Origin of the sequence: Citrobacter sp. On2M, from assembly GCF_018035235.1 — a bacterium.
GTDB lineage: Bacteria > Pseudomonadota > Gammaproteobacteria > Enterobacterales > Enterobacteriaceae > Citrobacter > Citrobacter meridianamericanus.
In genome coordinates, this window is the sequence record NZ_WPCV01000004.1 from 1,381,414 (window position 1) to 1,439,084 (window position 57,671).

At 50.7% G+C, this 57,671-nt stretch carries 54 protein-coding genes and 6 pseudogenes (1 of these 60 running past the window's edge); 27 read left to right on the top strand and 33 right to left on the bottom strand.

What is annotated here, in order from left to right; genetic code table 11:
* The 3 genes in view from minC to minE are tightly spaced (at most 23 nt apart) and all read left to right on the top strand, a layout consistent with a single transcriptional unit that may run on beyond the window.
* Positions 1 to 355 carry the 3' portion of a septum site-determining protein MinC gene (gene minC, locus On2M_RS16910; RefSeq protein WP_187252302.1) on the top strand. 353 nt of this gene lie to the left of the window's left edge, so 355 of the gene's 708 nt are visible here — the last part of the coding sequence; its start codon lies beyond the left edge, outside the window; its stop codon occupies positions 353 to 355.
* Positions 356 to 378: 23 nt separating this feature from the next.
* A complete protein-coding gene (minD, locus tag On2M_RS16915) occupies positions 379 to 1,191 on the top strand; it encodes a septum site-determining protein MinD (protein WP_003020956.1) in 813 nt (270 codons plus the stop codon).
* Positions 1,192 to 1,194: 3 nt separating this feature from the next.
* Positions 1,195 to 1,461, top strand: coding sequence for a cell division topological specificity factor MinE (gene minE, locus On2M_RS16920; RefSeq protein WP_001185666.1), 267 nt, complete (start codon positions 1,195 to 1,197; stop codon positions 1,459 to 1,461).
* An 86-nt stretch (positions 1,462 to 1,547) separates the two neighbouring features.
* On the opposite strand, the gene On2M_RS16925 is transcribed toward minE, so the two are convergent.
* Positions 1,548 to 2,465 carry a LysR substrate-binding domain-containing protein gene (locus On2M_RS16925; RefSeq protein ID WP_151225560.1) on the bottom strand — a complete coding sequence of 306 codons (918 nt, stop codon included), beginning with the start codon at positions 2,463 to 2,465 and terminating at the stop codon, positions 1,548 to 1,550.
* 103 nt (positions 2,466 to 2,568) lie between these two features.
* Here On2M_RS16925 and On2M_RS16930 point away from each other — a divergent pair, with 103 nt between their 5' ends.
* The 4 genes from On2M_RS16930 to On2M_RS16945 all read left to right on the top strand — a co-directional run bounded on the left by On2M_RS16930 (position 2,569) and on the right by On2M_RS16945 (position 7,709).
* Positions 2,569 to 3,651, top strand: a complete 1,083-nt coding sequence (locus On2M_RS16930; protein ID WP_210905187.1) for a tartrate dehydrogenase — start codon at positions 2,569 to 2,571, stop codon at positions 3,649 to 3,651.
* Between the two features lie 251 nt (positions 3,652 to 3,902).
* On the top strand, positions 3,903 to 5,504 hold the full coding sequence (locus On2M_RS16935) for a BCCT family transporter (RefSeq protein WP_187252301.1): 1,602 nt from the start codon (positions 3,903 to 3,905) through the stop codon (positions 5,502 to 5,504).
* Between the two features lie 44 nt (positions 5,505 to 5,548).
* Entirely contained in the window at positions 5,549 to 6,673 is a 1,125-nt protein-coding gene (gene yeaW, locus On2M_RS16940; protein WP_151225561.1) for a carnitine monooxygenase, oxygenase subunit YeaW, read from the top strand.
* 70 nt (positions 6,674 to 6,743) lie between these two features.
* Positions 6,744 to 7,709 carry a PDR/VanB family oxidoreductase gene (locus On2M_RS16945; RefSeq protein ID WP_151225562.1) on the top strand — a complete coding sequence of 322 codons (966 nt, stop codon included), beginning with the start codon at positions 6,744 to 6,746 and terminating at the stop codon, positions 7,707 to 7,709.
* Between the two features lie 49 nt (positions 7,710 to 7,758).
* Here On2M_RS16945 and rnd read toward each other — a convergent pair whose 3' ends face one another.
* The 5 genes from rnd to On2M_RS16970 all read right to left on the bottom strand — a co-directional run bounded on the left by rnd (position 7,759) and on the right by On2M_RS16970 (position 14,192).
* Entirely contained in the window at positions 7,759 to 8,874 is a 1,116-nt protein-coding gene (gene rnd / locus On2M_RS16950) for a ribonuclease D (RefSeq protein ID WP_151219513.1), read from the bottom strand.
* An 84-nt stretch (positions 8,875 to 8,958) separates the two neighbouring features.
* Complete coding sequence (gene fadD / locus On2M_RS16955) at positions 8,959 to 10,644, bottom strand: long-chain-fatty-acid--CoA ligase FadD (RefSeq protein ID WP_210905188.1); 1,686 nt, start codon at positions 10,642 to 10,644, stop codon at positions 8,959 to 8,961.
* Between the two features lie 204 nt (positions 10,645 to 10,848).
* Positions 10,849 to 11,433 carry a Slp family lipoprotein gene (locus On2M_RS16960; protein WP_151219453.1) on the bottom strand — a complete coding sequence of 195 codons (585 nt, stop codon included), beginning with the start codon at positions 11,431 to 11,433 and terminating at the stop codon, positions 10,849 to 10,851.
* A gap of 94 nt (positions 11,434 to 11,527) precedes the next feature.
* The gene (gene tsaB / locus On2M_RS16965; protein WP_040232337.1) at positions 11,528 to 12,223 is read right to left on the bottom strand and encodes a tRNA (adenosine(37)-N6)-threonylcarbamoyltransferase complex dimerization subunit type 1 TsaB; all 696 of its coding nucleotides are present in this window, start codon (positions 12,221 to 12,223) and stop codon (positions 11,528 to 11,530) included.
* A 58-nt stretch (positions 12,224 to 12,281) separates the two neighbouring features.
* Positions 12,282 to 14,192 (bottom strand): ATP-dependent DNA helicase, encoded by a 1,911-nt coding sequence (locus tag On2M_RS16970; protein ID WP_210905189.1) that lies wholly within the window; start codon positions 14,190 to 14,192, stop codon positions 12,282 to 12,284.
* Positions 14,193 to 14,333: 141 nt separating this feature from the next.
* Here On2M_RS16970 and On2M_RS16975 point away from each other — a divergent pair, with 141 nt between their 5' ends.
* Positions 14,334 to 14,678, top strand: coding sequence for a RidA family protein (locus On2M_RS16975; RefSeq protein WP_151219456.1), 345 nt, complete (start codon positions 14,334 to 14,336; stop codon positions 14,676 to 14,678).
* A gap of 6 nt (positions 14,679 to 14,684) precedes the next feature.
* On the opposite strand, the gene On2M_RS16980 is transcribed toward On2M_RS16975, so the two are convergent.
* Entirely contained in the window at positions 14,685 to 14,864 is a 180-nt protein-coding gene (locus On2M_RS16980; protein ID WP_003020986.1) for a YoaH family protein, read from the bottom strand.
* A gap of 83 nt (positions 14,865 to 14,947) precedes the next feature.
* Here On2M_RS16980 and pabB point away from each other — a divergent pair, with 83 nt between their 5' ends.
* The 4 genes from pabB (at position 14,948) to On2M_RS17000 (ending at position 20,171) form a co-directional block, all read left to right on the top strand.
* Positions 14,948 to 16,309 (top strand): aminodeoxychorismate synthase component 1, encoded by a 1,362-nt coding sequence (pabB, locus tag On2M_RS16985; protein WP_210905190.1) that lies wholly within the window; start codon positions 14,948 to 14,950, stop codon positions 16,307 to 16,309.
* Positions 16,310 to 16,312: 3 nt separating this feature from the next.
* Entirely contained in the window at positions 16,313 to 16,891 is a 579-nt protein-coding gene (locus tag On2M_RS16990) for a CoA pyrophosphatase (protein WP_151219457.1), read from the top strand.
* 183 nt (positions 16,892 to 17,074) lie between these two features.
* Positions 17,075 to 18,439: an L-serine ammonia-lyase gene (sdaA, locus tag On2M_RS16995; protein WP_003833765.1), complete on the top strand. Its 1,365-nt coding sequence runs from the start codon at positions 17,075 to 17,077 to the stop codon at positions 18,437 to 18,439.
* 130 nt (positions 18,440 to 18,569) lie between these two features.
* Entirely contained in the window at positions 18,570 to 20,171 is a 1,602-nt protein-coding gene (locus On2M_RS17000) for an EAL domain-containing protein (RefSeq protein ID WP_151219458.1), read from the top strand.
* A 6-nt stretch (positions 20,172 to 20,177) separates the two neighbouring features.
* On the opposite strand, the gene yoaE is transcribed toward On2M_RS17000, so the two are convergent.
* Complete coding sequence (yoaE, locus tag On2M_RS17005; RefSeq protein ID WP_151225566.1) at positions 20,178 to 21,737, bottom strand: CNNM family cation transport protein YoaE; 1,560 nt, start codon at positions 21,735 to 21,737, stop codon at positions 20,178 to 20,180.
* Positions 21,738 to 22,196: 459 nt separating this feature from the next.
* On the opposite strand from yoaE, the gene manX reads away from it, so the two are divergent.
* The 5 genes from manX to mntP all read left to right on the top strand — a co-directional run bounded on the left by manX (position 22,197) and on the right by mntP (position 26,406).
* On the top strand, positions 22,197 to 23,162 hold the full coding sequence (manX, locus tag On2M_RS17010; protein WP_187252293.1) for a PTS mannose transporter subunit IIAB: 966 nt from the start codon (positions 22,197 to 22,199) through the stop codon (positions 23,160 to 23,162).
* 61 nt (positions 23,163 to 23,223) lie between these two features.
* Positions 23,224 to 24,024, top strand: a complete 801-nt coding sequence (gene manY, locus On2M_RS17015; RefSeq protein WP_151219460.1) for a PTS mannose transporter subunit IIC — start codon at positions 23,224 to 23,226, stop codon at positions 24,022 to 24,024.
* Between the two features lie 12 nt (positions 24,025 to 24,036).
* Positions 24,037 to 24,888 (top strand): PTS mannose transporter subunit IID, encoded by an 852-nt coding sequence (locus On2M_RS17020; RefSeq protein ID WP_151219461.1) that lies wholly within the window; start codon positions 24,037 to 24,039, stop codon positions 24,886 to 24,888.
* 60 nt (positions 24,889 to 24,948) lie between these two features.
* A complete protein-coding gene (locus On2M_RS17025) occupies positions 24,949 to 25,407 on the top strand; it encodes a DUF986 family protein (RefSeq protein WP_187252292.1) in 459 nt (152 codons plus the stop codon).
* A gap of 432 nt (positions 25,408 to 25,839) precedes the next feature.
* A complete protein-coding gene (gene mntP, locus On2M_RS17030) occupies positions 25,840 to 26,406 on the top strand; it encodes a manganese efflux pump MntP (protein ID WP_151219462.1) in 567 nt (188 codons plus the stop codon).
* Here mntP and rlmA read toward each other — a convergent pair.
* From rlmA to mgrB, 6 genes are all read right to left on the bottom strand, one after another.
* Complete coding sequence (rlmA, locus tag On2M_RS17035; RefSeq protein ID WP_210905191.1) at positions 26,403 to 27,212, bottom strand: 23S rRNA (guanine(745)-N(1))-methyltransferase; 810 nt, start codon at positions 27,210 to 27,212, stop codon at positions 26,403 to 26,405. The two genes, mntP and rlmA, sit on opposite strands and share 4 nt — an antisense overlap.
* A 63-nt stretch (positions 27,213 to 27,275) precedes the next feature.
* Entirely contained in the window at positions 27,276 to 29,021 is a 1,746-nt protein-coding gene (ftsI, locus tag On2M_RS17040) for a peptidoglycan glycosyltransferase FtsI (protein WP_210905192.1), read from the bottom strand.
* A 219-nt stretch (positions 29,022 to 29,240) separates the two neighbouring features.
* Positions 29,241 to 29,450 carry a transcription antiterminator/RNA stability regulator CspE gene (gene cspE, locus On2M_RS17045; RefSeq protein WP_001062678.1) on the bottom strand — a complete coding sequence of 70 codons (210 nt, stop codon included), beginning with the start codon at positions 29,448 to 29,450 and terminating at the stop codon, positions 29,241 to 29,243.
* Positions 29,451 to 29,462: 12 nt separating this feature from the next.
* Positions 29,463 to 29,606 carry a DUF2627 domain-containing protein gene (locus On2M_RS17050; RefSeq protein ID WP_151219465.1) on the bottom strand — a complete coding sequence of 48 codons (144 nt, stop codon included), beginning with the start codon at positions 29,604 to 29,606 and terminating at the stop codon, positions 29,463 to 29,465.
* A 634-nt stretch (positions 29,607 to 30,240) separates the two neighbouring features.
* Positions 30,241 to 30,525, bottom strand: coding sequence for a YebO family protein (locus On2M_RS17055; RefSeq protein WP_151219466.1), 285 nt, complete (start codon positions 30,523 to 30,525; stop codon positions 30,241 to 30,243).
* A gap of 74 nt (positions 30,526 to 30,599) precedes the next feature.
* A complete protein-coding gene (gene mgrB / locus On2M_RS17060; protein WP_151219467.1) occupies positions 30,600 to 30,743 on the bottom strand; it encodes a PhoP/PhoQ regulator MgrB in 144 nt (47 codons plus the stop codon).
* 164 nt (positions 30,744 to 30,907) lie between these two features.
* Here mgrB and On2M_RS17065 point away from each other — a divergent pair, with 164 nt between their 5' ends.
* Positions 30,908 to 31,147, top strand: a complete 240-nt coding sequence (locus On2M_RS17065) for a YobH family protein (protein WP_003841988.1) — start codon at positions 30,908 to 30,910, stop codon at positions 31,145 to 31,147.
* Positions 31,148 to 31,258: 111 nt separating this feature from the next.
* Here the strand turns inward: On2M_RS17065 and kdgR are convergent, their stop codons facing one another.
* Positions 31,259 to 32,050, bottom strand: a complete 792-nt coding sequence (kdgR, locus tag On2M_RS17070) for a DNA-binding transcriptional regulator KdgR (RefSeq protein WP_003833778.1) — start codon at positions 32,048 to 32,050, stop codon at positions 31,259 to 31,261.
* Positions 32,051 to 32,225: 175 nt separating this feature from the next.
* Between kdgR and On2M_RS17075 the strand changes: the two genes are divergently transcribed.
* On the top strand, positions 32,226 to 33,599 hold the full coding sequence (locus On2M_RS17075) for an MFS transporter (protein WP_187252288.1): 1,374 nt from the start codon (positions 32,226 to 32,228) through the stop codon (positions 33,597 to 33,599).
* A gap of 45 nt (positions 33,600 to 33,644) precedes the next feature.
* On the opposite strand, the gene htpX is transcribed toward On2M_RS17075, so the two are convergent.
* From htpX to On2M_RS17095, 4 genes are all read right to left on the bottom strand, one after another.
* The gene (gene htpX, locus On2M_RS17080; RefSeq protein ID WP_003034964.1) at positions 33,645 to 34,526 is read right to left on the bottom strand and encodes a protease HtpX; all 882 of its coding nucleotides are present in this window, start codon (positions 34,524 to 34,526) and stop codon (positions 33,645 to 33,647) included.
* A gap of 193 nt (positions 34,527 to 34,719) precedes the next feature.
* Entirely contained in the window at positions 34,720 to 36,768 is a 2,049-nt protein-coding gene (gene prc / locus On2M_RS17085; protein WP_151219469.1) for a carboxy terminal-processing peptidase, read from the bottom strand.
* A gap of 19 nt (positions 36,769 to 36,787) precedes the next feature.
* Positions 36,788 to 37,474: an RNA chaperone ProQ gene (gene proQ, locus On2M_RS17090; protein WP_003833781.1), complete on the bottom strand. Its 687-nt coding sequence runs from the start codon at positions 37,472 to 37,474 to the stop codon at positions 36,788 to 36,790.
* Positions 37,475 to 37,570: 96 nt separating this feature from the next.
* Positions 37,571 to 38,068, bottom strand: a complete 498-nt coding sequence (locus tag On2M_RS17095) for a GAF domain-containing protein (protein WP_151225567.1) — start codon at positions 38,066 to 38,068, stop codon at positions 37,571 to 37,573.
* 128 nt (positions 38,069 to 38,196) lie between these two features.
* On the opposite strand from On2M_RS17095, the gene yebS reads away from it, so the two are divergent.
* The 5 genes from yebS to On2M_RS17120 all read left to right on the top strand — a co-directional run bounded on the left by yebS (position 38,197) and on the right by On2M_RS17120 (position 44,310).
* Positions 38,197 to 39,480 carry a membrane integrity lipid transport subunit YebS gene (gene yebS, locus On2M_RS17100; RefSeq protein ID WP_151219471.1) on the top strand — a complete coding sequence of 428 codons (1,284 nt, stop codon included), beginning with the start codon at positions 38,197 to 38,199 and terminating at the stop codon, positions 39,478 to 39,480.
* Positions 39,449 to 42,082 (top strand): PqiB family protein, encoded by a 2,634-nt coding sequence (locus tag On2M_RS17105; RefSeq protein ID WP_187258835.1) that lies wholly within the window; start codon positions 39,449 to 39,451, stop codon positions 42,080 to 42,082. Before yebS ends, On2M_RS17105 begins: the two co-directional genes overlap by 32 nt.
* 175 nt (positions 42,083 to 42,257) lie before the next feature.
* The gene (gene rsmF, locus On2M_RS17110; protein ID WP_151219472.1) at positions 42,258 to 43,679 is read left to right on the top strand and encodes a 16S rRNA (cytosine(1407)-C(5))-methyltransferase RsmF; all 1,422 of its coding nucleotides are present in this window, start codon (positions 42,258 to 42,260) and stop codon (positions 43,677 to 43,679) included.
* Between the two features lie 100 nt (positions 43,680 to 43,779).
* On the top strand, positions 43,780 to 44,016 hold the full coding sequence (locus On2M_RS17115) for a YebV family protein (RefSeq protein ID WP_029139506.1): 237 nt from the start codon (positions 43,780 to 43,782) through the stop codon (positions 44,014 to 44,016).
* A gap of 102 nt (positions 44,017 to 44,118) precedes the next feature.
* Positions 44,119 to 44,310, top strand: a complete 192-nt coding sequence (locus tag On2M_RS17120) for a YebW family protein (RefSeq protein ID WP_151219473.1) — start codon at positions 44,119 to 44,121, stop codon at positions 44,308 to 44,310.
* On the opposite strand, the gene pphA is transcribed toward On2M_RS17120, so the two are convergent.
* Entirely contained in the window at positions 44,311 to 44,952 is a 642-nt protein-coding gene (gene pphA, locus On2M_RS17125; protein ID WP_151219474.1) for a protein-serine/threonine phosphatase, read from the bottom strand.
* Positions 44,953 to 47,111: 2,159 nt separating this feature from the next.
* Positions 47,112 to 47,747 (bottom strand): annotated as a pseudogene (locus On2M_RS17135) (host specificity protein J); the annotation flags it as partial.
* Between the two features lie 142 nt (positions 47,748 to 47,889).
* Here On2M_RS17135 and sodC point away from each other — a divergent pair.
* On the top strand, positions 47,890 to 48,414 hold the full coding sequence (sodC, locus tag On2M_RS17140; RefSeq protein ID WP_210905194.1) for a superoxide dismutase family protein: 525 nt from the start codon (positions 47,890 to 47,892) through the stop codon (positions 48,412 to 48,414).
* A 47-nt stretch (positions 48,415 to 48,461) separates the two neighbouring features.
* Here sodC and On2M_RS17145 read toward each other — a convergent pair whose 3' ends face one another.
* The 4 genes and pseudogenes from On2M_RS17145 to On2M_RS17155 all read right to left on the bottom strand — a co-directional run.
* Positions 48,462 to 49,109 (bottom strand): tail assembly protein, encoded by a 648-nt coding sequence (locus On2M_RS17145; protein ID WP_210905195.1) that lies wholly within the window; start codon positions 49,107 to 49,109, stop codon positions 48,462 to 48,464.
* A complete protein-coding gene (locus tag On2M_RS17150; RefSeq protein ID WP_210905196.1) occupies positions 49,007 to 49,741 on the bottom strand; it encodes a C40 family peptidase in 735 nt (244 codons plus the stop codon). Before On2M_RS17150 ends, On2M_RS17145 begins: the two co-directional genes overlap by 103 nt.
* Positions 49,742 to 49,752: 11 nt before the next feature.
* Positions 49,753 to 49,821, bottom strand: a pseudogene (locus On2M_RS24280) (hypothetical protein); the annotation flags it as partial.
* Positions 49,820 to 50,563: pseudogene (locus On2M_RS17155) on the bottom strand (Clp protease ClpP); the annotation flags it as partial. The pseudogenes On2M_RS24280 and On2M_RS17155, both read right to left, overlap by 2 nt.
* 156 nt (positions 50,564 to 50,719) lie before the next feature.
* Here On2M_RS17155 and On2M_RS17160 point away from each other — a divergent pair.
* Positions 50,720 to 51,508, top strand: coding sequence for a hypothetical protein (locus On2M_RS17160; RefSeq protein ID WP_129317524.1), 789 nt, complete (start codon positions 50,720 to 50,722; stop codon positions 51,506 to 51,508).
* 107 nt (positions 51,509 to 51,615) lie between these two features.
* Here the strand turns inward: On2M_RS17160 and On2M_RS17165 are convergent, their stop codons facing one another.
* The 8 genes and pseudogenes from On2M_RS17165 to On2M_RS17200 all read right to left on the bottom strand — a co-directional run bounded on the left by On2M_RS17165 (position 51,616) and on the right by On2M_RS17200 (position 57,081).
* Positions 51,616 to 52,071, bottom strand: coding sequence for a DUF1441 family protein (locus On2M_RS17165; RefSeq protein ID WP_164999378.1), 456 nt, complete (start codon positions 52,069 to 52,071; stop codon positions 51,616 to 51,618).
* Positions 52,072 to 52,279: 208 nt separating this feature from the next.
* Positions 52,280 to 54,193, bottom strand: coding sequence for a ClpP-like prohead protease/major capsid protein fusion protein (locus On2M_RS17170; protein ID WP_210905260.1), 1,914 nt, complete (start codon positions 54,191 to 54,193; stop codon positions 52,280 to 52,282).
* Positions 54,190 to 54,384, bottom strand: a complete 195-nt coding sequence (locus On2M_RS17175; protein ID WP_044067013.1) for a hypothetical protein — start codon at positions 54,382 to 54,384, stop codon at positions 54,190 to 54,192. The genes On2M_RS17170 and On2M_RS17175 overlap by 4 nt, the downstream gene beginning before the upstream one ends.
* 149 nt (positions 54,385 to 54,533) lie before the next feature.
* A complete protein-coding gene (locus On2M_RS17180; RefSeq protein ID WP_001189354.1) occupies positions 54,534 to 54,887 on the bottom strand; it encodes a hypothetical protein in 354 nt (117 codons plus the stop codon).
* Between the two features lie 291 nt (positions 54,888 to 55,178).
* Positions 55,179 to 55,829: pseudogene (locus On2M_RS17185) on the bottom strand (primase-like DNA-binding domain-containing protein); the annotation flags it as partial.
* A pseudogene (locus tag On2M_RS17190) lies at positions 55,828 to 56,361 on the bottom strand (phage portal protein); the annotation flags it as partial. The pseudogenes On2M_RS17185 and On2M_RS17190, both read right to left, overlap by 2 nt.
* Positions 56,360 to 56,593: pseudogene (locus On2M_RS17195) on the bottom strand (phage terminase large subunit family protein); the annotation flags it as partial. The pseudogenes On2M_RS17195 and On2M_RS17190, both read right to left, overlap by 2 nt.
* On the bottom strand, positions 56,593 to 57,081 hold the full coding sequence (locus tag On2M_RS17200) for a DUF1441 family protein (protein ID WP_137348429.1): 489 nt from the start codon (positions 57,079 to 57,081) through the stop codon (positions 56,593 to 56,595). The gene On2M_RS17200 and the pseudogene On2M_RS17195, both read right to left, overlap by 1 nt.
* Positions 57,082 to 57,341: 260 nt before the next feature.
* Here On2M_RS17200 and On2M_RS17205 point away from each other — a divergent pair, with 260 nt between their 5' ends.
* Positions 57,342 to 57,509: a lytic enzyme gene (locus On2M_RS17205; RefSeq protein ID WP_151225584.1), complete on the top strand. Its 168-nt coding sequence runs from the start codon at positions 57,342 to 57,344 to the stop codon at positions 57,507 to 57,509.
* The last annotated feature ends 162 nt before the right edge of the window (positions 57,510 to 57,671 follow it).

Consider the following 57,671-nt stretch of genomic DNA (forward strand, 5'->3'; position numbering starts at 1 on the left):
AGCGCCGCAAAACGTTACTCCCATCACAAAAACACGATTAATAAATGTGCCGGTTCGTTCCGGTCAGCGCATTTATGCTCCACAATGTGATCTGATTGTTACAAGCCACGTCAGTGCGGGCGCAGAGCTTATCGCTGATGGCAATATTCATGTTTATGGCATGATGAGAGGCCGTGCGCTGGCAGGTGCAAGCGGCGATCGGGAAGCACAAATTTTTTGTACCCATCTGACGGCAGAACTGGTGTCTATCGCAGGTGTTTATTGGCTGAGTGATAAAATCCCAGCAGAATTTTATGGCAAAGCGGCCCGTCTGCAATTAGCAGAAAACGCTTTGACAGTTCAACCGTTGAATTGATCCCTTTTTAACAAGGAATTTCTATGGCACGCATTATTGTTGTTACTTCGGGTAAAGGGGGCGTTGGCAAAACCACCTCCAGCGCGGCCATCGCTACAGGTTTGGCCCAGAAGGGAAAGAAAACTGTCGTTATTGATTTTGATATCGGCCTGCGTAACCTCGATCTGATTATGGGTTGTGAACGCCGCGTCGTTTACGACTTCGTCAACGTTATTCAGGGCGATGCGTCGTTAAATCAGGCGTTAATCAAAGATAAGCGTACCGAAAATCTCTTTATTCTTCCGGCCTCACAGACTCGTGATAAAGACGCGCTGACGCGTGAAGGCGTCGCGAAAGTTCTGGACGACCTGAAAACGATGGAATTTGACTTCATCGTCTGCGACTCCCCGGCGGGTATTGAAACCGGTGCGCTGATGGCCCTGTATTTTGCCGATGAAGCGATTATCACCACTAACCCGGAAGTCTCCTCTGTACGTGACTCTGACCGTATTCTGGGTATTCTGGCGTCGAAATCTCGTCGTGCGGAAAACGGTGAAGATCCGATTAAAGAGCATTTGTTGCTGACGCGCTACAACCCTGGGCGCGTAAATAAAGGTGACATGCTGAGCATGGAAGACGTACTGGAAATTCTGCGAATCAAGTTGGTTGGCGTGATTCCTGAAGATCAGTCAGTCCTGCGCGCGTCTAACCAGGGTGAGCCGGTTATTCTCGACATCAATGCTGATGCCGGTAAAGCCTATGCTGATACCGTAGACCGTCTGTTGGGAGAAGAACGTCCTTTCCGCTTCATTGAAGAAGAGAAGAAAGGTTTCCTCAAACGCCTGTTCGGAGGATAAGTTATGGCATTACTGGATTTTTTTCTCTCGCGGAAAAAGAGCACAGCGAACATCGCTAAAGAGCGACTGCAGATTATTGTTGCGGAACGTCGTCGTAGTGACGCCGAGCCACATTATTTACCGCAACTGAGGAAAGATATTCTCGAGGTTATCTGCAAGTATGTACAAATTGATCCTGAAATGGTCACGGTACAGCTTGAGCAAAAAGACGGCGATATTTCTATCCTCGAACTTAACGTGACATTACCAGAAGCCGAAGAGTCTAAATAACCGCTTTGCTCAGTACAGTCATGGTTGCAAAAAAGGCAGATTATTCTGCCTTTTTATTTTCAGTTTCTTGCCAACATGTTGCGCATTTATTCCAACGTAAACTTTGGGTAGTTTTCGGAAAAATAGCGGCGCAAATATTCAACGGTAATACGGATTTTTGCCGATGTCGCCAGCCGAGAAACATAAACTGCCCAAATATTGGCGGGTTGATAATACTCTGGCAATATATGCACCAGATGTCCGCTGGCTATATTGTCACAAACATCCCACCAGGAACGTAAAGCAATTCCCTGACCATCAAGACACCACTGATGTACCACTTCACCATGGTTAGACGACAGAGGCCCTGTCACCTTAATGGAGTGAGCGCCCTCTTTATTACGCATTTGCCAGATACCAAACGGATGGTCGCGCTCTTTAATGACCAGACAGGGAAAAGTGGCGAGATCGGTTAGTTGTTTCGGCGTCCCATGCTGTGCCACAAACTCTGGCGAGGCGCACAAAATACGGTAGTTAGTCGCCAGTTTGCGGGCAATCAGGTTAGGTGCGATATCATCACCGATACGAATATCAAGATCGACCCCCTCATTCACCATATCCACCAGGCGGTCTTCAACATCGAACCTCAGTTCTAACTGCGGGTACTCTTTTGCCAGCGCAGACAGCGCCGGAGCCACCACCCGGCGGCCAAAACCAAAGCTACTGATAATTCGTAACATTCCTTGTGGGATCTGCCTGGCATCAGACAGTTCATCCATCATCTGATCAACATCCTGCAGGATCCGCTGCGCCCATTCGTAGATCCGCTCCCCCTCTTCCGTGATGGTTACGCGCCGAGTAGTCCGGTGCAGCAGCACTACATTCAGCGTCTGCTCCAATAGAGCAACTCGCTTACTGATAAAGGCAGGTGATACGCCCAGCTCTTCGGCAACGGCGGCAAATCCTGCTCGACGAGCAACCAGCATAAAGACGCGTAAATCATTTAGCAGCGGCAGATTATTCATGATCTGTGTTTTATGTTTCACCAGTTAGGGGGATTAACTATTAATCAGTCAATTATAGGATAAGGGGAAAGTCAATTTTGATGGCGTACAAGTGAGAGCTGCTATGAAGAAAACCTGTCGTATTGCCGCTATCCCCGGAGATGGCATTGGTAAAGAAGTCCTGCCTGAAGGCATTCATGTGTTACAAGCAGCCGCCGAGCGCTGGGGTTTGTCGCTCAGCTTTGAGCAAATGGAATGGGCCAGCTGCGAGTACTATACCCATCATGGAAATATGATGCCCGATGACTGGCATGAGCAACTACAATCCTTTGATGCTATCTATTTTGGCGCCGTTGGCTGGCCGGACACTGTCCCGGATCACATCTCATTATGGGGATCGCTGCTTAAGTTTCGACGCGAATTCGACCAGTACGTCAACCTGCGTCCGGTGCGTCTGTTTCCGGGCGTCCCTTGCCCGCTGGCAGGTAAGCAGCCTGGCGACATTGATTTTTATGTGGTACGCGAGAACACCGAGGGAGAATACTCTTCGCTCGGCGGACGCGTGAGCGAAGGAACCGAACAAGAGATGGTTATTCAGGAATCGGTCTTCACTCGTCGTGGCGTGGATCGTATATTGCGTTACGCTTTCGAGCTGGCGCAAAACCGCCCGCGTAAGACCCTGACCTCGGCGACCAAATCCAATGGCCTGGCTATCAGCATGCCATACTGGGACGAGCGCGTTGAAGCCATGGCGGCTAACTATCCCGAGATCCGCTGGGATAAACAGCATATCGATATACTGTGCGCTCGCTTTGTGATGCAGCCAGAGCGTTTTGATGTTGTGGTCGCCTCCAACCTGTTTGGCGATATCCTTTCCGATCTCGGTCCGGCCTGTACCGGAACGATTGGTATTGCGCCTTCTGCCAACTTAAACCCGGAGCGCACCTTCCCCTCCCTGTTCGAGCCGGTACACGGTTCAGCCCCCGATATTTACGGCAAAAACATTGCCAATCCTATTGCCACTATCTGGGCTGGTGCCATGATGCTGGACTTCCTTGGCAACGGTGATGCCAACTATAAAGCCGCCCACGACGGCATTCTGGCGGCGATTGAGCAGGTCATCGCCAGCGGCCCAAAAACGCCGGATATGAAAGGCAGCGCCACCACACAACAGGTTGCTGAGGCCATCTGTCGGGCACTGCGTTAGAGGTCAAACCACGAAATATGAGCCGCGTCACTGACGCGGTTTTTTTATGCTTTTTACGAAGCCAATAACCTGCGTCAATTCACCTTTTATTATTTCCGTTCCGTGTTTTATTGCTTCACGCATTGGGCAATTGTTTAATTCATGTAAAGAACAAATAATTAAATTGTTAAATACAAGGTCGCTAATTCCCTACAGCATGATAACAACGACAGGCTAATGCCAAACGCGGGCAACCGTGCCCAGGAGATCCCATGTTGAGCAACGTAAAGAAAAAAGACGTGCCGCTGATAGCCATCAGCCTGGTGGCTATTCTTTTTATCGCCGCCACACTTAGTCTCTTCCCTCAGCAGTCTGCGCAAGTTGCAAATACCATTTTTAACGGCGTGACCCGAATGCTGGGTTCCGCCGTACAAATCCTCGTTCTCATGGCCATGGGGTTGGTGGTCTGGCTGGCCACCAGCAAATACGGCAATATTCGTCTCGGAGAAGGCAAAGCGGAATACAGCACGCTGTCCTGGCTGTTTATGTTTATTTGTGCTGGATTAGGCTCCTCCACGCTCTACTGGGGCGTAGCCGAGTGGGCCTATTATTACCAGACCCCAGGTCTCAATATTGCGCCACACTCGCAAAAAGCATTGGAATTCAGTCTGCCTTACTCCTTTTTTCATTGGGGGATCAGCGCCTGGGCGACCTACACGCTGGCCTCATTAACCATGGCCTACCACTTTCATGTGCGTAAAAACAAAGGGCTGAGCCTGTCGGGAATTATCGCCGCCATCACGGGTGTGCATCCGCAGGGCGTGTGGGGACGTGTGGTTGACCTGATGTTCCTGATCGCCACCGTTGGCGCATTAACCATCTCCCTTGTCGTCACCGCAGCCACCTTTACCCGCGGTTTGTCAGCCCTGACGGGTTTACCGGATAACTTCACGGTGCAGGCGTTTGTGATCCTGTTCTCTGGCGGCATTTTCTGCCTGAGCTCCTGGATTGGCATCAACAACGGTTTGCAACGTCTGAGCAAAATGGTCGGCTGGGGCGCGTTTTTACTGCCGCTTTTGGTGCTGATTGTTGGCCCGACCGAGTTCATCACCAACAACATCATCAACGCGATTGGACTGACGACACAAAACTTTTTGCAGATGAGCCTGTTCACCGACCCACTCGGCAACGGTGAATTCACTCGTAACTGGACAGTATTTTACTGGCTGTGGTGGATCTCCTACACCCCGGGCGTCGCGATGTTTGTCACACGCGTGTCCCGCGGTCGCAAAATTAAAGAGGTTATCTGGGCATTAATCCTGGGGAGTACCGTCGGTTGCTGGTTCTTCTTTGGTGTGATGGAAAGCTACTCTATTCATCAGTTTGTAAACGGCGTAATAGACGTGCCGCAGGTAATGGCGACGTTGGGTGGTGAAACGGCCGTACAGCAAGTGTTGATGTCGTTGCCTGCCGGGAAATTGTTCCTGGTGGCGTATCTGGCGATTATGATTATCTTCCTCGCCTCGCACATGGATGCCGTCGCCTATACCATGGCAGCTACCAGCACGCGCAACCTGCAGGAGGGCGACGATCCAGACCGTAGCTTACGTTTGTTCTGGTGTGTGGTCATCACGCTGATTCCGTTATCGATTCTATTCACCGGCGCGTCCCTGGAAACCATGAAGACCACGGTGGTTCTGACTGCGCTTCCCTTCCTCGCCATCCTGTTGGTGAAAGTTGGCGGTTTTCTTCGCTGGGTACGGCAGGACTATGCCCATATTCCTGCGCATCAAATTGAAAGTCATCTTCCTGAAGTACCCGTTACCCTCCCCGTTGCGCCACCGGCCGGGACACTACTCAAAGGCGACAATTAAGCGCCAGTACAAAATCCTCTTACTCACAAATTAAAGGTATTCCAATGAGCAATCTGAACCCTGAGTTTATTCTGCCGCAAAATTTCTGTGCCAACCCACAGGACGCATGGACTATCCCGGCCCGGTTCTATACCGACCATCAGGCTTTCGAGCACGAACAAGAAAAGGTGTTTGCTAAAAGCTGGATTTGCGTCGCCCACAGTAGCGAACTGGCGAAACCTAATGACTATGTAACCCGCGAAGTCATTGGTGAGAACATCGTGCTGGTACGTGGGCGCGACAACGTACTGCGCGCATTCTACAACGTCTGCCCGCATCGTGGTCACCAGTTATTAAGCGGCGAAGGCAAAGCGAAAAATGTGATTACCTGCCCTTACCACGCCTGGGCGTTCAAACTTGACGGCAATCTGGCGCACGCGCGTAACTGCGAAAACGTCGCCAACTTCGACAGCGAGAAAGCGCACCTCACCCCGGTACGTCTGGAAGAATATGCCGGATTCGTATTTATCAATATGGACCCGAACGCGGGCAGCGTGGAAGAACAACTCCCAGGTCTTGCAGACAAAGTTATCGAAGCCTGCCCTGACGTACACGACCTGAAACTGGCTGCACGCTTTACGACCCGAACTCCGGCCAACTGGAAGAATATTGTCGATAACTATCTGGAGTGCTACCACTGCGGCCCTGCTCACCCTGGTTTTTCCGACTCGGTTCAGGTTGACCGTTACTGGCACACCATGCACGGCAACTGGACGCTGCAATATGGTTTCGCCAAACCTTCGGAGCAGTCATTCAAGTTCGAAGAAGGTGTTGATGCCGCCTTCCACGGTTTCTGGCTGTGGCCTTGCACTATGCTCAACGTCACGCCAATCAAAGGTATGATGACCGTGATCTACGAATTCCCGGTGGATGCGGAAACGACGCTGCAAAACTATGACATCTACTTCACCAACGAAGAGCTGACCGAGGAACAGAAACAACTGATCGAATGGTATCGCAATGTCTTTCGCCCGGAAGATTTGCGTCTGGTTGAAAGCGTACAAAAAGGGTTGAAATCGCGGGGTTATCGCGGTCAGGGACGCATTATGGCGGACACCAGCGGCAGCGGTATCTCCGAACATGGCATTGCCCATTTCCATAATCTGGTTGCCCAGGTGTTTCAGGAATAACCAGGGCTGTAACGACAGGTTCCGGCGCATCGTTGCTCCGCGCCGGACGGATTTTTTAGGGAGTGCCGCAATGTCAGAGTATCAAATGCGAGACGTCCGCGTTAGCCGGATTGAGACAATTACCGCGCAGGTAAAGCGCTTCACCTTAACGGCGACCTCAGATGAACCATTGCCTGCGTTTACGGGAGGCAGCCATATTATTGTGCAAATGCAAGATGGCGATAACCTGTACAGCAATGCGTACTCGTTGATAAGTTCGCCACGCGATACGCGCGCTTATCAAATCGCCGTAAGGCTGGAGGAGGCGTCCAAAGGCGGCTCACGCTATCTGCATCAAAACGTGAAACCCGGCGATACGCTCACGATCTCCACACCAAACAATCTCTTCGCCCTCGCCCCTCAGGCACAAAAACATCTGTTGATTGCCGGAGGCATTGGGATCACACCGTTTTTATCGCAGATCCCGGAGCTTGAGCATGCTCAGGCGCAATGGCAATTGCACTATTGTTCTCCTGGCCGGGATAACTGCGCGTTTCATGACGAACTCGTGCAGCACCCGAGTGCCGCACGCATTCATCTGCACTTGTCAAGCGCAGGTACACGTCTTGATTTAGCGCGTCTGCTGGCCGATGTTGAACCCGGCACGCATATCTACACCTGTGGCCCTGCGGTTCTCAACGATGCCGTCAGAGAAGCCGCTTCCCGCTTCGGGGTGGACAACAATACGCTACATTTTGAACAATTCGCCGCGGAAGACAAAAGCGGTGACGCCTTCACCCTGGTTCTGGCGCGTTCCGGGCGCGAATTTGTGGTCCCGGAAGAGATGACCATTTTGCAAGTTATCGAACATAACAAAGCCGCACGCGTGGAGTGCCTGTGCCGGGAAGGCGTTTGCGGCACATGTGAAACAACGATTCTAGAAGGGGAAGCCGATCACCGCGATCAATATTTCAGCGACGACGAAAAAGCCAGCCAGCAAAGTATGCTCATCTGCTGTTCGCGCGCGAAAGGTAAACGCCTGGTGCTGGATTTGTAGCGTTATGCAGGCCGGGTCAACCATGGCGCGACCCGGCAAGTCTGGTAACTTACTGCGGATATTCCTGCAGCAGCGCGTTAAGACGATCGGACATCAGTTCGCCACGCCAACCGGAAATCAATTCCGGAAGAGACTGCTGCGGCTTTAATTTCCAGTGCCAGTTGAGCAACTGGTTAATCTGGCGACGCGAAGCAAGCAGCTCGACGCTAAGATTATGTTCCGCACTCACTTCAGCAACCAGCGCCTTAATGGCTTTGAACGCCTTGCGATAGCCAGGCATATCCATCAAATTCAGCAGTGGCTCCGGCAGCGACTCTTCCGGTAAGGCCTGAGCTTTTTCGACCATGGAGATCAGCGTCTTGCCGTGGAAGCGAATTTCGCTCCCGGAAAGCCCCAGACTATCCAGTTCGCCCAGACTGCCCGGCATATAACGGGCCACCGCCCACAGATGCTCTTCACGCACCACGAAGTTTACCGCCAAATCGCGCTCGCGCGCTTTACGCAGCCGCCAGTCGGCAAGCAGTTGCAAACAGGCCAGCTGACGGGTGCGCAATTGCCACGCGTTGGTGATGTCGCGCCAGGCGTCTTCAGGCGCCAGAATCTCCTGGCGACGCTGCTGCATTAAGCGACATTCATCCAGCGCGGCTGGCAGCCAGCCGCTGGCTTCGGTTTCAGCCATCAGCGTGGTGGTGATCGGTAACAGATACCAGACGTCAGCTGCCGCGTATTCGCACTGACGCTCGGTCAATGGTCTGGCCAGCCAGTCGGTACGGGATTCGCTTTTGTCGAGCGCCACGCCCGTAAACTCTTCCACCATTGAGGCGAAGCCCCACGACAGCGGACGACCGCAAAAAGCGGCGAGGATTTGTGTATCAATCAACGGCTGAGGAAGTTCGCCGAAAGCGTTGAGAAACACTTCTAGGTCTTCACTGCCGGCATGCAGGAATTTGGTGATGGCGGTATCACGCAGAATATCGCGCAGCGGCGACCAGTCGGTGATCCCCTGAGGGTCAATCAGAGCAACGTGTTTGCCATCAAACAGTTGGATCAGCCCCAACTGCGGATAATAGGTGCGTGTGCGAACAAATTCGGTATCCAGGGCTATCGCCGGAAATTCACGGACGGCTTCACACAGCGTGGCCAACGCGTCGTCCGTGGTGATCATTTGGTAATTCAAATCGTGCTCTCTTTGGTTTGCGGCAAAAAAAACGCCGGATTACCCGGCGTTTTCTGCTGGCTGACTTAACGCTCAGCCTTTATTGTCCACTTTGGCGCGCGCTTCGTCACGTAATTCTCGTCGCAAAATTTTACCGACGTTAGATTTCGGCAACTCATCGCGAAATTCCACCAGCTTCGGTACTTTATAGCCCGTCAAGTGACGACGGCAGAAAGTGACCAGCGCGTCATCGGTTAACGAGGCGTCTTTCTTCACCACAAAAATTTTCACCGCTTCACCGCTGCTGCCTGATGGAACGCCAACGGCAGCCACTTCCTGCACACCAGGATGTTGCATCACCACGTCTTCAATTTCGTTCGGATAGACGTTAAAGCCGGACACCAGGATCATATCTTTCTTACGATCGACAATACGCAGGAAGCCTTCATCATCCATCACCGCAATATCGCCGGTATGCAGCCAGCCGTCTTTGACGATTTCGTCAGTGGCGTCTGGTCGCTGCCAGTACCCCAGCATCACCTGCGGACCTTTCACGCACAGTTCGCCAGGCTCTCCCGGCGGCACTTCGTTGTCGTCGTCATCCACCAGTTTAACCTCGGTGGAAGGAACTGGTAACCCAATACTGCCGCTATGGTAGTCGATATCGTGAGGGTTGACGCTCACCAGCGGAGCGCACTCCGTCAGGCCATAACCTTCCAGCAGATACTGCCCCGTCAGCTTAACCCAACGTTCAGCTACTGCCTGTTGAACTGGCATCCCGCCGCCTGCGGAAAGGTGCAGTGATGAGAAGTCCAGTTGCTGGAACTCTTTGTTATTTAGCAGTGCGTTAAACAGCGTGTTGACGCCGGTCATCGCAGTGAACGGATATTTCGCCAGCTCTTTTACCAGTCCGGGTATATCGCGCGGGTTGGTAATCAGCAGGTTTTGACCACCCAGCTCAATAAATAACAGGCAGTTCATCGTCAGCGCAAAAATGTGATACAGCGGTAGGGCTGTCACCACCAGCTCTTTGCCCGGATGCAGCAACGGACCATAGGTGGCATTAACCTGCTCAAGGTTAGCCAGCATGTTGCGATGCGTGAGCATCGCACCTTTCGCCACGCCAGTTGTCCCGCCAGTGTATTGTAGGAACGCCAGATCTTCCGACACTACTTCGGGCTTCACATACTGCATGCGATAACCGTTTTGTAGCGCACTGCGAAACGAAATGGCATCCGGCAGGTGATATTTCGGCACCAGGCGCTTGATATACTTGACGACAAAGTTAACCAGCGTCCCTTTAGCGGTCGACAGCTGATCGCCCATGCGCGTCAGGATCACGTGTTGCACCGACGTTTTGTCGACCACCTTTTCCAGCGTGTGGGCAAAGTTAGAGACGATGACAATGGCCGCCGCGCCGCTGTCGTTAAGCTGATGTTCCAGCTCGCGAGGCGTGTACAGCGGGTTCACGTTCACGACAATCATGCCAGCACGTAAAATCCCAAACAGTGCGACCGGATATTGCAGCAGATTCGGCATCATCAGCGCGACGCGATCGCCCTTTTTCAGCCCGAGGCCTTGTTGCAAATAGGCTGCGAACGCCCGGCTACGCTCTTCAAGCTTGCGGAAGGTCATCACCTCCCCCATGTTTACAAACGCGGGCTGATCGGCATACCGTCTTACTGAGTGTTCAAAGAGTTCCACCAGGGATTGATAACGGTCAGGATTGATCTCCGCAGGAACACCAGCGGGATAACGGTTAAGCCAAACCTTTTTCAATACATCACCTCTAAAATGCGTATTCGTCGTCATCACAACCCCAGGCAATAAACAAACTGTTAACATAATATTAACTCAGCGTACCAGTTTGTTTATTACACAACGACAAGGTTGCGAAGCACGTCACTATTTATTTTTCTTATATCCACGTTAATGCAGAAACAGCGGACGAGCCGCTGTTTCTTTTACTAATAAAACAAAGAGTTACTCAGTTACTATGGTCTGAACCTGTGCCGGACCGGGATTGTACCATCCCCATCCGCCATAGCCACCGTAAGGCCAGCCACGCGCACCGTAGAACCACGGGTCGATCGGCTGAGGCGGCATCACAATTTGCTGAGTAATATGCCAGCGTTTATAGCCAGTTACCTGCATCAGCATGAATTTATACGGGGTATTGCCGATTTTTCCGTCCACTGTGCCGCTAATCGGCCCCACGACGGTGACCAGTTGCCCGCGGAAATCCACCGGGTCGAGAAAGCCATTTACATCAGCATAAATCCGCCCGCGTGAGGCTTCACCCAGCACTGGGCGCGCCCCGCTATCAAGAGGAACCGTGGCAATTTCCAGACGGGATTTCCCCTGCTGGTTCAGAATATTGACCACTTTACCGCCGAAACGCGCTTCCTGTCCGACATACAGCTGCGGCGCATTCATCACCCGCACCAGATCCTGCTGCGGCGTAGGACTCGAACCTTTAATCGCGTCCGGGATGGTGACGCAGCCGCTTAGCATTAACGCTAACGCGCCCGCCAACACACCTTTCAATAACTGCTTTTGCACCGCCATATTACGACTCCCTTTTCTTAGCTTCTGCCCCGGCCTGTTCACAATGCTGTGCACTGACGTCGATGAAAATTAACCGGGGATGTACTACTAAGATTCATTCTTTTCCGGGAAGTTTCTTCCACGCCACGGTGTTACGTAAATAAACCGGTTCAGCATGTTCAACCGCCACGGTCTTACCGGCAGCCAGCATTTGCGTGGCGACAGGCAGCATATCTTCAGCCGCAGGAAGCAATACGTCACCGTCGCTGAGTGTCAGACCACTGTCTTTACCGAGTTCAGGCCAGGCAGGCCAGCCCGTTCCAACCGTTACCCACTCGCCAGACAACTGCAATAAACGCTCATGTACCTGCTCAGGGGTTAACACCGCTTCGGTTTCTTCACCGTGCCAGTTACCGTTCTCATCACGCTGGTATTCGGCCCAGTAGACTTCGCCCATTCGCGCGTCTATCGCGGCCAGTACGCGGGTAGCACCCGATTTACGCCAGGCTCCCTGCGCCATTGTCGCAAGAGTGGAGACGCCGATCATCGGTAAATTCGCGCCTAACGCCAGCCCCTGAGCAATGCCAATCCCAATACGGACGCCGGTGAAACTACCGGGACCGCGACCAAACGCCAGGGCGTCGATGTCGGTTAACGTGAGATCGCCAGCGGCCAGGATTTCCTCGACCATCGGTAAAATTCGTTGGGTGTGTTCTCGTGGGCAAAGCTCGAAATGAGCCTTGATAGTACCGTCATTCCACAGGGCAACAGAGCACGCCTCTGTGGCGGTATCGATAGCCAGAATTCGCATGAGTGTTTGTGATCAAATCAATAAATTTGGCGCGCATCTTACCACACTCCGTAACAAATTACTCAGTCGTTGGTACGGCAAGAAAGCGAACAGCGCGAGCAATATCACGTGTACGCGGTGCAGGCGGAAGGCTCGCAAGGAAAGTGGCACCGTAAGGCCGCATCACCAGACGATTGTCGCAAATCACCAGTACACCACGATCGTCAGCGTCACGAATCAGACGCCCCACGCCCTGTTTCAGGGTGATGACCGCATCCGGCAACTGAACGTCTTCAAACGGATCGCCACCGCGCAATCGGCAGTCTTCCATTCGCGCCTTTAACAGCGGGTCATCCGGTGAGGTGAACGGCAGTTTATCGATAATCACCAGCGATAGCGTATCGCCACGCACGTCTACCCCTTCCCAGAAGCTGCTGGTGGCAACCAGTAACGCATTACCTGCGCTGACAAACTGCTGTAACAGTTGCCCTTTACTGGTTTCCCCCTGCAGCAACACGGGAAGCGTCATGGTGGCGCGGAATTGTTCCGCCAGATCGCGCATCATCGCGTGTGAAGTACACAGCATAAAACAGCGACCGTTGTTCGCCTCGATAATGGGACGCAGCATGGACGCCAACTGCCGCGCAGCCCCCGGCTGGTTAGTTTGCGGGAGATTACGCGGCACGCACAGCAGCGCCTGGCGGGTATAATCAAAAGGACTCGGCAACAGCATCGACTCGGCATCGTTAATACCCAGCCGCGCGGTGAAATGATGGAGATCATCGTTTACCGACAGCGTCGCGGAGGTAAAAATCCAGCACCCCGGTTTTTGCTCCATCACTTCTTTGAATTTATCCGCCACCGTGAGCGGCGTCAGCGCGAGAGTGAAATGACGGGAGGTACATTCATACCAGTAGCTGAAGCCCGGCAGGTTGATCTCTTTCAGACGCTTCAGCCGAGCACGGTAAAGCGTGGCACGTTCAAACGCGGCATCCAGCAAGGCCGAACGTCCGAGAGACAGTTTCGCCACGTCATAACACAGCTCAAGCGTGTCATCGAGCAACAGAAATGCGCGCTGCACGCGCTGGTCGGCCAGCAGTTCCCGCAGGTTTCCGCGATAGCCCGGTTCGCCCAACTGCAAGCGGAAGTCCTGAGCGCTTTGCGCCAGTCGGTCGGCGCATTTTTGCAACTGCTGAGTGTCTTTCAGCTCGGTGCGATAGGCAATGGTGATGTCTTTCGCCAGATCCAGCAGCTGGCGACTGGAAAGCGACTGACCAAAGTACTGACTGGCGATATCCGGTAACTGGTGCGCTTCATCGAAGATCATCACCTCTGCTTCCGGGATCAGTTCGCCAAACCCACTCTCTTTCACCACCATATCAGCGAGAAACAGATGATGGTTCACCACAACGACATCCGCTTCCATCGCCTTCTTGCGCGCTTTAACGACAAAGCACTCTTTATATAGCGGACAGTCGCTACCAAGACAATTATCGTTTGTGCTGGTCACCAGCGGCCAGGCCTGAGAATCTTCCGCCACGCTGACGCAGGTGCTGATGTCGCCATCAAGGGTTTGATTTGACCACGAGCGTAGCAAAATGACGTCACTTAAGGTTTGTACCGGCAGATCACCGCCTGCCAGCGCCTGTTGTTCGAGACGCTCAAGGCACAGATAGTTTGAACGCCCTTTCAGCAACGCCAGTTTTCCGGTGAACGCCAGGGCTTTTGCCACGGTGGGTAAATCGCGGCTGTATAGCTGATCCTGCAACGCTTTCGAGCCTGTGGAGACAATCACCTTCTTTCCGGCGCGTAGTGCAGGGGCAAGATAGGCATAGGTTTTACCCGTTCCGGTTCCGGCTTCAACAACCAGCGGCTGTGATTTTTCGATAGCATGACTGACGGCGAAGGCCATCTGCCGCTGTGGTTCACGCGGTTTAAAACCTGGTATCGCTTTAGCTAACTGACCGTCTGCTGCAAAATCGTCCGTCACACTGCCCCCTGTTCATTTGAACAGGGATTATGTCAGGCCAGCGGGTCTTTCGCCAGTTGAAGAGGTGACGTGGGCACAACATTATGGCAGTCTTGGCGCACCCCAAAGCCATTATGAAAAAACGTAAATGAGGAATGATTTATGACGATTGTGCGCATTGATGCCGAAGCGCGTTGGTCCGACGTGGTTATCCACAACAACACGCTGTATTACACTGGCGTGCCGGAGAATCTGGATGCAGACGCTTTTGAGCAAACGGCAAATACGCTGACGCAAATTGATGCGGTGCTGGAAAAACAGGGCAGCGACAAGTCACGTATCCTTGATGCCACCCTATTCCTGGCAGACAAAAGTGATTTTGCTGCCATGAACAAAGCCTGGGACGCGTGGGTGGTTGCGGGTCACGCGCCGGTACGTTGTACCGTTCAGGCCGGGTTAATGAACCCGAAATACAAAGTTGAGATCAAGATTATCGCTGCGGTATAAGCGGCGTTACTCATCTTCATCTTCAAAACGCGCCACGATCCGTTCGCCGGTGTGACTGGCGCGTAACTCTTCAGCGACCAGAGCAATAGCTTGTCCGCTGCTCATCCCTTGCGACATCAGTTCCTGAATGCGCTCTACTGCTTTTTGCTGCTGCTCATGACTGAGTGAAGGTAAACCTGCAAACATTGTTAACTCCTGCTAAATTGTCTGCGCTTATTATTTCATGCTACCGGGCAGTTAGCCAGTAGAGTAGCAACGAGTCAGGACTGATGAAGACGTTATCTCCCGCAATAATCACATTACCCTGGCGTCAGGACGCCGCTGAACGCTATTTTTCGACCTTAAGCCATCTGCCCTGGGCGATGCTGTTGCATTCTGGTCATGCCGACCATCCACATAACCGCTTTGATATTCTGGTGGCGGATCCCATCGCTACGTTGGTTACGCTGGCTGAGGAGACCGTTGTGCAGGACGGACGCACCTTCGTGCGCACGCATGATGATCCGATGACGGTATTACACTCCGTGCTCAACGCACGCAAGATTCATCCAGATTATCACCCGGACCTGCCGTTTCAGGGCGGGGCGTTAGGTCTGTTTGGCTACGATCTTGGCCGACGCTTTGAATCACTGCCCTCTATTGCCGAATGCGATATTGCGCTGCCGGATATGGCGATAGGCATTTACGACTGGGCACTGATTGTCGATCATCAGTTGCAGACTGTGTCTCTGCTTAGCCATACCGATGTCGATGCGCGGCTGAAATGGCTCGATGCACAACAACCGCCAACCAGCGAGTCATTTACATTGACCTCGGCATGGCAGTCCAATATGAGCCGCGTTCAGTACGGCGAGAAATTCCGCCAGGTGCAGGGATACCTTCACAGCGGCGACTGTTATCAAGTCAACCTTGCCCAGCGGTTTCAGGCGCATTATCAGGGCGATGAGTGGCAGGCATTCGTCAAACTCAATCACGCCAACCGCGCCCCGTTTAGCGCGTTTATTCGTCTTGAGGAAGGCGCAATCCTCAGCCTTTCACCAGAACGTTTTATTCTGCTGGAGAACCAGCACATCCAGACGCGTCCGATTAAAGGTACGCTGCCAAGGCTTGAAGATATCAACGCCGATCGTGAGCAGGCCCAGCGACTGGCAAATTCACCGAAAGATCGCGCGGAAAACCTGATGATCGTTGATTTGATGCGTAACGATATTGGTCGCGTTGCCACACCGGGTTCGGTACAGGTTCCGCAGCTGTTTGTGGTCGAACCTTTCCCTGCCGTTCATCATCTGGTCAGCACTATTACCGCGCGCTTGCCAGAGTCATTGCATGCCACCGACCTGCTTCGCGCCGCCTTCCCTGGCGGCTCCATCACCGGCGCGCCGAAAGTGAGGGCGATGGAAATTATCGACGAACTGGAGCCGCAAAGACGCAACGCCTGGTGCGGCAGCATTGGTTATCTGAGCTTTTGCGGCAATATGGATACCAGTATCACCATTCGCACGCTGACGGCCACAAACGGAAAAATTTATTGCTCCGCAGGCGGTGGTATTGTGGCAGACAGTCAGGAAGACGCGGAGTATCAGGAAACGTTTGATAAAGTGAATCGTATTTTGCACCAACTGGAGAACTGAGACGTGGAATACAGCAACCTGACGCTTGATGACTTTTTATCGCGCTTCCAACTCCTGCGCCCGCAGGTCAATCATGCCGCGTTAAACCAGCGCCAGGCTGCCGTACTGATCCCTGTCGTGCGTCGTGCACAACCGGGATTACTGTTAACCCAGCGATCCGTTCACCTGCGCAAGCACGCCGGACAAGTCGCCTTTCCCGGCGGTGCGGTGGATAGTAGCGATGCCTCATTGATTGCCGCCGCCCTTCGTGAAGCGCAGGAAGAAGTGGCGATCCCACCTTCTTGCGTTGAGGTGATTGGCGTGCTGCCACCGGTCGACAGCGTTACCGGATTCCAGGTCACGCCAGTGGTAGGTATTATCCCGCCAAATTTACCGTATCGCGCCAGTGAGGATGAAGTGTCTGCGGTGTTCGAAATGCCGCTGGCGCAGGCCCTGCATTTAGGACGTTATCACCCGTTGGATATCTACCGTCGCGGCGATTCACATCGTGTTTGGCTTTCCTGGTATGAACAATATTTTGTCTGGGGAATGACCGCCGGAATAATTCGTGAGCTGGCGCTGCAAATTGGCGTCAAGCCATGACTATACTTATCTTTACGCACTCCATAGACAACTTGAAATTCAGGTCACAACATTAGCAAAACCGCGGTTATCTATTAGTTTAATTCATGTGAATAGTTAAGCCGATCGCCGCGTTCCCTCTTACACTATGCGCAGTTATAACATCGTTACTGGAAACCCCAGTCGCCCTGTAGGAGTATTATCGTGATTAGTCTATTCGACATGTTTAAGGTGGGGATTGGTCCCTCATCTTCCCATACCGTAGGGCCTATGAAGGCGGGTAAACAGTTCGTCGATGACCTGGTCGAAAAAGGATTACTGGACAGCGTTACTCGTGTCGCCGTCGACGTGTATGGTTCACTGTCGCTCACGGGTAAAGGTCACCACACCGATATCGCCATTATTATGGGTCTGGCGGGCAATGAGCCTGCTACCGTGGATATTGACAGCATCCCCGGATTTATCCGCGACGTAGAAACGCGTGGACGTCTGCTGCTTGCGCAGGGTCAGCACGAAGTGGATTTCCCGCAGAATGACGGGATGCGTTTTCACAACGGCAACCTGCCGCTGCATGAAAACGGGATGCAGATCCATGCTTACAATGGCGAAACCGTCATTTACAGCAAAACTTACTACTCAATCGGCGGTGGATTCATCGTTGATGAAGAACATTTTGGTCAGGATGCCGCGGGCGAGGTCAGCGTGCCTTATCCGTTCAAATCCGCTACTGAAATGCTGGAATACTGCAACAGCACCGGCCTGTCTCTCTCTGGCATGGCGATGCAGAACGAACTCGCGCTGCACAGTAAAAAAGAGATTGAAGAGTACTTTGGCCACGTCTGGCAGACCATGCAGGCTTGTATTGATCGCGGCATGAACACTGAAGGCGTGCTGCCGGGTCCGCTGCGCGTTCCACGCCGTGCTTCCGCCCTGCGTCGTATGCTGGTTTCCAGCGATAAGCTCTCCAACGATCCGATGAACGTGATCGACTGGGTGAACATGTTCGCGTTGGCAGTTAACGAAGAAAACGCCGCAGGTGGTCGCGTTGTAACTGCACCAACCAACGGTGCTTGCGGTATCGTGCCTGCAGTACTGGCCTATTACGATCATTTCATCGAGTCCGTCAGCCCGGATATCTATACCCGTTATTTCCTGGCTGCCGGCGCGATTGGCGCGTTGTACAAAATGAATGCGTCAATCTCCGGTGCTGAAGTGGGTTGCCAGGGGGAAGTTGGCGTAGCCTGCTCCATGGCTGCCGCGGGTCTGGCTGAACTGTTAGGCGCAAGCCCTGAGCAGGTCTGTGTAGCTGCCGAAATCGGCATGGAGCATAATCTCGGCTTAACCTGTGATCCAGTTGCCGGTCAGGTACAGGTTCCGTGCATTGAACGTAACGCCATTGCTTCCGTGAAGGCGATCAACGCTGCGCGTATGGCAATGCGCCGCACCAGCGCGCCGCGTGTCTCGCTGGATAAAGTCATTGAAACTATGTACGAAACAGGTAAAGACATGAACGCCAAATACCGCGAAACATCACGTGGTGGTCTGGCAATCAAAGTCCAATGTGACTAATACTTAATTTTCGCCCATCTGCGACGGATGGGCGAATTTACCCCCTCACCCTCGTCTACTGTAATTTTCCCCACTACACTTGCTCTGTTGCTGTTGGCTTCTGTGACCAACGGCTTATCGGGCAGCCCGCATGCAAACAGCACAACGGATCATTAAAAACTATCGCCGGAATCGCTTAATCGTCTGCACTGTTTGTGCACTACTGACGCTCATCCTTACATTAGCTGTCCGATTTATTTCGGAGCGTAATTTAAATCATCGCAATATCCTTACCTTTGCCAACCACGCCGTTGAAGAATTGGATGACGTGCTTTTACCCTTACAGGCCGGACGCGATGTGCTGCTGCCGTTGATTGGACTTCCCTGCTCAGTAGCGCGTTTACCCCTGAGTAAGCACGCCGCCAGACTACAGACAGTGCGTTCTATTAATCTGATTCAACGCGGGATCCTCTATTGCTCCAGCATTTTTGGTTATCGCAATGTGCCAGTTCGTCAACTGGAGCCTGAATTACCCAGCCGGGAGCCACAACTGCTGCTGACTACCGACCATTCGTTGATTAAGGGCAGCCCGATTCTGACGCAGTGGTATCCCTCATCTGCCGATGGCGAAGATGGTGTGCTGGAAATCGTGAATATTGATTTATTGTCGTCCATGCTGCTTGAACCTCAACCGCCGTACATTACTAATGCCAGCTTAACCGTCGGTAATCGCCATTTGCTCTATGGACAAGGTGTTGTTGATACGCTCCCTGAATTGAATAATGAAAAACGCTACCAGCTCTCATCGCAACATTTCCCCTATACCATCAGCATCACCGGTCCAGGCGCCAGCGAACTGGCTATCAAGCATCTGCCAACACAACTGCCGCTGGCGGTGATCCTGAGTTTATTAGTGGGGTACCTGGCATGGCTGGCGACCGCCAGCAGAATGAGCTTCTCCAGGGAGATAAATCTGGCCCTTGCCGCACGCGAATTCGAGCTGTTTTGCCAACCACTACTTAATGCCCAAACCCGGCAATGTACGGGAGTGGAAATCCTTTTACGCTGGAATAACCCTCGCCAGGGGTGGATTGCTCCCGAAGTATTCATTCCCATCGCTGAAGAGCACAATCTGATTGTGCCATTGACCCGTCATGTCATCGCAGAAACCATTCAGCAGCGGCACGTCTTCCCGATGAGCAGCCAGTTTCATGTTGGGATTAATGTCGCCGCCAGCCATTTTCGTCACGGTATGCTGCTAAAAGATCTCAACCAGTATTGGTTCAGCCAACACCCTATCCAACAGTTAGTTATCGAACTTACCGAACGCGATGCGTTACTTGATGTGGATTATCGGATCGTGCGTGAGTTAAATCGGCTTGGCGTAAAACTGGCGATTGATGATTTTGGCACCGGCAACAGCTCGCTCTCGTGGCTGGAAAAACTTCGGCCGGATGTGCTGAAGATTGATAAATCATTTACTTCGGCAATCGGAACAGACGCCGTGAACTCAACCGTCACAGACATCATTATCGCGTTGGGGAAAAAACTGAATATCGAACTGGTAGCGGAAGGCGTTGAAACACAGGCCCAGGCGCAGCATTTACGCCGACATGGCGTACAATTATTGCAAGGTTTTTTGTATGCAAAGCCAATGCCGCTGCGCGATTTTCCTGAATGGCTGGCGGGCAGCACGCCGCCGCCCACCCGGCATAACGGGCGACACAGTATGCCCGTCATGCCGTTTCGCTAAACCCGATTACTCGTCTTCGTCGTGAACGGGTTGTTCTTTAACAATGCGAACTAAATCCACACGATAGTCATTCGCTTCGACAATCGTGATGCTCAACGGTGCAACCTCGATAACATCACCTACGCGTGGAATATGACCGTTAGCCGCAATGACTAAACCTGCCACCGTGGCAATGTCTTCATCTTCATTCACTAACGTATCCACGTCCAGCGCCTGTTGCAACGCATGCAGATCGGTTCCCCCTTTCACCAACCAACCGCCTGCATCAGCAATAATTTCAGGCGTTTCATCGGCATCCGGGAATTCACCGGCGATCGCTTCTAATACGTCCAGCGGCGTCACCAGACCCTGCACGACGCCAAACTCGTTAGTAACGATGACGAAACTACCGCGGGCCCGACGCAGAACGCCTAACAAATTAATCGGGTCCAGCGTTTCCGGGACGACGATAGCCGGGGATGCAGAGGCAATGGCCGCCACATCTACACCGTCTTCCAGCGCCACCAGCAGCTCTTTAGCACGCACGATCCCGATGATTTCATCCAGTTCGCCACGACATACCGGGAACAGACTGTGTGGTGAAGAGAGCAACTGCTCGCGAATTTCCGCCACGCTCAGGTCTGCATCAACCCAGCTAATTTCGCCACGCGGGGTCATAATGCCGCGTAATGAACGCGACGCCAAAGAAAGGACGCCGTTGATCATATAGCGTTCTTCTTCCACAAATGCGCCTTCCGGTACGGGAACCGGCACCGGATTGTCGGATTCCATCTGTGCGCTGGCCTGACGTTTACCGCCCATCAGACGCAGGATTGCATCGGCAGTGCGCGCGCGCAGCGGCAGCGCCGACTGGTGGCGAATAAAGTTACGACGGGCAATCTGGTTAAACAGCTCAATGATGATTGAGAAGCCAATCGCCGCATACAGATAGCCTTTCGGAATATGGAAGCCAAACCCTTCGGCAACCAGACTCAGACCGATCATTAACAGGAAGCTCAGACACAGCACCACCACCGTCGGGTGTTGGTTCACAAATCGTGTCAGCGGCTTGGAAGCGAGCAGCATCACGGCCATAGCAATCACTACCGCCGCCATCATCACTGGCAGATGGTTGACCATACCGACCGCCGTAATTACGGCATCCAGCGAGAACACCGCATCGAGGATGACAATCTGCGTTACAACAACCCAAAAACTCGCATATCCTTTTGTCTGGCCAGTATCATGTTCACGGTTTTCCAGCCGCTCATGCAGCTCTGTCGTAGCCTTGAACAAGAGGAATATACCCCCCAGCAGCATAATCAGATCGCGCCCCGAGAACGCATAGTCCATTACCGTGAACAGCGGCTTAGTTAGCGTCACCATCCACGAAATGACGGACAACAAGCCCAAACGCATAATCAGCGCCAGTGACAGACCGATTAATCGCGCTTTATCTCGCTGTTTTGGCGGCAGCTTATCAGCCAGGATCGCAATGAAGACCAGGTTATCAATACCCAGAACAATTTCGAGAACGACAAGCGTGAGCAAACCCACCCAAATCTGCGGGTCCATTAATAATTCCATGACAAGCTCCTGCTTAAGGAATGACCAAACTGCGCGCTGAGAATCTCAGGCGTTAAAGCGATATGCAGAGAAAATTTGTGGCAAAAAGTGCCAATTTGACAGGCGCAACGCGGCCTGATGGTGAAATGACGTCGGTGACGATCCATATGGTGGGCTACTGCCCTATACTCCTGAGTAATTAAACAGATGCTAAACATAACAGAGACAATCGGTTTTTAGCAAAGATTTACCTTCCTTTGCAATAAGTTGTTTCGGAGATATTTTGCCCTTCGAAATTTCTTTTCATCGGAAGTTAAATTACGGATCTTCATCACATAAAATATTTTTTTCGATATCTAAAATAATTCACGAAAATCATAAGCTTTTCTTTGTAACCCTTATCTGAATCGATTCGATTGCGGACGACGATTCAAATACATCTTCACGTTGATGTGTTAACGATAATAAAGGAGGTAGCAAGTGACCATTGCTATTGTTATAGGCACACATGGTTGGGCTGCAGAGCAGTTACTTAAAACAGCAGAAATGCTGTTAGGCGAGCAGGAAAACGTCGGCTGGATCGATTTCGTTCCAGGCGAAAATGCTGAAACGCTGATCGAAAAGTACAACGCTCAGTTGGCAAAACTCGATACCAGTAAAGGCGTGCTGTTTCTCGTTGACACATGGGGAGGCAGCCCGTTCAACGCTGCGAGCCGCATTGTCGTCGATAAAGAGCATTACGAAGTCATCGCCGGTGTGAACATTCCCATGCTGGTTGAGACCTTCATGGCGCGTGATGACAACCCCAGCTTCGATGAATTAGTGGCACTGGCCGTTGAAACCGGTAGCGAAGGCGTGAAAGCGTTGAAAGCAAAACCGGTGGAAAAAGCCGCTCCTGCTCCGGTCGCTGCGCCAAAAGCAGCAGCGCCCGCCAAACCGATGGGCCCGAACGATTATATGCAGATCGGCCTGGCGCGTATTGATGACCGTTTAATCCATGGTCAGGTGGCAACGCGCTGGACCAAAGAAACCAACGTTACACGCATTATCGTCGTCAGTGATGAAGTTGCTGCCGATACCGTGCGTAAAACGCTGCTGACTCAGGTAGCACCTCCGGGTGTAACAGCACATGTGGTTGATGTCGCAAAAATGATCCGCGTCTACAACAACCCCAAATATGCAGGCGAGCGTGTGATGTTGTTGTTCACCAACCCGACCGACGTAGAACGTATCGTTGAAGGTGGCGTGAAAATTACCTCCGTTAACATTGGTGGTATGGCTTTCCATCAGGGTAAAACCCAGGTAAACAACGCTATTTCTGTTGATGAAAAAGATATCGAAGCGTTTAAAAAATTAAACGCGCGTGGTATTGAGCTGGAAGCCCGTAAGGTCTCCACCGATCAGAAACTGAAAATGATGGATCTGATTGCCAAAGCGGAAAAATAAACGCTCTGGTTGAATCTTTAGCTCTCACACTTAAGTCTGTATAAGCAATAGGAGAAGTACAATGGAGATTACCACTCTTCAGATTGTGCTGGTGTTCATCGTCGCATGTATCGCGGGTATGGAGTCGGTACTCGATGAATTTCAGTTCCACCGTCCGTTGGTGGCCTGTACGCTGATTGGTGCCGTTCTCGGGGATATGAAAACCGGTATTATCATCGGTGGTACCCTGGAAATGATCGCCCTGGGCTGGATGAACATCGGTGCTGCGGTTGCACCTGATGCCGCACTGGCCTCAATTATCTCTACCGTTCTGGTCATCGCGGGTCATCAAAGCATTGGTGCGGGTATCGCACTGGCTATTCCTCTGGCAGCAGCAGGCCAGGTTCTGACCATTATCGTTCGTACCATCACCGTAGCGTTCCAGCACGCGGCGGATAAGGCGGCCGAAAGCGGCAACCTGACGGCGCTATCCTGGATACACGTCTCCTCCCTGTTCCTTCAGGCAATGCGCGTTGCAATCCCTGCGGTAATCGTGGCTATCTCCGTCGGTACCAGTGAAGTTCAGGGCATGTTGAACGCCATTCCGGAAGTTGTTACCGGTGGTCTGAACATTGCAGGCGGTATGATCGTAGTGGTTGGTTATGCAATGGTCATCAACATGATGCGCGCAGGCTACCTGATGCCGTTCTTCTACCTCGGCTTCGTCACCGCGGCATTTACTAACTTCAACCTGGTTGCTCTGGGTGTGATTGGCGCAGTAATGGCCATCCTCTACATTCAGTTGAGCCCGAAATATAACCGCGTAGCCGGTGCACCTGCGCAAGCAGCTGGCAATAACGATCTCGATAACGAACTGGACTAACAGGTGAGCGAAATGGTTGATATGACTAAAACTACCACCGAGAAAAAACTCACCCAGAGTGATATTCGTGGCGTGTTCCTTCGTTCTAACCTGTTTCAGGGTTCATGGAACTTCGAACGTATGCAGGCGCTGGGTTTTTGTTTCTCCATGATACCGGCGATCCGCCGTTTGTACCCGGAAAACAACGACGCGCGAAAGCAAGCTATTAAGCGTCATCTGGAATTCTTTAACACCCATCCGTACGTAGCGGCCCCGGTACTGGGCGTAACGTTGGCGATGGAGGAGCAGCGTGCAAACGGTGCAGAGATTGACGATGGTGCTATCAACGGTATCAAAGTTGGTCTGATGGGGCCGCTGGCAGGCGTGGGTGACCCGATCTTCTGGGGTACCGTACGTCCGGTCTTCGCCGCGCTCGGCGCAGGTATCGCGATGAGCGGCAGCCTGCTTGGACCATTGCTCTTCTTTGTTCTGTTTAACCTGGTACGTCTCGCGACCCTTTATTACGGAGTGGCGTACGGCTACCGTAAAGGTGTCGATATCGTTAAAGATATGGGCGGCGGCTTCCTGCAGAAACTGACTGAGGGGGCGTCAATTCTCGGCCTGTTTGTCATGGGGGCATTGGTTAACAAATGGACGCACGTCAACATCCCGCTGGTGGTTTCCACTATCACCGGTCAGGATGGCCAGACTCGCGTCACCACCGTGCAGACAATCCTTGACCAGCTGATGCCGGGCCTGGTTCCGTTGCTGCTGACGTTCGCCTGTATGTGGCTGCTGCGTAAGAAAGTGAACCCGCTGTGGATCATCATTGGCTTCTTCGTCATCGGTATCGCGGGCTACGCTGTCGGCCTGCTCGGCCTGTAAGACTGTTGTACATCACCGGGGGCTTGCCCCCGGTTTTTCTATTTAGAGGGTTGAGGATTCATGACTATCACGGACCTGGTGCTGGTTCTTTTTATCTTGTCGCTGCTGGCGTATGCCATTTACGATCAGTTCATCATGCCCCGACGCAATGGCCCCACTCTGCTTACTGTCGTCCTGCTTCCTCGCAGCAGAGTCGACGGCGTTATCTTCCTTGGCTTGGTAGCTATTCTTATCTATAACAACATCACCAGCCACGGCGCGCAATTTACCACATGGTTATTATGCGCACTGATATTGATGGGGTTGTATCTGTTCTGGATCCGTACGCCAAAAATCATCTTTAAGCAAAAAGGCTTTTTCTTCGCCAATGTCTGGATTGAATATAATCGCATTAAAGAAATGAATTTATCTGAAGACGGTGTACTGGTGATGCAATTAGAACATCGAAGATTACTTATTCGCGTACGAAATATAGACGATCTCGAAAATATATATAAACTTTTAATTTCAAATCAATGAGTTATGAATATAGCCTGAACTATGTTTTTATATATCAATGCAAAAACAAACATAGCTAAGGCTATATTTCATCATCAGTAATGTTATTAATTTTAACGTTTTATCTATAAATAAATCTAAATGAAAATCGTTTTCAATTAGAGTCGAAATATTATTTCTGCATTTCTTGTTTTATATTCTAAAAATATGTTAAGGTTGCGCCCGTCGTTGGGGAGTAGCCGATTTCCAGATTCCGGAAATGTACGTGTCAACATACTCGTTGAAAAACGTGGCACATACGGACTGAACTTACAGGTTCAGTCAGGCGAGACCATAGGCACATCAACTGCAATGCATATTTGAATGGCGCTGTATTTACAGTGATTCCAGCTTGTATGCATGGTTACTGGGGGCAGTGATGTGTTTTATGGATACCCCGGTCAGGACGCTGTTATGAATCTTACCGCTACCGTTCTTCTCGCTTTCGGCATGTCGATGGATGCTTTTGCTGCATCAATTGGCAAAGGTGCCTCCCTGCATAAACCCAAATTTTCTGAAGCACTGCGTACTGGCCTTATTTTCGGCGCAGTTGAAACGCTCACGCCATTGATTGGCTGGGGCATGGGGATGCTCGCCAGCAAATTTGTGCTGGAGTGGAACCACTGGATCGCCTTCATTCTGCTGATGTTTTTAGGTGGGCGAATGATAATCGAAGGTTTTCGCGATAACAGTGATGAAGATGAAGAGCCGCAACGCCGTCACGGTTTCTGGCTGCTGGTCACCACCGCCATTGCCACCAGTCTCGACGCAATGGCCGTCGGGGTGGGTCTGGCTTTCCTGCAGGTCAACATTATTGCCACAGCGCTGGCCATCGGCTGTGCCACGTTGATTATGTCCACACTCGGCATGATGATCGGTCGTTTCATTGGCCCGATGCTGGGCAAACGAGCTGAAATTTTGGGCGGGGTGGTACTGATTGGTATCGGTGCCCAGATCCTCTGGGCACACTTTCACGGTTAACTCAGTCGCTGCCAGACATGAATACTAAAGTCTGTCTGGCAATCAAACTGTGTTTTCCCCGTTAAGGCTTCCCACACCTCCGGCTTTGCCCGCCAGGCGAACGGCGTCATCTGCAGCAATGCCACAGCCTCACTGCCTTTGAGCTGCATTTGATATCCCAGTGCAATACTCTGTTGCAGGGCAAAACCATCAAGCTGCTCAGTGTGTGGCGCATGCAGCCGCACCTCATCATAAATCAGTCCTTTCAGCTCTATTAAATGACGCGGGCCTGGCGTGGCGGTAATTACCCAGCCACCCGGTTTAACCACTCGAGCCAGCTCCTGTGCTTTGCAGGGGGCGTAGATCCTGATGATGGCATCCATTGATTCGTCGGCAAATGGCAGACGGTGGCTGGAGGCAACACAAAAGGTCACCTGAGGATAACGTCGCGCCGCAGCTTTAATTGCTGCTTTGGAGACATCAAGACCAAAGGTTGTACAGCCCGCCAGCGCATCGGCAAACGCATGGGTGTAATACCCTTCCCCACAGCCAATATCCAGGATCACTGCATCTTCGGAATTCGACTTCTCTTTAAGCACATTCACAATCGCATCGCGCAGCGGCTGATAGTGGCCAGCATCAAGAAATGCCCGGCGCGCCTGCATCATTTCAGCGCTATCGCCTGGATCCCGCGACCGCTTATGCTGAACCGGCAGTAAGTTAACATACCCTTCTTTCGCCACGTCAAACTGGTGCCGCCCGGGACAGACAAAACTGTTATTCGCTTGAGTAAGAGGCTGGTGGCAAAGAGGACAGGAAAACGACATGACAACTCCGGCAGGTGACTTAAGGGCGCAAGTGTAACGCGAATTGCGCCCAGGGAAAATAACTTACAGCGACGGTGAGTTTACGTTGCTGGCGTGCATCACCACCAAATGATCGGAGTTGGCCGGCATGCCATCCGGCTTTACATTTTCCAGACGCAGGACATCGCCCATTATCTGACTGAACACTGGCGCGGAAACGGCTCCCCCGTAGTAAGCGCCGTTTTGCGGGTTATTAATCACTACTACCAGCGCAAATTTTGGATCGCTCGCTGGCGCAACGCCTGCCGTATAAGCCACGTATTTGTCGACATATTTACCGTCATCACCAATTTTCTTTGCCGTTCCGGTCTTAACCGCTACGCGATAATCTCTAACCGCAGCTTTGGTTCCCCCGCCGCCGGGTAGCGCGACGCTCTCCATCATATGTTCAACCTGGTGAACCAACGCCTCCGGCATCACCCGCGTACCTATTACTGGCGGATCGATACGCGTAATAGAAAGGGGGCGGTAAATACCAAAACTGCCGATGGTGGCATAAACATGCGCCAACTGGAGCGGCGTCACCATTAGCCCGTAGCCAAATGCAAAGGTGGCCCGATCCAAATCGCTCCAGTAGCGACGTTGCGGCATTAAACCGCTACTTTCCCCGGTTAACCCCAGTCCGGTAGGATCGCCAAAGCCAAAGCGTTTATAGGTGTCCAGTAGTTTCTGGATCGGCATAGCCAGCGAGAGGTGTGATACACCGGTATCGCTCGATTTCTGCAAAATCCCGGTCAGCGATAACTCAGGGTAAAACCCGACATCGCGGATGCGATGTCCATCCAGATTAAAAGGATGTGTATCAATGACGCTATCAGGCTGCACAATCCCTTGCTGCAGTGCAGTTATGATCACCAGCGGTTTAACAGTTGAACCGGGTTCAAAAGTGTCGCTAATTGCACGGTTGCGAAAATCATCCAGCACCGCACCATCACGGTTATTGGGATTGAAGTCGGGAAAGCTTGCCATGGAGAGTATTTCGCCGGTGGCAATATTGACCAACACCGCAGCTCCAGATTCCGCTTTATTCCATGTTACGGCATTGTCCAGCGCATCTTCAGTAACTGTCTGCAAACGTTCATCAATACTGAGCTGTAATTCGTGCGCCGGCACCGGCATCACTTCGGTGATATTTTCGATGACATGGCCAAATTTATCTTTCCGTACCAGGCGGGAGCCAGGTTTGCCCATCAACTGGCTGTTAAAGCTTTTCTCCAGGCCTTCAATTCCCTGACCATCAATATTGGTAAAGCCAATCAAATTGGCCGCAACATGCCCGGCGGGATAGAATCGACGCGACTCTTCGCGCAAATTGATACCCGGGAGATTAAGATCATCGATCCACTGCGCCTGCTGAGGAGAGATCTGGCGCGCAAGATAGATAAAGCGGCCAGTTGGATTGCTGTTAACACGTTCAGCCAGCGTGGCGAGCGAAATATGCAGGGTCTTAGCTAATGCCTGCCAGCGTTCGTTATAGCCAACACCACCTTTGCTGACAATCGTCTTCGGATCGGCCCAGACAGCGTTAACCGGAACGCTTACCGCCAGCGGCCGCCCTTCTCTGTCGGTGATCATTCCGCGTGGAGAGGCAATCGACACTTCACGTAACGAACGCATGTCTTCCTGTTTTACCAGATTCGTCGGCGTGACTATTTGCAGCCACGCAACCCGACCGAGCAGCAATCCAAGACTCAATAATATTGCCACGCAAAGCAGGGCAAAACGTACGGGAGTAAAATTGCGCGCATCGCCGTCGTTTTTCTTTTTCACCCAATCTCCAGCAAGATAGTTTTTCAGGTGTCTGATTTAACGAGAAATGACGTAAGAATGCGGGGAAAACTATGCTACGAACATCACGCCTTTGCAACAAAGCGCTAATGGAAGGGCATTCAGTAATATTTTGACGTAATCTGAATTAAAAAGCCCCGCAGAAGCGAGGCTTTATATCTGAGATGGAGGCGCAAAAGCGCTTCAAATCAGTGGTGTCGATCAGATAGCTGTTACGTTAACAGCAGCCGGACCTTTCTGGCCGTCCTGAATTTCGAACTCAACGTTCTGGCCTTCAGCCAGAGTTTTGAAGCCGTTACCCTGGATAGCGGAGAAGTGTACAAACACGTCTTTGCTGCCATCAGCCGGAGTAATGAAACCAAAACCTTTAGACTCGTTGAACCACTTAACTTGACCTTTAATCTTTGCCATTTGCAAAATTCCTTAGAGTATTTTCTTCGCCCGCGGGCGTAACATAGATAAAACTGAGACATTACTGCTTGAGGCACTAATATAAGGTTCGGCAGAGAAGCGGTATTCAACGTCAACGTGTTTACTCAGGACTTCTTTACTGAAAATGCCACACATAAACAGAACTGTACCTCGTTTAACCCAAAACGTGTTATCACATACAACGTTAATAATGGCAAGCCATTTTTAAACGTGTCTCGATCGGTCGCACAAATCCTGTCTTTCATCAAACAGCAACTGCACAGTTATGCGCCAGGCCGAGTAGAGATATATTCTCGTGCCTCTCCCCTTACCCCGCATGGTTGGCACCATTGCAGAGACATTTCTACCATAGCTCAATAGCTTCGGTTGTTCCAGGTTATCTGTAACGGGTTCTGCCCTATATCATTTTTTATGCTTAGTAATGCATAAAATATCACAAGCGTAGAAATGGGATCCGTCTTCTTGTTTTGCACCAAAATAATGAAAGAATGATGACAAGGCACAAAAAAAGTAAGAGAAACGTTTCGCTGCTAATAAAACGATCATTATCACAAAAATGACATAATCATATTTTTAACGTATGGGATATTATATTTAGATCAGGCCAGGGATAAGATATTAATTAGGCGGAGTCTCTGAAAATACTGGGAGTCCATGTCAGTCCGCCGCTAATTACACGTCGGAGACAGAAGAAAAAAATCTGACACGCTTAAGACAGGATGAAGTAACTGGAAGCAACATCCGCAGTACCTCACCCTGTCATACTTATTTACCGCTCGGCTACCAGGCGGATGATGTCATCGTCTTCTTGCCTGGCAGTCAGTGCAGCAGGCTCTGCTACTTTCTCGGGTTCGTTAGCTTCGCAAAGTCGACGGAGTAAAGCGTTCTGTCTTTTTTGCTGATCTAACAATGCTTCAAGCAGCTCAATCTGCTCGTTGGTACGCGAACTTGCCCGATTGATGAAAAACCATAGAACAAGCCCGACAATCAAAACCACCACTGATACCGCTAAAGACGCAAAACTCAACGCGCCTGAATTCAAAACTTCGTTCATTTCACCACCTCAATGTAGACGGCATAGTTTACCACTGCCGCACAAGAAGGTAATCAACTGTTGCGAAAATGCGCTTACCAGGGAATAAACTTATTAATGGCACAAATACCGCTGAAAAATTGTACGTCCTGATCGCACATGATGTTGAGCACCTGCGCCCACATCAGTATGCATACCAGTACAACAACAATCAGCACTACCCAGCGAATCTTTTTCACTCCAGCTCCACTCTTCAATCCTACATCTTATGTCTATAAATTATCATGCGTTACCTAAACCCAGCGTTAACTGTATCGGCATTCAATCTTTTTAGGAATGATTGACTTGTTTCATACCGTGTACAGGCTAATCTAATAACAACGAAAAAAGATAAGAGGTTGTAATGCGTCTGATTATCCGCGCTATTGTGTTGTTAGCTCTGGTTTGGATCGGTTTATTACTGAGCGGCTACGGTATCTTGATTGGAAGTAAGGAGAATGCTGCGGGTCTGGGCCTGCAATGCCAATATCTGACCGCTCGCGGCACCAGCACCGCACAGTACGTCCACACTGATAGCGGTATCATTGGCCTGTCGGATTGTCCTCTGTTAAGGAAAAGCACGGTTATTATCGACAACGGCTAATATAGCAACAATTCGTTCACAACGTTATTTGTGCCAACTCACGTTATAATTTTTCATAAAAAACCCCTGGTACAAAATACCAGGGGTTTTGTCATTAGCGATGACGTCAGTTCAGAACGGATAGTCGTTATAGCCCATTTGTTCTGAAATCTTGCGCGCCGCCGTATGCAGCATTGCCACATACTCGTGTAAACGTTCTTCAGAGAAACGCAGCGTTGGGAATGAAATACTCAGGCCCGCAATAACCACGCCGAAACGGTCAAACACTGGTACGCCGATGCAACGCAGGCCTTCTTCCTGTTCTTCGTTATCTTCGCCATAACCTTGCTCACGTACTTTATCCAGCAGTACCAGTAATTCATCGGTATTCGTAATGGTACGATCGGTGCTGCGTTTGTACTCAATACCATCCAGAATCTGCTTCACTTCATCGCGGTCACGCCATGCCAGCAGAACTTTACCAATAGCTGTACTGTATAGCGGATTACGACGACCAACGCGAGAATACATGCGCAGATTGTACATGGAATCGATTTTATGAATGTAGACGATGCTGTCTTCATCCAGCGCACCGAGGTGAACTGTCTCTTTGGTCAGGCGTGAAAGTTCGCGCATCTGAATGTCAGCGCTACGGATAAGATCAACGTTTTGCAACGCGCGCGCGCCTAGCTCGAATAATTTCAGGGTCAGAGAGTATTTCTCAGACTCTCCTTCTTGTGCCACATAACCCAGCGTTTTCATGGTCTGCAAAAAGCGATAAACGGTGCTTTTCGACATCATGACGCGTTGCGACAACTCGGTAATACCAATCTCGCGCTCTTCACCCAGCGCCTGCAGAATGCCAAAAACTTTCAGCACGGAAGATACAGAATCGGGTTGCTTATCCAGATCTGCGATAGCCATTTACCACCTCATTGCGAGTGTTTTATAAAAATCAGAACCGGTTTTTATTATAATTTCACGTCCCCCCACTCGCAATCGCTCTTTGCTTACTTAGTTACAAATCTGCGACCTAACGCCTGAATATCAATGCTAAAATCATTATTCTCTTCATAAATACCGACAATATTGATTTTCTATGGAAAAAATTCAGGCCGATGGTCTGCCATTGCCCCAGCGATATGGCGCAATTTTAACCATTGTAATTGGGATTTCTATGGCAGTACTCGACGGCGCAATAGCAAACGTAGCCCTGCCAACTATCGCCGCCGATCTTCAGGCCTCACCAGCAAGCTCAATATGGATCGTGAACGCCTATCAAATTGCTATCGTCGTTTCGCTTCTGTCACTCTCTTTTTTAGGCGATATGTTTGGTTACCGACGCATTTATAAGTGTGGTCTGGTCGTGTTCTTGCTGGCATCGCTATTCTGTGCCTTGTCTGATTCGTTACACATGCTGACGCTGGCACGCATCGCCCAGGGTTTTGGCGGCGCGGCGCTAATGAGCGTGAATACGGCATTGATCCGACTCATTTACCCACAGCATCAGCTTGGGCGTGGGATGGGTATTAACTCCTTTATTGTTGCGGTCTCCTCGGCAGCGGGTCCAACTATTGCCGCGGCAATTCTCTCTATCGCCTCGTGGAAATGGCTGTTTCTGATTAACGTCCCGTTGGGAATAATCGCACTGCTGCTGGCTATGCGCTTTTTACCCCCCAATGCGTCCCGCAGCAATAAACCACGCTTTGACCTGCCGAGTGCAGTGATGAATGCCTTAACGTTTGGTTTGCTGATCACCGCCCTCAGCGGTTTTGCACAAGGACAGTCGCTAAAACTGATTGGTGCTGAGATTGTGGCACTGATCGTTGTAGGTTTTTTCTTTATCCGCCGTCAGCTCGCCTTGCCAGTACCCTTATTGCCGGTTGATCTGCTACGCATTCCGCTGTTTTCACTCTCGATTTGTACCTCAATCTGTTCTTTCAGCGCGCAAATGCTGGCATTAGTTTCCTTGCCCTTTTTTATGCAAACGGTACTCGGGCGCAGCGAAGTCGAAACGGGTCTGCTGTTGACGCCATGGCCACTGGCAACCATGGTGATGGCTCCTCTCGCGGGATATCTGATTGAACGCGTTCACGCCGGACTATTGGGTGCGCTGGGCATGGCAGTGATGGCGAGCGGTTTGTTTTCGCTGGTACTGCTACCCACTTCGCCCTCTGATTTTAATATCATCTGGCCAATGATTTTGTGCGGCGCGGGCTTTGGCTTGTTTCAGTCACCGAACAACCACACTATCATCACCTCCGCGCCGCGTGAGCGCAGCGGTGGGGCAAGCGGTATGCTGGGGACGGCGCGCTTACTAGGTCAAAGTACAGGGGCCGCGCTGGTCGCACTAATGCTCAACCAATTCGGTGACAGCGGAACGCACGTCTCGCTGATAACAGCTGGCATTCTGGCCTCGCTGGCAGCCATCGTGAGCGGCCTGCGTATTACGCAACCGCGAATTCAGGCATAAAAAAAGCGCGTCTGTCGACGCGCTCTTCAGTTAGTCTGCTGCAGATTATTTCAGATATTCTCCGCTGCGCAGCGCTTCAATACGTTTATCCAACGGCGGGTGAGTCATAAACAGCTCACTCAACGACTTGGATTTGCCGTTGATGCAAAACGCCATCATGCTGGTCGCTTCCTGCGGCTCATAGCTGGTTTTCAGACGCTGCAGCGCGGCGATCATTTTCTCACGCCCTACCAATTTTGCAGAACCGGCATCCGCATGGAATTCACGATGACGTGAGAACCACATGGTAATGATGCTCGCCAGAATACCAAACACCAGTTCCAGCACCGTCGCCACCGCAAAGTAGATCAACGGGTTACCGTTGCTACCCTCACCCTCATCACGGTTTCCACCCATAAAGCCAGCGGCAATTTGCGCCAGAATACGTGAGATAAAGATAACGAAGGTGTTTACAACCCCCTGAATGAGCGTCATGGTCACCATATCACCATTGGCAATGTGGCTGATCTCATGCGCGATAACGGCTTCGGCTTCATCAGGGCTCATGTTTTGCAACAGGCCAGTACTCACAGCCACCAGCGAAGCATCCCGGCGCGCACCGGTAGCAAATGCGTTAATATCTGGCGCATGGTAGATTGCGACCTGCGGCATAGCGATCCCGGCCTGACGGGCCTGATTCGCTACCGTATTCATCAACCAGCGTTCTCTTTCATTGCGGGGCTGTTCGATCACTTCCCCACCGACGGATTTTAACGCCATCCATTTGGACATCAGCAGAGAAATGAAGGAACCACCAAAACCAAACAGCAGTGCCATGATCAACAAGCCTTGAACGCTGCTTGACTGAATCCCTGTCAGGCTCAATACCAGCCCGAAAACGACCATCACAGCCAGGTTCGTCAGCAGGAAGAGCGCGATTCGCATCATAATTTTCTTTTAACCTCAATTTAACAAAACGCACTATGCGATTACCCATATCGTATGGGTCTTACGGCTATTTTCAAGCATCCATCGGTGCTAAGTCACCAGAAAAACACAACTTTACATTTTATCGTATCAGACTGACGTCTTCATGCGTTTGTTAAAAAAAACAGGCACAATTTCTTGTGCCTGTTTGAGGTTATTGACGGGTTGCGGGCTGTTCCGCTGGCTTCTCTTTCTCAAGATGCGCCAGATCAAGCGCGATTTTTACCGTTTCATCCAGGTACGGATCCGGCTCCTGGTAATCCTTCGGCAGATCGTCCAGTTTCTTCAAAGGCGGTTTGCCTTCACGCTTAAACCGATCGTTGATACGCGCCAGACGCATTGCGTCATCTTCGTTATTCTCTTTTTCACGCTGAGCGTAATTCAGAGAAGCGATGTTGCGCTTATCCTTCATCGCATTGAAACGCGCAATATCCTTCATGATGTACTGGAACTCAGGATCGTTGGCGATACGCGCATTGTGCTCTTTCAACAATTCAGGTCCAAACGGCGTCAGATTCTCTGATTTTGTGTAGGTCGCAGCATCAATGCTATCCCACGGCAACGCGTTATCTTCGAACTTCTCACCGGTTTCTGTTTCTTCATTACCTGTCGGCATGATGATATCTGGCGTAACGCCCTTACGCTGCGTACTGCCACCGTTGACACGGTAGAATTTCTGGATCGTATACTGAACAGAGCCCAGCGCTGGCCATTCCGGACGCAGCATCTGATCGTAAATACGGTTCAGGGAGCGATATTGCTGAACGGTACCTTTCCCGAAGGTCGGTTCACCGACAATGAGCGCACGACCATAATCCTGCATTGCCGCAGCAAAAATTTCTGATGCCGAAGCACTGAAACGATCGACTAACACCACCAGCGGGCCTTTGTAATACACGACGCCGTCGGTATCGCTGTCCTCACGCACTTTACCGTTATTGTCACGAACCTGAACAACCGGACCGGATGGAATGAACAGACCGGAAAGCGAAACTGCTTCAGTCAGCGCGCCGCCACCATTGGTGCGCAGATCGATAATGACGCTGCTGACGTTCTGTTTTTCCAGCTTCTGCAGCTGAACTTTGACGTCATCCGTCAGGCCAACATAAAAGCCGGGAATATCCAGTACGCCGACCTTTTCTTTGCCAACGGTTTTCACGGACATTTTCACAGCGCGGTCTTCGAGACGAATACGTTCACGCGTTAACGTTACGATGCGCGTTTTGGTACCCTTACCAGCAGGCAGGATTTCAAGGCGCACTTTGCTGCCTTTCGGTCCTTTGATCAGCGCCACCACGTCATCCAGACGCCAGCCAATCACGTCGACCATGCCTTTACCGGTCTGACCCACGCCGACAATACGGTCACCAACGCTTATCGCTTTGCTCTTGGCTGCAGGGCCACCCGCCACCATGGAATTGATGACGGTGTAGTCATCATCCATTTGCAGAACCGCGCCAATACCTTCCAGAGACAGGCTCATTTCAGTATTGAACTGTTCAGTATTGCGTGGAGAGAGATAGTTAGTATGCGGGTCGATTTCACGGGCAAAAGCCGTCATCGCCAGAGAAAACACATCTTCGCTATTGGTCTGCGCCAGACGGCGAATCGCAGACTTGTAGCGGCGAGTCAGCGTTTCACGAATTTCCGCATCGGTTTTACCGGTCAGCTTCAGGCTGAGTTCGTCAAATTTAACCTTGCTGTCCCACAGCGCGTTAAGCTCTGCTTCGCTCTTTGGCCACGGAGCTTTGCTCCGGTCGAGGTTAAACGTGTCGGTACCGGTAAAATCCATTGGCCGTGCCAGCACGCTTAATGCGTACTGATAACGTTCAAATCGGCGTTTTTGCGCCAGATTATAGAGGTCGTAAAAGACATCCAGCTTGCCGCTACGCAATTCATCGCCAAGAACCGTTTTCTTCTTTGCAAACTGTTCGATATCGCTCGCCAACAGCACGTTGTGGCTGTAGTCGAGCAGATTCAAATAGCGGTCAAAAATTTTCGCCGAAAACGCCTGATCCAGATCGAACTGACGATAGTGTGAACGCGTAAAACGCGATGTAACACGCTCACTTACCGTCGCATGCTGGGTTTCTTCCTTTAAGACGGGGATTTGATCGGCACGCGTGATGTCTTCCACAGCAAGTGCCTGGCCTGCTAATGCAAGCAGACCAGCTAACGCAGTAAGCCTAAAAAAAGTGTTCATGCCAGGCCTGGCCTCCGTTTCAGAACACCAGGTGTTCTGCGCGTACAATCAAAGACATACCCGAATTCAGCTGTACACGGACGCCATCTTTGGTGATTTCTAATACGGTGGCATCCATCGCATTATTTCCTGCTTTCACCTTCAGAGACTGCCCTACCGTCAGCACTGAAATATCAGATACCGGGGTATGCTGTTCTTCACGAGGAGCACGCGGTGCTTTTGCTGCTGGTTTTTCAGCGCGAGGTTTACGCTCAGCACCTTCTTTACGACGCGGAGCAGGACGCGGCTTGCGCTCGCGACGCGGTGCGTCTTCTTTTTCCCCGGCAGCAGCGGCCGCTTCGCGTTTTTTCGCCTGTTGTTCAGCGCGTTGCGCCTGAACGCGGGCTTTAGCTTCTTCCAGCTGTTTGCGAGCATGTTCCACGTGCTGTTCATCCAGCTCACCACAAGGGTTGCCGTCGAGATCCACACGCGTTGCGCCCAATTTAACGCCATACAGATAGCGCCAGCTTGAAGTATAGAGACGTAAGGCTGAACGGAGCTGTGTCTTGCTGAGGTTCATTTCGCCCTCAACACGCTCTACCAGATCCTGAAAAATGCCAATTTTCAGTGGGCGCGCTTCGCCTTCCGCACTAAAGCACTGCGGGAAGCGTTCGGCCAGAAACGCGATGACTTCTTTACTGCTATTCAACTTAGGTTGATTTTCCATGAAATTTCCTGATTACAACGGACGTAGCCAACAAGCGCAGGCATGAACAGGCGACATTATAATGACGTCATCAGTAATTGCTACGTTATCCGTTGATTATCCTGCGACGCGCGCAAAGAATTTTTTGTAATCCGTCGTTGCAAGCACGGTTTCAAGCTGTGCCACCAGCGTCCGCAGCCCCTGTTCATCTTCCTCAGTAAAGCGGCCAAACGCCGTGCTATCAATATCCAGCACGCCGATGATCTGATTATCGACGGTGATTGGCAGGACGATTTCAGCGTTGCTGGCGGCATCGCAGGCGATGTGCCCGTCAAAGGCATGTACGTCCTCAATACGCTGAACCTGGTTCTGCGCCACGGCGGTACCACATACTCCGCGCCCCACCGGAATCCGCACACAGGCGATTTTCCCCTGGAAAGGCCCCAGCACCAGCGTATCGTTTTCGAGCAGATAAAAACCGGCCCAATTTACTTCTGCAAGACGCTCGAACAACAACGCGCTGGTATTTGCCAGCGTTGCCAGAAAACTAGTCTCACCTGCCATTAATGCCTGAAAATCACGGTTCAGATCCGTGTATAGCTCTATTTTGTTCATTATGTAATCACTTAGTTGTCTTACCTAAAACTGCAGCCTACTAAAATAAACATTAAATGCGTTAATGCTCAAGATCATTCCCGTCATGAGTTAAGATAACATTACTTCAACAATTTGATTCGCGATACATGGCCTTAACGACACCACGCATCACGCCGACTAAAAAAATAGCCATCAGGTCCATTGGTGATGCACTTCCTCGTGCGAATTACCATCGCTGCCCTGAATGTGACCTGATCTTTAGTTTGCCTAAAATGCGTTCACACCAAAGTGCATTTTGCCCACGCTGTCAGGCAAGAATTCGTGACGGACGCGACTGGTCACTAACGCGGCTGGCGGCAATGGCTTTCGCCATGCTGCTGCTGATGCCCTTTGCCTGGGGAGAGCCGCTCCTGCACATCTATCTGTTAGGTGTACGCATTGACGCCAATGTGCTGCAGGGCATCTGGCAAATGACCCGTCAGGGCGATCCACTCACCGCATCCTTCGTGCTATTTTGCGTGGCTGGTGCGCCGCTAATTCTCGTGACCTCAATTGCTTATCTGTGGTTTGGCAATATTCTCGGGATGAACCTGCGCCCGGTACTGTTGATGCTGGAAAGGCTTAAAGAGTGGGTGATGCTCGATATCTATCTTGTGGGTATTGGCGTCGCATCAATCAAAGTTCAGGACTATGCTTTTTTGCAACCCGGTGTGGGGCTGTTTGCTTTTATCGCGCTGGTGATCCTCAGTATTTTGACGTTGTCGCACCTCAACGTAGAGCAGCTTTGGGACCGATTTTATCCGCAAAGACCGGCCCGTCGCCCTGATGAAAAGCTCCGCGTCTGCCTCGGTTGTCACTTTACAGGTTATCCGGACGCGCGAGGTCGCTGCCCTCGTTGCCATATCCCGTTGCGTTGGCGCAGGAACCAAAGTATCCAAAAGTGTTGGGCGGCTCTTCTGGCCTCGATTGTCCTGCTTTTGCCTGCTAATCTGCTGCCCATCTCGGTAATATATGTCAACGGTGGTCGGCAGGAAGACACCATCCTGTCAGGCATAATGTCTTTGGCAAACAGTAACGTCGGCGTGGCGGCGATCGTTTTTATCGCCAGTATTCTGGTGCCATTCACCAAAGTGATTGTGATGTTTACGTTGCTCATCAGCATTCATTTTAACTGCGAGCAAGGATTGCGTACCCGCATCAAACTGCTGCGCATGGTGACCTGGATTGGTCGCTGGTCGATGTTGGACCTCTTTGTTATCGCGTTAACCATGTCACTGATTAATCGCGATCAGATTCTTGCTTTTACTATGGGACCGGCTGCGTTTTATTTCGGCGCGGCGGTAATATTGACTATTCTTGCTGTGGAATGGCTGGACAGCCGATTACTTTGGGATGCACATGAGTCAGGAAACGCCCGCTTCGCAGACTGAAGCGCAGATTAAAACAAAACGTCGTATCTCTCCGTTCTGGCTGCTGCCGTTGATCGCATTGATGATTGCAGGTTGGCTGATCTGGGGGAGCTATGAAGATCGCGGCAATACCGTGACCATTGACTTCATGTCTGCGGACGGCATTGTGCCCGGACGCACGCCCGTTCGTTATCAGGGCGTTGAAGTGGGCACAGTACAAGATATCAACCTCAGCAAAGATCTGCGTAAAATTGAAGTCCGCGTCAGCATCAAATCGAGCATGAAAGATGCACTGCGCAAAGATACTCAGTTCTGGCTTGTTACACCGAAAGCGTCGCTGGCTGGGGTTTCGGGTCTGGATGCGTTGGTTGGTGGTAACTATATCGGCATGATGCCCGGAACCGGCGAGGAAGAAGATCATTTCGTCGCCCTCGATACGCAGCCCAAATATCGTCTTGATAATGGCGATTTGATGCTGCATCTGCGGGCGCCTGACCTCGGTTCGCTTAATAGCGGTTCACTGGTTTATTTCCGTAAGATTCCGGTCGGTCGGGTGTATGACTACGCCATTAACCCCAATCATCAGGGGGTAACCATCGACGTGTTGATTGAACGTCGCTTTACCAACCTGGTGAAAAAAGGCAGCCGCTTCTGGAACGTATCCGGCGTGAATGCGGATGTCAGCCTCAGTGGCGCAAAGGTAAAACTGGAAAGTCTGGCCGCGCTGGTCAATGGTGCGATTGCTTTTGATTCGCCGGAAGACTCAAAACCCGCGGCTGCCGACGACACGTTTGGTTTATATCAGGATCTCGCGCACAGCCAGCGCGGGGTAATTGTCAAACTTGATTTACCCAGCGGAGACGGACTCAAGGCAGGCTCAACGTCACTGATGTATCAAGGATTAGAGGTCGGTCAGCTTACCAAACTGGATTTAAATCCGGGCGGGAAAGTCACCGGCGAAATGACGGTCGACCCCAGCGTCGTAACGCTGCTGCGCGACAACACGCGGATCGAATTACACAGCCCTAAATTATCGTTAAACGATGCCAATCTCAGCTCACTGCTGACGGGTAAAACGTTTGAACTGGTCCCCGGCGAAGGCGAGCCGCGTAGCCAGTTTACTGTTATTCCCGCAGAGAAGTCGTTGTTACACGATCCAGGCGTCATGACATTTACGCTGACCGCACCGGAGAGTTACGGTATTGAAGCCGGCCAGCCGCTGATCCTCCACGGCGTACAGGTCGGTCAGGTTATTGAGCGTACGCTTTCCAGCAAAGGCGTCTCATTTATCGTTGCCATCGAACCGCAGCATCGCTCGCTGGTGCAAGGCGACAGTAAATTCGTGGTCAACAGCCGGGTGGATGTCAAAGTCGGGCTGGATGGTGTGGAATTCCTTGGTGCCAGCGCCAGTGAGTGGCTCAGCGGCGGCATTCGCATTTTGCCAGGCACCAAAGGCGAAATGCAAAAAAGCTACCCGCTGTATGCCAACCTGGAAAAAGCAATTGAAAACAGCCTGAGCGATCTGCCAACCACCACGGTCAGCCTGAGCGCCGAAACGCTGCCGGATGTGCAGGCCGGTTCGGTGGTGCTCTACCGCAAATTTGAGGTCGGTGAAGTGATTAGCGTTCGTCCGCGCGCCGATGCGTTTGATATCGATCTGCATATCAAACCAGAATATCGCAATTTGTTGACCAGCAACAGCGTGTTCTGGGCCGAAGGCGGTGCAAAGGTTCAGCTCAACGGCAGCGGTTTAACCGTACAAGCATCTCCCCTGTCGCGCGCACTCAAAGGGGCTATCAGCTTTGATAACTTAAGTGGCGCCAGCGCCAGTCAACGCAAAGGCGACAAGCGTATTTTGTATGCTTCCGAAACCGCCGCGCGTGCGGTGGGCGGTCAGATAACCCTGCACGCGTTCGATGCCGGTAAACTCGCGGCCGGCATGCCGATTCGCTATCTTGGGATCGATATTGGTCAGATCCAGACGCTTGAGCTCATCACCGCCCGTAACGAAGTTCAGGCAAAAGCGGTTCTGTATCCGGAATATGTGCAGACCTTTGCCCGAAGCGGTACGCGCTTCTCCGTGATCACGCCGCAAATTTCGGCGGCGGGCGTGGAGCATCTGGATACCATCCTGCAGCCGTATATCAACGTTGAACCAGGACGCGGCAACCCGCGCCGTGATTTTGAGCTACAGGAAGCCACGATTACCGACTCTCGTTACCTCGATGGTCTGAGTATTGTGGTGGAAGCGCCGGAAGCCGGTTCGCTGAATATCGGTACGCCAGTGCTGTTCAGAGGCATTGAAGTGGGGACCGTCACCGGGCTGACGCTGGGTTCTCTTTCTGACCGTGTGATGGTTGCCATGCGCATTAGCCAGCGCTATCAGCACCTGGTGCGCAACAATTCCGTGTTCTGGCTGGCATCCGGATACAATCTCGACTTCGGTTTGACCGGCGGCGTCGTGAAAACCGGTACGTTCAACCAGTTCATTCGCGGTGGTATCGCCTTCGCCACGCCACCGGGTACGCCACTCGCCCCGAAAGCGCAGTCGGGTAAACACTTCCTGCTGCTCGAAAGCGAACCGAAAGAGTGGCGTGACTGGGGAACCGCCCTGCCACGTTAATCTCTCCTCTGCTCCGGCGTAAATACTCGCGCCGGAGCACTCCTACCCGTCATACTTCAAGTTGCATATGCGTTAGGTACTCTCGTTTACCCCAGTCACTTACCAGATTCCTGCAACTCGAATTATTTAGGGTATATGCTACACTGCGCACCTGTTTTTTTGCCGGTGGTACCAAGTGGCTTATTTTCCCGACGCCTTTCTGACCCAAATGCGTGAAGCAATGCCTTCCACGCTGTCATTCGATGATTTTCTCGCTGCCTGCCAGCGCCCGCTGCGCCGTAGTATCCGCGTCAACACGCTGAAAATTTCCGTTGCCGATTTCCTCACGCTGACCGCGCCTTACAACTGGTCGCTCACTCCGGTTCCTTGGTGTGCTGAAGGTTTCTGGATTGAACGCGATGATGAAGAGTCACTGCCGCTCGGTAGCACCGCAGAGCATTTAAGCGGTCTGTTTTATATTCAGGAAGCCAGCTCAATGCTGCCGGTCGCCGCGCTGTTTGCCGAAGGCAACACCCCGGAACGAGTTATGGATGTTGCGGCAGCGCCAGGTTCTAAAACCACGCAAATTGCCGCAAAAATGAATAATCAGGGCGCGATTCTTGCGAATGAGTTTTCCGCCAGTCGCGTCAAAGTCCTGCATGCCAATATCAGCCGTTGTGGGATAGCCAATGTCGCGCTCACCCATTTTGACGGCCGCGTATTTGGCGCAGCGTTGCCTGAATCCTTTGATGCCATTTTGCTGGACGCCCCATGTTCCGGCGAAGGCGTGATGCGTAAAGACCCCGATGCGCTGAAAAACTGGTCGCCAGAAAGTAATCTGGAAATTGCCGCGACTCAGCGCGAACTGCTCGACAGCGCCTTTCACGCTCTGCGGCCCGGCGGCACGCTGGTTTATTCCACCTGTACGCTTAACCGTGACGAAAATGAAAACGTCATGCAGTGGTTGATTGAGACTTACCCGGATGCAGTCGAATTTTTGCCACTGGGCGATTTATTCCCGGAAGCCGAACGCGCCCTGACGCCGGAAGGCTTTCTGCACGTGTTCCCGCAAATCTACGATTGCGAAGGTTTCTTCGTTGCACGTTTGCGCAAAACAGCCGCCATCCCTCCATTACCGACGCCAAAGTACAAAGTGGGTAACTTCCCTTTCAGCCCACTTAAAGGACGTGAATCCGCGCTTGTTACTCAGGCCGCTAACGCCTGTGGATTGCAGTGGGGAGGCACTTTGCGTCTGTGGCAGCGTGATAAAGAGATTTGGCTGTTTCCAACAGACATTGAACCACTGATCGGCAAAGTTCGTTTTTCCCGACTCGGCGTCAAACTGGCTGAAACACACAATAAAGGTTACCGCTGGCAGCATGAAGCCGTCATCGCGCTCGCCAACCCAAATCATAGCCATGCGTTTGAACTGACCCTTACCGAAGCTGAAGAGTGGTACCGCGGCCGGGATGTCTACCCACAAACCGCACCAACGAGTGACGACGTACTGGTTACATTCCAGCACCAACCAATCGGTCTGGCAAAACGTATTGGTTCGCGATTAAAGAATAGCTATCCACGCGATCTTGTCCGGGATGGCAAACTCTTTACAAGGTAACGCACGTTTTTACTGGCGCTTTTGCTAACGTTGACTACGCTGAAAAATGGACGGCTTAACTGGTCGTACCACAACCAACAAATCAACGGAGAGCACGATGATGAAAACCAGTGTGCGCATTGGCGCTTTTGAAATCGACGACGCCGAGTTACATGGCGAGTCGCCAGGAGACCGAACGTTAACCATTCCGTGTAAATCTGATCCGGATTTATGTATGCAACTGGACGCCTGGGATGCCGACACCAGCGTCCCGGCTCTTCTGAACGGAGAACATTCGGTACTATTTCGCGAGCACTACGATCGTAAGTCAGATGCCTGGATCATGCGCCTTGCCTGATTCAAAAAGAACCCGTCGCCAGACGGGTTATTTCTTGCTTAATTTCCCTCATCTATCAACATCCTCTACACTACAGGTATGGCTTTACCATATGAGGATGGAATGTTCACGCTGGTTCTTTTTGTGTGCTACCTGGAGGGCGGTTGTGAAGATATCGTGGTGGATGTCTACAAAACTGAGCAGCAGTGCCTGATATCGATGGACGATCAGCGTATTCGTAACGGCGGATGTTTACCTGCGGATGACTATATTGACAGCTTCTGGCATCCGGCCCAGGAATACAGCGATTTTTGATTATTGCAGTTGCACCAGCGTTAATTCGCCGCCAAACACCGCACCGGTATCAATATAGTGCAGATTATCGCGATCCAGCCGTTGGCGCAGCGGCGTATGACCAAACCAAAAGTGATCCGCCCCGCGAATGCCGTTGCCTTTACTCATCAGCCTTGAGCGATCCCACAGCACCCGCCGTAAGTCGACCTCTTTTTGCCACTGATAATCTTCATCAGGGTAATCAGCGTGGGCAATAACATGTATGCCGTTCTGGCAACGCAGCTCCAGAATCCAGGGTAAATCCCGACACTCTTCAAGCGAGGATCTCGCCGCTGGCTGCTCCGCCTGTGCAAACCATGAACCACCATTCATAAACCAGTGGAAGGGCTCCCCCGTCGCCAGCGCGTCCAGCGCCATCTGTTCATGATTACCCCTGACCGCCACAATCCAGCTCTCACGTAGGAGTTTCAGGCAACGCAAACTATCAGGCCCACGGTCGATAACATCCCCCACCGAAACCAGCAGATCCTGCCACGGATCAAAACGGTGCTGGTGCAAGTGTGCCATCAACAATGAGAAACAGCCGTGGATATCTCCGACTACCCAGACGTGACGCCAGTGCGAACCTTCAATTCGTTGATAGATATTATCTGGTCGTCCCATGCCGCCTCCTGAGTTCAATGGTACCTGGTTATAATTTTAGCAATGGCGGCAAAAAAGCCTGGACGATCATGGGCCGGAGTATGGTATGGTTTACGAAGAATGTAACATGCGACACGCAGTGTTAAGCCCAGGATGGCAACGCATTCGCCACATAAAAAGAGACCGAATACGATTCCTGTTTTTTCCAAAATTATTTTTTATCCTTTATTTTCAATGCAATAACAAACCTTCAGAACCAAAAATGCACAAATAAAGGTGTATTTTCAGGTACTAAAAATCATATAGTTAGCCAAAATTTCGGACATATTCGGACCGGTTTCGGACAGTTTTTCCTTCCAAAATTGAATGCGTTGACGCCATCAACCATAAAATAGAACAGATAAGCCGTACTGTTCAGGAAATGTTTGAAGAGGCTGAGATTCACTAAACGCTTTTACTCGCTAATCATTAATGCGTACACTTTAGCCAACTCATTCATAGGCTTACGTCATTTTCTATAAAGATTAATCTTAAAAAGATGATATCAACATGACATAATCACATGCGTTTACTATAAATATCATTACATATTATCGCGTATATCGTTCCGTTAATCATGTTTAGTGATACTGATTAACAGTAAGGTGGTTTATATGCTATACATTCTTACAAATGATAATTTTTTATTTAGTGGTTTCTATTATTTATACGGGAAGCACAGTGTTGTTAAATTAACATCAATATTTATTTTAAATAAAAAACACACAAGCCATGACACCCTTTTAATCGATGCAGCATATTGTCAACTAACAATTAATCAACTACTACACATCGTCAAAATAACACTTATTAACAAAATTATTTTTCTTTCAGCATTCAAGTTTTCCGATCTAAAACTCACCGTGCCTGTTCACTTCATTCCAAGAAAAACCGGCCTCCTATACATTTCAAACAACGTGAGTATTTTTTATAACGGACCTGAAACAGACCTCCCCTCACTAACAATCAAAGAGTTCGAAATAATAAGACAGACACTCAATCAACATGATGACTTTAAAATAGCATCCAGCCTAGGCATAACTCAGGCAACGCTGAGAATTCATAAGTATCGAATTATGCTTAAACTTAGAATTAAAAAAATGTCACATATCATGTACACTGAATACTATTCATATATAACGGGTGAAAAACCAAAATTAATCCATCAATAATGGCAGACCAAAAAAGACCAGTTCGGAAACTGGTCAAAGTATTGGAAAAATACATCTTGCATATCTGTTACTAATAATGGGATGGAGCTACCTGCATCTGAACGCAGTGCGGTGCCGGATTTCTACCGGTGAGTTACTGGCTGGTCAACCATAACCCGCTGCTTGTCTCAACCACTGAAGTGCCTATGCTTCATGACCATTTAGCCCCGCATCCTGTATAGGAATCACCGCTCTATAAAAGTAGCACTCTACGAAGGAAGGTGAAACCCCTTCACTTCATTTTCAGATTTTTTTTGGGTTCCGTACATTTTGCCTCTCAGGTATTCAAAGACAATATGGCATCGTGGGCAAGCCATATATTGACATGAAACCATAAGGTGTCCCCTTGAATGACGTTCTCTCTGTAACTCCCTCATATCTTCTTTGATATTTTATGATGGTTAAGCGGGAAGACATACTCAATAACAAACGTTTTCTTAATCCAGGTATTATTTTACCTTAATTATATAACTACATTTTTGCGTTTTTCTTTATAACAAAAACCCAGGAGTTTTCCTACTCATCCGTCCACTTGTGAATAAAATGTTAAATTGATGCATATCAAAATTTGCCCACATACAATATGGCATAAATAAGTACCCGGTCAGGATGCCAGGTGAAAGATTAACATTGACTCATATTTGTTATTGTTTGGGCTGCTCTCAGCCCTCTTTTTTAGTGTTATTTGCGGAAATTACTGCCCGTAAATTCCTTAAATAACGATAAAAAAGTTGAGTGTCAAGCAAGCATTGGGGCGACTTATCGCAGCCCCACCTTTTTTATAATTATTTGCGGAAGTTACCCCCAATGTACTTTCCTTAAATCATTATAAAATCAGTACCAGGTCATACGACACCCTTACGGGCGATCCCTTGATCGCCTTTTTTTTTACTCTTTGTAGCGTCCCTTACCAAACAGCCTTCCCGCCTGATAGCGCTGTTTCACATCGATGATTTCGGTGTAGCCATACCACAGCGTTTTGTTCTGCAGCAGGTCTGACGTACTGTCATCGGTGAGACGCAGCATGCGGACTTCAAACGGGCGCGGGGGCAAATTATCAATCACCACCGACGCCAGAAACTGCGTGGTCGTTTTGCCCGTGATGGTGATCTCCCGCTCCATCTGCCACCATCCGTCCCGGCGAAACTGGATCAGCATCTGTACACTGGAAGGGTTACGGTCACCTTTGTTACTGGTGCTCACCAGCGCCTGTACACCAAAGGTAAAGCGCAGGCGGTCCACCGTTCTGGTGGTAATCGTTCGCGTAATGGCTTCTGACTTTTTTACTTCCACATTCAGCAACGTTTCCGCACCGGAGTCTTCGAATCCCTCCATCTCGGTCTGCTCATCCTCCCCCACGCGGTAAACCACCGTGACACCGTGAACCATCGCGTTACCGTCGCTGTCGAGGACCGGCGTTTTGTTAATTCTGACACTTTTCAGCCCGTCCACCGGGCCTTCTATCGGCCCCTCGCAGATGGCATCAACAACGGTCAGCATCTGACTGGATTTCAGGTCGTCAGGAGCCTCATGTGGCGTTTTACTGCCACCACCACCCTTCCCCATAATCTGTTCCCTCTGAAACGACAAAACCGCCCGGAGGCGGTTTTGTTAAGTAATAGATATGACCGATGACAGCGATAACATTAATTTAATTTAAATATCATTACTATCAATCCGATAACGCAAACACAACAATGGAGTGAATATGAAAAAAAATATCTTTATGCTTACAGTATTGTTCTTCAGCACCGCGGCCTCCGCTGCCAGTACTGATGTCATAATCAATCTTGTTGACGCAAAGGGGACTGAACAAAAGGCCGGGAATATCAGTATTACCGAAACGAAGTACGGGCTGTTATTCACCCCAGAATTATTTTCTCTTCCTCCCGGGATTCATGGCTTTCATATTCATGAAAACGGGAGCTGTAACCCGGCAATGAAAGACGGGGAGCCTGTTGCCGGACTGTCAGCAGGAGGTCACTTCGACCCTCAGCACACAAAAAAGCATCTTGGACCGTATAATGACGGAGGTCATCTCGGGGATCTTCCTGCACTGTATGTCAATCCGGAAGGGAAATCTGACTACCCTGTTCTTGCTCCACGACTCAAATCTGTCAGCCAGATTAAAGGCCGGGCAATAATGATTCATGCTGGCGGAGATAACCATGAAGACCATCCCACACCACTGGGCGGCGGTGGCGCACGGATAGCCTGCGGAATTATAAAATAGCCACCATTTTGTTCATCTTGCACGGCTGTCATTTATGATGGCCCGCTTTACCGACCAATGATAACAATCTGCCCTCCAGCACCCTCATCCCGGGTGCTGATTTCCTGCGAGATGACGCGGGAGCCGACCAGCATTTCACCGTACAACACCGGCAGGGCATTACCCTGTGCCACCATGTTGTCCAGTGACGAAAAATACGTGTTCTGTTTGCCGTTGTCGGTCTGTTTTGACGAAGCGGTTTTCGCCTGCGGCGCCAGCATCTGCGCCACACCGCCCAGAACCATACCGGCCCCGGCAGCATACATCCCACTCACCGCGGCAGCCCCCAGCCAGCCCAGCGGGTTCCACCAGGCCACCGCTATCAGTGCCGCACCCAGCACCACCTGAAACAGACCACCGGATTTCGCCCCGCTCATGCGCGGAACTATATGAATAATGGCCCCCTCCGGCAGCGGGTCATGCAGACGGGCAGACAGGCGGGTTTCATCCACATCCTGACCGGCAATGCGTATCTGATACCAGCCGGCGCTCAGTTTCTGCCGGAAGCCCGGTATCTGCGTGGCCAGCGCGTAAATGCCCTCGGCCCCCGTATTTATACTGAGGCTGAAGCGACGGCCAAATCGTTGTAAATCCCCGTGAAGGCAGACTCGTGCCATGCCCTGTGTCGCCATATGGAGTGTGTGCGGCGTTGCCATTTTTCAGAATACCTCTCGCGTTTACTGAGCTGATCAGGAATATGGTGCAGCAGCTCGCCATCGCCGCAGTAAATCGCGGCATGATTGGCAACCGATGAACCAAAACAACACATCAGAATGTCTCCGGGCTGTGCCTCTGCGGCATTCACCCGGTAAAAACCTGTCGCCTCCAGGTTATCCAGATACAGATTATCCCCCTGCTTCCACCAGTCCTCCCTCCGTGCAAAATCCGGCATCTCAATCCCCGCCAGATGGTACGCATCACGAAACAGGGTGTAACAGTCCGTCACGCCGTGCTCAAATGCCCGCCCGGTGAGGAACGGTACGCAGCGAAATTTGTATATCCGGTCATCGCAGACCAGCCACCACGGCAGGCCACTCTGCACCTGCAGGCGGCGATCAACATCGCTGAGAAACGGCTGGCCATCGGGATGGCTGTGTACCAGGGCCATCACATCGCCTGCAGCCTGTGCCTGAAGGTAATCTGCTGGATCCATGCGGAAATACAGGGTCGGTACAGCGGCAAGATTCTGGCAGGGAAAATATTGCTCCCCGGCAGGCGTGTTCACCACCCAGCCACACGATTCAGCCGGCGCACACGCAGCGGCATGCACCAGAATAGTTTTTTTCATGGGTATACCTGTCAGGAAAGACGGTTAATGGAGAGGAAACAGCCGATGCGCGGCAGGTTATTACGCAGCTCGCAGCCGGTATTCGCGCAGCGTCATGCCGTTATAAACGTTGTCCCGCTCCATGCTCTCAAAGCCCGCGCGCGCCATCAGTGCCTGGCGAACTCCGTCGCCAACAAAGTTACCGTTCCCGGCGTAAATATGCGCATCCGTGGTTTTATTCGACGGGGTTGCATTTTTGCCCAGCGCCGCCAGCAGTTCATCTTTAGCCTGTGCAACGGTGCATTCCGGATCCGCGATGCATTTATTCTGCAGCTCATTATGCTTGCCGCCGAACATCGCAAAGAGATCGTTAATCGCGTTAACACGGTTCTTTTGCTCGGCAAGCACCTGTGCACGGATAGAGGCTTCATCAGAAGTGGCCGCCGGCGCTGTGGTCGTCGTTGTCTCCACCTGTGGTTGCTGAGGTTCGCGCTGGGTAGTATTGCGCGGCGGGGTGATCATGTTACGAATGCTGCTTGGCATCTTTTCAAAGTCCTCGATACGTTTTGATTGAATACAGGCCATCGCCTGCAGAGATGTTGTGACCTGATCAGCAAAGCCATGCTCCAGGCATTCTTTACCATCCATCCAGGTTTCATCTTCCAGCATGGCGGCAACTTCCTCGGTCGTTTTCCCGGTTTTCTCAGCGTATGCCGGGATCAGGACTGACTCGACCTTATCCAGCAGATCGGCATAATCCCGCATGTCGTTGGCATCACCACCTGCAAAGCCCCATGGTTTATGGATCATCATGCAACACAATCGAATTATGCCTCTGTTAATTAAGCTTTTTTTCTGCTAATGGGCATTGCTTAACTCCAAATGCAATACACACCGCAATACACACCGCAATACACCACCATTTATATGGTTAATGGCACGTTGCATTGTGTTACACATAGTAATATATTAATAAAAAAATAAATTATGGTATTACTAATGGACATTATCGGCTTCGTTAATAACCCGTGGTTTGTAGGCATCGCTGGAGGGATTTTCAGTGGACTTATTACTACCTGGATTGGTCGCAAGGTTTTTTCTGGTAAAGACAAAAAAGAGTATTTGCAAAAGGTCGAGGCGACTAACAAAGAAATAGTTTATTCTTTACGGTCAGCTATATCTGACGCTATCCACCATGATAGAAAAGTAATATTGAGTTTAATGGCTGCAACTGCAAGAAAAAATGGCGTTTTGCTAAAAGACATTTACACTATTAAAGAAATCACCGAGGATTTAATTAAGGAAGTGATTGATTCTAGCTTCATCCCTTCAGATTATAAAAAGAATTTTTGCGAAACTCTTTCGAAGATTTATCTCCATGCTGAACCAGCAACAGAAGAATCTTCAGAGAATTATATTTATGCTAAAGAGCAAGCTGCTCATCTTTCTAGAAAAAACGAAAGTATCATTGCGAGTGCTACAACTCTTCTTGGCGTTATGGTAGCCTTATTGACGTTCGCATTATCATTCATTCAAAGCGGTAGTTCAGCACTTGACACACTTCGGGAAGCGCTATTCTTTGGAATTGGCCCGGCTATAAGCAAAGTATTCCCAGTGGCTTTCCCGGCTTTCATCGCTCTGGTGTCAATGATGATATTGGTCATAATGAAAACAGTAATAAACAAAAAGGAAAAGACCTTCTTTCTTTCAGCAGAGCCACAGGAGAATAAAAATAGCAAAACAGAAAACGCTAAGAAAGAAAGTGACGATGAAAAAGATTCGAAGTAATTTCTTGTAAGTTGACTTCAAATAACAGATAAAAGGTTACTCAGACATGGGGTAACCTTTTATATATTTTTATACAGATATACTCGATCAATTGTGGAATATGATGATTAACCCCATAACTCACCACTTTCTGATTCTTGCACCCTTCGAGCCATCTCATCGCGTAAATCATCTATAACGCCCTGAACACGTGACACAGCTGACGGCGTTAACGCACAGTCTCGTTCGAGGATATCCGGAAGCGTTTCCAGTACCTGAACAACAGCCTTTGCTAGGGTGGAATATTCACGCGCAACCTCTTCAGAGGGTATAAGCTCCCGCTCTTCTTTTTCGAACTTGAGCCTTTCATTTTCCGACTGATACCAGGCCTTTCTATCCTGCGGCGACATTTCACCATTTTCTTGAACCGATGGCATGATAAGCACTCGTAAGGCTTTTCCAAGTTCGTACTGTTTAAGGTTTTCCCCGTTCCCGCCGACTAACTCCAGATCACGCAGCCGCCGCGCAACCAAGTTACGATTCATGTCCACCAGCTCCGCCAGTTGGGAGACGTTAACGTGCATCCTTCTCAGCTCCACTTTTACCTCTGTTGCACGGTCACTTTTGCAGCAAAAGCAACCTGTATCATTATAAATCAATGCATTAATTCGCCGCTGCTGCACGAATAAAATGCGAAAAACTATTCATTTCCCGCGATGCCGCCGCCCCGTGGAAGGCCGGCCCGCCAGGAGGACCCGCGAGAAATGGGCAGCCGTGGCCGCCCCTCTGCTCTTATGCCCCACTCGACTTGACCAGACCGCGGTAATCCAGCGCGGCCACACCTGCATCAATGCGCACCTTCCATGCGATACCATCAACGGTGAAGCCCTCCTGCTGTTCCAGATACGGCACGTCCATACCGTCAAGGTAAGCCACCTCGATGGTGTCTGTGCCCTGCGCCGCTGCAACATACCACTGCTTGTTGTCCGCCTTATCCAGCCGCGGTTCAACAACAACCTGAGCCATATCTTTAACCACGTTAATAATGCCGGGGTTCTGGTTCAGTGTGCCGTCCTGGTCCACCGGGAACAAAGAGGAAGATGAGAGCACCGCGCGATTGGCTGCCCCTTCCAGAGCAGCGGGAACAAGGATATAGGCCGGGATGACATTGATCGGGTCGCCGTTTGCATCCTCCTGCAGGCGCATAACCTTACGGGCCTCATTGAGTCCGTCTGTATCCATCCCTTTAGCGATGAGGTTTTTATGGTCGGCGTGGAACAGCGCTTTACCATCGGTGAACTTACTGTTCGCTGTCAGGTTTAGATAGACCAGATTCCCTACGGTACGCGCCGCAGCGCGGCCCATTGCCTGAGGAACAGTCGTCAACTGGCTCAAATCGTCATTGATAATGGCCTGCCGGGTAATCGAGAAAATATTGCCATACGTAGCCAGGGCGATAGGTACGCCGCTGTCACTGGTTGTGACATATTTATATTCTGCCCCTTCCGGTACTTTATCCAGATCAGAGAAACCATTCAGACCAACCCGCTTGGCTTCATGGAAGTTCGATAGAGAGCCGGTTTTAGTCCACTGCTGGAATGTCTCACCGCTGTTCTGCCAACCTGTCAGCACCGACTTTTCAGCGCCACCAGCCAGGATATGAGAGAAATCACTGCTACTGTGTGTAAATGCCAGGTTCACAATCTGCGAGCGGCTACCAAAAGCACTAATGCTGATCCCGCGATCCACCAGCGAGGCCTGAGCCATTTCAAAAAGGCTCATCATGGCATAAGGATTACCGCGTTCGGCGCGTTCATGGCCTAAGCGGGCATATAGCCCCTGGCGAATACCATCACCGGTGATGTTGCCGTTACCAGCGTAAATGTGCTCATGGATGGTTTTATCTGACGGAGTAGTGTTTTTGCCCAGCGCCGCCAGAAGCATGTCTTTCGCTTTTTCCGGCGTACAGCCCACATCCTCCAGGCACTGCATCTTCAATGAATCATGCTTACCGCCAAACATCGCAAACAGGTCTTTAATCCCGTTAATACGATTCTGTTCAGGTACTGCGATGCTGGTAGAGCCTTTAGGGTTAGTAATCATCCCTTTAATATCTTTCGGCATATGCTCAAAATCCTCAATTCGTTTCGATTCAATACAGGCCATTGCACTGACCGCCGGCAACAGCTCATCTGCGAAGCCCTGCGCCACACATTCACGCCCATCCATCCAGGTCTCACTCTCGAGCATGGCCCCCAGCACTTCGGCAGACTTACCCGTTTTGCGGGCATAAGCCGGGATAAGAACGCTTTCCACCTTGTCCAGTAACTCGGCATAGTCGCGCATATCGTTGGCATTTCCGCCAGATATGCCCCACGGCTTGTGGATCATCATGAGCGCATTTTCTGGCATAACGATGCGGTCACCAGTCATCGCTATAACTGACGCCATAGAAGCGGCCAGGCCATCGATATGCACTGTGACTTTTGCCGGGTGTTTATTCAGGAGGTTGTAGATAGCGATCCCGTCGAATACGTCACCTCCGGGTGAGTGAATGTGAAGGCTGATATGGGAAATATCGCCCAGGGCTTTCAGATCCTCAGAGAATTGCTGAGCAGTGATACCCCAGCCGCCGATCTCTTCGTAAATACTGATATTGGCGCTGGTGGCGTCATTGGATGCTTTAATGGTGTACCAGCCTTTCATAGCCATGCCCCCAGCGTATGGTGATGCCAGTAGTTCACACTGCTACGCACAATCTGGCCTTTAGTGGGTACAGGCATTTCCGGGTGATTCTTTCGGATGAATGCCTGGTACTCTTCGATCTTCTTCATAGTTTCAGCATCGATATGGACCGTACCGCCTTTATCGTGCTGCTTATTGTTCCGTTCTGCCATCTTCTTACCCTTATCGTGATTGATGGTACATGAGCAATCATTGATCAACAAAAGTGGTAAGTAAAATAATTTTAACCATAAAAACAGATTAATTAGATTGAGGCATAAAAAAACCGGGTTTCCCCGGTGGTGTGGTATATCCCTTATTACTACTCTTCCTTACCCTCATAATCTCTAATCTGGAAGAGCCAGTAACTTAGTGTGGATGAGGTATCGCAAATGTAGCCGTTAACGCTACTGCTTGGTTTTGAACCTCTTCTGATTTTGTCGAGCGATGACAGATAAACATCGTTAATGGCTGGCTCAATGAAGGCTGATTCAAACTCTGACAATTCTCCCCGCGCCTTCTGTTTCTGAATGCTCTTACGTTCCTCCTGGACATAGTCCTTCAGGTCTGTTATCTGCCCGGTAATGTCTGGATCTGCTTTAAAGCGCGGATACTGTTCGTTAAGCGCTTCCTCGATTACTTCCAGCCGATTTTTTATTTCCATTAGCCGTTGCATTGCTCTTTCCTCCATTGATAGATATAAAATTAAAAAATATACGTTTAAGTGTTCACCCGTTCACCTTTGCTAATTTCTTAATTAAATTCATACGGTTATATGGTGAACACTACTCTTTCAGGTATTCACAAGTGTTCACCCTACCCTTCACCCTTTAGAGCAAAAAACAACCAAAAGGTGAACAGGTGAATACTTGGTGAATACTTAATAAATAAGTGTTCACCCCTTAACATACTGTTATAAATAAACTTTTTAACAGAGTGAATACTGGTGAACACTTATTCTATAACTTTACTCTGCCCTGCTATTTTCAGAAGTACCGGAACAGGATGGCATCCAGTCGTCTGAGTCATCGTGTAGCGTAACGTTTGACCTGATACCATGCTTGGTCTTCCGCTTCTGATACTCTTTGCCATATTCAGCCATTGCACCTGGCATATCCGTACCGAACCGCATAAGAGATACTGGCTTGCTCAGACCATTGGCCCGCATGTATGCCAGATAAGCATGATAAAGATATCGGCGCGGACTGAACGGCACTATCTCGGCATTACCAATAAACATCCCATCACACACTACCGATGCCATGAGATAGCCGCAGAAGTCCACCAGCGAATCACCTTCCCTCTTTATTGCCAGTGCCTCTTCTGATTTCTGTTGCTCGTGCAATAGTCGTCTGGCTTCGTCCTGGTCTGCAAAGCGTGTAAGCAAGTGGCGAATTACTACCGCCAGTTCCCCCTCAATTTTCTCTGCCAGCATCGTGTCACGTTCGTTTTCCGGCACTACCTCAGAGAAGTTGAATATCACCCGTCGCCTCGAGATCCCCCCGCTACGGTCGCTGAATGTCATAGCATTGTTGTTGACCGCCAGGACCACCGCTGGAATACGGGTTGAATATGGCGCTTTATGTTTCGGGTCAATCGAAACCTTATCACCTCCTGTAGCCGTCTGTTGATTCCACCAGTTCCTGTCGCTGCGCGCTGTAGGTGCCGTTGTAGTTTCTGGCTGTGCTTGAAAAGCTGAGTCGGCTGCCTGCTGCGACAGCGCGAAGTTGCCCATTACGGAAGGTTTCAAGGTTAGGATTGGGCCGGTCAGATTTCACCATGCCGATATCTTCACCAGGCTTAAGATCGTCATAAATGATGCCTGGCTGAATCATCACTTCGCGATCATCATCGGAAGCAGTGTTACTCTCTTCGAAGCTTTGCCCGTCCCCCTTTTTGATGTACATCCCCAGCGCAGCAGCAATACGTGCGGCGGTGAGCTCAGCATCTTCATACTCTTTGAGTGCGCTGAGGCGCATCAGTACACCGGACAGCATCGATACGCCCCGGGTCTGGTGCAGACGGCGGACAAATTTAAGATGCAGCATGTTTTCCGCATCCACTTCTTTGGTATCAAGCTGACGGCCTGAAACGGGCAGGCTTTTATAAACCTGATATTTCCTTGGTCTGCCCCAGTTGTCGACGAATACCCGTTCGCGCCGGACCAACAAACACTACCGCGTCATATTCACGCGATGCCAGGCAGTTCATCGGTTCAATCACGTAAGGTGCCAGATCCGGATCCCATGGAACGGAATTACCCGCCCCCATTGGCACGCGCATATAAGTACTGACCGCATCGGCCACCTGCATTCGACGCGGGGCACGTAAGATACCGGAAACATCGCGGCGGATGCCTCTGGCGGATGCCCGCTTTGCCATCAGTCCTCCTCTGGCTCTTCCTCCTCTGCTTCAGCGTCCTGCACCCTCTCCGCCATCTGATCGCGCAGGTCATCAATAACGCTCTGCACGCGAGAAACCGCAACAGGCGTTAATGCACAGTCACGCTCAAGTACATCAGGGAGGGTTTCAAGTACCATGACGACGGCTTTCGCCATCAATGAGAATTCGCGCGCAACTTCATCGGCGGGAATGAGCTGCCCCGTATCCTGCTCGAACTTGAGTCTCTCATTCTCTGCTTTCCAGTGGGAAAGCCTGTCCGATGGCGGCATATCATCGATATTGGCTGACACAGTGGGGATCATCAGTTCGGTCAGAATATCGGTTATCAGGTAAAGCTTTAATTTGCTGTTGCTACCTGGGGCCGGTTCAATATTTTTCAGCCTGGCGGCGACCGTCTGACGGTGTACGCCAGTAATCCCTGCCAGTTGGTTGATGTTCAGTTTTAAAGCGGCAATTTCCTGGTCCATGATGGTGAACACTTTTTAAACGATTCGACATCTGCGCGAAATAGCCTCTAATTAGATCAATAACCTGCGCAAATGATGATGATGACCTTAGATCCGAAAAACTAGCCGTTTTCCGCGCCGCTCCCGCCCCGTGGCAGGCAACTCCCTCGGGAGTACCTTTTACAAATGAGAATTAATACCAACAACTACCACTTAATGATTATTTATATCTCCATTCAATATTGATTATCATTCGCGATAACAACACACAGAGAACATAAATGAAAAACATCATCATCATTGCCGTAGCTATTATCTTCGTTTTTTATGCAGGTATGTGGTCGCAGAAATTCCTGATGGAAGATGAGTGCCTTGATTCAGGTGGTTCATACAATGAAAATGGAATTTGCAATATTGCAGGCAGTCATCAGGATGTTCCCCCTAAGTAAGCAGAATGCTTTTTAAATTCGTTACCCACCTCTACAGATAAGGAGGCGAATGGTCACTAAAAGTAAAATCCATTGCAGAAGAATTTCCGGAAAGTTGTTATTCCAGCACTCCAACAGGTTATTCAGACAGATTTCAGCTATATCAAAACTGAGTGAATACTT

What these genes read in the sequence shown, in the direction of transcription:
- On2M_RS17165 (WP_164999378.1), bottom strand. Translation starts at nt 52,071, where the DNA reads ATGCACGTTAACGTCTCCCAACTGGCGGAGCTGGTGGACATGAATCGT.
- yoaE (WP_151225566.1), bottom strand. Translation starts at nt 21,737, where the DNA reads ATGGAATTATTAATGGACCCGCAGATTTGGGTGGGTTTGCTCACGCTT.
- On2M_RS17160 (WP_129317524.1), top strand. Translation starts at nt 50,720, where the DNA reads ATGGACATTATCGGCTTCGTTAATAACCCGTGGTTTGTAGGCATCGCT.
- pphA (WP_151219474.1), bottom strand. Translation starts at nt 44,952, where the DNA reads ATGGGACGACCAGATAATATCTATCAACGAATTGAAGGTTCGCACTGG.
- On2M_RS17025 (WP_187252292.1), top strand. Translation starts at nt 24,949, where the DNA reads ATGACTATCACGGACCTGGTGCTGGTTCTTTTTATCTTGTCGCTGCTG.
- On2M_RS17050 (WP_151219465.1), bottom strand. Translation starts at nt 29,606, where the DNA reads ATGTGTGGCATTTTCAGTAAAGAAGTCCTGAGTAAACACGTTGACGTT.
- On2M_RS16925 (WP_151225560.1), bottom strand. Translation starts at nt 2,465, where the DNA reads ATGAATAATCTGCCGCTGCTAAATGATTTACGCGTCTTTATGCTGGTT.
- yebS (WP_151219471.1), top strand. Translation starts at nt 38,197, where the DNA reads ATGGCCTTAACGACACCACGCATCACGCCGACTAAAAAAATAGCCATC.
- tsaB (WP_040232337.1), bottom strand. Translation starts at nt 12,223, where the DNA reads ATGCGAATTCTGGCTATCGATACCGCCACAGAGGCGTGCTCTGTTGCC.
- On2M_RS16935 (WP_187252301.1), top strand. Translation starts at nt 3,903, where the DNA reads ATGTTGAGCAACGTAAAGAAAAAAGACGTGCCGCTGATAGCCATCAGC.
- On2M_RS17120 (WP_151219473.1), top strand. Translation starts at nt 44,119, where the DNA reads ATGTTCACGCTGGTTCTTTTTGTGTGCTACCTGGAGGGCGGTTGTGAA.
- minD (WP_003020956.1), top strand. Translation starts at nt 379, where the DNA reads ATGGCACGCATTATTGTTGTTACTTCGGGTAAAGGGGGCGTTGGCAAA.
- On2M_RS17205 (WP_151225584.1), top strand. Translation starts at nt 57,342, where the DNA reads ATGAAAAACATCATCATCATTGCCGTAGCTATTATCTTCGTTTTTTAT.
- On2M_RS17150 (WP_210905196.1), bottom strand. Translation starts at nt 49,741, where the DNA reads ATGAAAAAAACTATTCTGGTGCATGCCGCTGCGTGTGCGCCGGCTGAA.
- proQ (WP_003833781.1), bottom strand. Translation starts at nt 37,474, where the DNA reads ATGGAAAATCAACCTAAGTTGAATAGCAGTAAAGAAGTCATCGCGTTT.
- cspE (WP_001062678.1), bottom strand. Translation starts at nt 29,450, where the DNA reads ATGGCAAAGATTAAAGGTCAAGTTAAGTGGTTCAACGAGTCTAAAGGT.
- minE (WP_001185666.1), top strand. Translation starts at nt 1,195, where the DNA reads ATGGCATTACTGGATTTTTTTCTCTCGCGGAAAAAGAGCACAGCGAAC.
- On2M_RS17145 (WP_210905195.1), bottom strand. Translation starts at nt 49,109, where the DNA reads ATGGCAACGCCGCACACACTCCATATGGCGACACAGGGCATGGCACGA.
- htpX (WP_003034964.1), bottom strand. Translation starts at nt 34,526, where the DNA reads ATGATGCGAATCGCGCTCTTCCTGCTGACGAACCTGGCTGTGATGGTC.
- On2M_RS17170 (WP_210905260.1), bottom strand. Translation starts at nt 54,193, where the DNA reads ATGAAAGGCTGGTACACCATTAAAGCATCCAATGACGCCACCAGCGCC.
- On2M_RS17000 (WP_151219458.1), top strand. Translation starts at nt 18,570, where the DNA reads ATGCAAACAGCACAACGGATCATTAAAAACTATCGCCGGAATCGCTTA.
- On2M_RS17020 (WP_151219461.1), top strand. Translation starts at nt 24,037, where the DNA reads ATGGTTGATATGACTAAAACTACCACCGAGAAAAAACTCACCCAGAGT.
- yeaW (WP_151225561.1), top strand. Translation starts at nt 5,549, where the DNA reads ATGAGCAATCTGAACCCTGAGTTTATTCTGCCGCAAAATTTCTGTGCC.
- On2M_RS17180 (WP_001189354.1), bottom strand. Translation starts at nt 54,887, where the DNA reads ATGCAACGGCTAATGGAAATAAAAAATCGGCTGGAAGTAATCGAGGAA.
- On2M_RS17115 (WP_029139506.1), top strand. Translation starts at nt 43,780, where the DNA reads ATGAAAACCAGTGTGCGCATTGGCGCTTTTGAAATCGACGACGCCGAG.
- kdgR (WP_003833778.1), bottom strand. Translation starts at nt 32,050, where the DNA reads ATGGCTATCGCAGATCTGGATAAGCAACCCGATTCTGTATCTTCCGTG.
- On2M_RS16975 (WP_151219456.1), top strand. Translation starts at nt 14,334, where the DNA reads ATGACGATTGTGCGCATTGATGCCGAAGCGCGTTGGTCCGACGTGGTT.
- On2M_RS17105 (WP_187258835.1), top strand. Translation starts at nt 39,449, where the DNA reads ATGAGTCAGGAAACGCCCGCTTCGCAGACTGAAGCGCAGATTAAAACA.
- On2M_RS16980 (WP_003020986.1), bottom strand. Translation starts at nt 14,864, where the DNA reads ATGTTTGCAGGTTTACCTTCACTCAGTCATGAGCAGCAGCAAAAAGCA.
- On2M_RS16930 (WP_210905187.1), top strand. Translation starts at nt 2,569, where the DNA reads ATGAAGAAAACCTGTCGTATTGCCGCTATCCCCGGAGATGGCATTGGT.
- mntP (WP_151219462.1), top strand. Translation starts at nt 25,840, where the DNA reads ATGAATCTTACCGCTACCGTTCTTCTCGCTTTCGGCATGTCGATGGAT.
- rlmA (WP_210905191.1), bottom strand. Translation starts at nt 27,212, where the DNA reads ATGTCGTTTTCCTGTCCTCTTTGCCACCAGCCTCTTACTCAAGCGAAT.
- On2M_RS16960 (WP_151219453.1), bottom strand. Translation starts at nt 11,433, where the DNA reads ATGGCGGTGCAAAAGCAGTTATTGAAAGGTGTGTTGGCGGGCGCGTTA.
- sodC (WP_210905194.1), top strand. Translation starts at nt 47,890, where the DNA reads ATGAAAAAAAATATCTTTATGCTTACAGTATTGTTCTTCAGCACCGCG.
- On2M_RS17175 (WP_044067013.1), bottom strand. Translation starts at nt 54,384, where the DNA reads ATGGCAGAACGGAACAATAAGCAGCACGATAAAGGCGGTACGGTCCAT.
- On2M_RS16945 (WP_151225562.1), top strand. Translation starts at nt 6,744, where the DNA reads ATGTCAGAGTATCAAATGCGAGACGTCCGCGTTAGCCGGATTGAGACA.
- On2M_RS17095 (WP_151225567.1), bottom strand. Translation starts at nt 38,068, where the DNA reads ATGAACAAAATAGAGCTATACACGGATCTGAACCGTGATTTTCAGGCA.
- manY (WP_151219460.1), top strand. Translation starts at nt 23,224, where the DNA reads ATGGAGATTACCACTCTTCAGATTGTGCTGGTGTTCATCGTCGCATGT.
- rnd (WP_151219513.1), bottom strand. Translation starts at nt 8,874, where the DNA reads ATGATCACCACGGACGACGCGTTGGCCACGCTGTGTGAAGCCGTCCGT.
- On2M_RS17075 (WP_187252288.1), top strand. Translation starts at nt 32,226, where the DNA reads ATGGAAAAAATTCAGGCCGATGGTCTGCCATTGCCCCAGCGATATGGC.
- prc (WP_151219469.1), bottom strand. Translation starts at nt 36,768, where the DNA reads ATGAACACTTTTTTTAGGCTTACTGCGTTAGCTGGTCTGCTTGCATTA.
- On2M_RS17055 (WP_151219466.1), bottom strand. Translation starts at nt 30,525, where the DNA reads ATGAACGAAGTTTTGAATTCAGGCGCGTTGAGTTTTGCGTCTTTAGCG.
- On2M_RS17200 (WP_137348429.1), bottom strand. Translation starts at nt 57,081, where the DNA reads ATGGACCAGGAAATTGCCGCTTTAAAACTGAACATCAACCAACTGGCA.
- On2M_RS17065 (WP_003841988.1), top strand. Translation starts at nt 30,908, where the DNA reads ATGCGTCTGATTATCCGCGCTATTGTGTTGTTAGCTCTGGTTTGGATC.
- pabB (WP_210905190.1), top strand. Translation starts at nt 14,948, where the DNA reads ATGAAGACGTTATCTCCCGCAATAATCACATTACCCTGGCGTCAGGAC.